This is a genomic window from Streptomyces sp. NPDC051172, assembly GCF_040682555.1.
Lineage (GTDB): Bacteria > Actinomycetota > Actinomycetes > Streptomycetales > Streptomycetaceae > Streptomyces.
The window spans coordinates 1-47,006 of the sequence record NZ_JBFBBE010000075.1; the positions used below are offsets into that span (position 1 = coordinate 1).

35 protein-coding genes and 5 pseudogenes are annotated in these 47,006 nt (G+C 70.8%); 17 read left to right on the top strand and 23 right to left on the bottom strand.

Annotated elements, in window-relative coordinates:
- From AB0N07_RS34000 to AB0N07_RS34035, 8 genes and pseudogenes are all read right to left on the bottom strand, one after another.
- A partial coding sequence (locus AB0N07_RS34000; protein ID WP_365841769.1) for an SDR family oxidoreductase occupies positions 1–4,541 on the bottom strand: 4,541 nt, incomplete at its 3' end.
- Between the two features lie 68 nt (positions 4,542–4,609).
- On the bottom strand, positions 4,610–6,133 hold the full coding sequence (locus tag AB0N07_RS34005; protein ID WP_365841771.1) for an acyltransferase domain-containing protein: 1,524 nt from the start codon (positions 6,131–6,133) through the stop codon (positions 4,610–4,612).
- A 66-nt stretch (positions 6,134–6,199) separates the two neighbouring features.
- Positions 6,200–7,579, bottom strand: a complete 1,380-nt coding sequence (locus AB0N07_RS34010; protein WP_365841773.1) for an NAD(P)/FAD-dependent oxidoreductase — start codon at positions 7,577–7,579, stop codon at positions 6,200–6,202.
- Between the two features lie 51 nt (positions 7,580–7,630).
- Positions 7,631–9,026: pseudogene (locus AB0N07_RS34015) on the bottom strand (MFS transporter).
- 145 nt (positions 9,027–9,171) lie between these two features.
- A complete protein-coding gene (locus tag AB0N07_RS34020) occupies positions 9,172–10,488 on the bottom strand; it encodes a wax ester/triacylglycerol synthase domain-containing protein (protein ID WP_365841775.1) in 1,317 nt (438 codons plus the stop codon).
- Entirely contained in the window at positions 10,485–12,029 is a 1,545-nt protein-coding gene (locus AB0N07_RS34025) for an acyl-CoA carboxylase subunit beta (protein ID WP_365841777.1), read from the bottom strand. Before AB0N07_RS34025 ends, AB0N07_RS34020 begins: the two co-directional genes overlap by 4 nt.
- 279 nt (positions 12,030–12,308) lie before the next feature.
- The gene (locus tag AB0N07_RS34030; protein ID WP_365841779.1) at positions 12,309–13,133 is read right to left on the bottom strand and encodes an IclR family transcriptional regulator C-terminal domain-containing protein; all 825 of its coding nucleotides are present in this window, start codon (positions 13,131–13,133) and stop codon (positions 12,309–12,311) included.
- 249 nt (positions 13,134–13,382) lie between these two features.
- Positions 13,383–14,795, bottom strand: coding sequence for an alpha/beta hydrolase (locus AB0N07_RS34035; protein ID WP_365841781.1), 1,413 nt, complete (start codon positions 14,793–14,795; stop codon positions 13,383–13,385).
- A 330-nt stretch (positions 14,796–15,125) separates the two neighbouring features.
- On the opposite strand from AB0N07_RS34035, the pseudogene AB0N07_RS34040 reads away from it, so the two are divergent.
- From AB0N07_RS34040 to AB0N07_RS34085, 10 genes and pseudogenes are all read left to right on the top strand, one after another.
- Positions 15,126–15,272, top strand: a pseudogene (locus tag AB0N07_RS34040) (transcriptional regulator); the annotation flags it as partial.
- 269 nt (positions 15,273–15,541) lie between these two features.
- The gene (locus tag AB0N07_RS34045) at positions 15,542–16,801 is read left to right on the top strand and encodes a hydrolase (RefSeq protein ID WP_365841783.1); all 1,260 of its coding nucleotides are present in this window, start codon (positions 15,542–15,544) and stop codon (positions 16,799–16,801) included.
- A gap of 303 nt (positions 16,802–17,104) precedes the next feature.
- Positions 17,105–19,348 (top strand): HAMP domain-containing protein, encoded by a 2,244-nt coding sequence (locus AB0N07_RS34050; protein WP_365841785.1) that lies wholly within the window; start codon positions 17,105–17,107, stop codon positions 19,346–19,348.
- A gap of 15 nt (positions 19,349–19,363) precedes the next feature.
- Positions 19,364–20,848, top strand: a complete 1,485-nt coding sequence (gene pgsB, locus AB0N07_RS34055) for a poly-gamma-glutamate synthase PgsB (protein ID WP_365841787.1) — start codon at positions 19,364–19,366, stop codon at positions 20,846–20,848.
- Entirely contained in the window at positions 20,845–21,327 is a 483-nt protein-coding gene (locus AB0N07_RS34060; protein ID WP_365841789.1) for a poly-gamma-glutamate biosynthesis protein PgsC/CapC, read from the top strand. The genes pgsB and AB0N07_RS34060 overlap by 4 nt, the downstream gene beginning before the upstream one ends.
- 44 nt (positions 21,328–21,371) lie before the next feature.
- The gene (locus AB0N07_RS34065) at positions 21,372–22,454 is read left to right on the top strand and encodes an NlpC/P60 family protein (RefSeq protein WP_365841791.1); all 1,083 of its coding nucleotides are present in this window, start codon (positions 21,372–21,374) and stop codon (positions 22,452–22,454) included.
- A 70-nt stretch (positions 22,455–22,524) separates the two neighbouring features.
- Positions 22,525–24,480, top strand: coding sequence for a glycosyltransferase family 39 protein (locus AB0N07_RS34070; RefSeq protein ID WP_365841793.1), 1,956 nt, complete (start codon positions 22,525–22,527; stop codon positions 24,478–24,480).
- Positions 24,477–24,608, top strand: coding sequence for a hypothetical protein (locus tag AB0N07_RS34075; RefSeq protein ID WP_365841796.1), 132 nt, complete (start codon positions 24,477–24,479; stop codon positions 24,606–24,608). The genes AB0N07_RS34070 and AB0N07_RS34075 overlap by 4 nt, the downstream gene beginning before the upstream one ends.
- Positions 24,609–24,714: 106 nt before the next feature.
- Complete coding sequence (locus AB0N07_RS34080; RefSeq protein ID WP_365841798.1) at positions 24,715–25,401, top strand: response regulator transcription factor; 687 nt, start codon at positions 24,715–24,717, stop codon at positions 25,399–25,401.
- Positions 25,394–26,524 (top strand): HAMP domain-containing sensor histidine kinase, encoded by a 1,131-nt coding sequence (locus AB0N07_RS34085; RefSeq protein ID WP_365841800.1) that lies wholly within the window; start codon positions 25,394–25,396, stop codon positions 26,522–26,524. The genes AB0N07_RS34080 and AB0N07_RS34085 overlap by 8 nt, the downstream gene beginning before the upstream one ends.
- Positions 26,525–26,909: 385 nt before the next feature.
- On the opposite strand, the gene AB0N07_RS34090 is transcribed toward AB0N07_RS34085, so the two are convergent.
- Both AB0N07_RS34090 and AB0N07_RS34095 read right to left on the bottom strand, forming a co-directional pair.
- Positions 26,910–27,032 (bottom strand): hypothetical protein, encoded by a 123-nt coding sequence (locus AB0N07_RS34090; RefSeq protein ID WP_365841802.1) that lies wholly within the window; start codon positions 27,030–27,032, stop codon positions 26,910–26,912.
- A 151-nt stretch (positions 27,033–27,183) separates the two neighbouring features.
- On the bottom strand, positions 27,184–28,236 hold the full coding sequence (locus tag AB0N07_RS34095; RefSeq protein WP_365841804.1) for an aldo/keto reductase: 1,053 nt from the start codon (positions 28,234–28,236) through the stop codon (positions 27,184–27,186).
- A gap of 230 nt (positions 28,237–28,466) precedes the next feature.
- Here AB0N07_RS34095 and AB0N07_RS34100 point away from each other — a divergent pair.
- Positions 28,467–28,700 (top strand): annotated as a pseudogene (locus tag AB0N07_RS34100) (restriction endonuclease); the annotation flags it as partial.
- A 20-nt stretch (positions 28,701–28,720) separates the two neighbouring features.
- On the opposite strand, the gene AB0N07_RS34105 reads toward AB0N07_RS34100, so the two are convergent.
- Positions 28,721–29,965 carry a CoA transferase gene (locus tag AB0N07_RS34105; RefSeq protein ID WP_365841806.1) on the bottom strand — a complete coding sequence of 415 codons (1,245 nt, stop codon included), beginning with the start codon at positions 29,963–29,965 and terminating at the stop codon, positions 28,721–28,723.
- Positions 29,966–30,023: 58 nt separating this feature from the next.
- Entirely contained in the window at positions 30,024–30,839 is an 816-nt protein-coding gene (locus tag AB0N07_RS34110) for an SDR family oxidoreductase (RefSeq protein WP_365841808.1), read from the bottom strand.
- A gap of 265 nt (positions 30,840–31,104) precedes the next feature.
- Here AB0N07_RS34110 and AB0N07_RS34115 point away from each other — a divergent pair, with 265 nt between their 5' ends.
- A complete protein-coding gene (locus tag AB0N07_RS34115; protein WP_365841810.1) occupies positions 31,105–31,578 on the top strand; it encodes a nuclear transport factor 2 family protein in 474 nt (157 codons plus the stop codon).
- On the opposite strand, the gene AB0N07_RS34120 is transcribed toward AB0N07_RS34115, so the two are convergent.
- Positions 31,568–31,846, bottom strand: coding sequence for an Lrp/AsnC ligand binding domain-containing protein (locus AB0N07_RS34120; protein ID WP_365841835.1), 279 nt, complete (start codon positions 31,844–31,846; stop codon positions 31,568–31,570). The genes AB0N07_RS34115 and AB0N07_RS34120 overlap by 11 nt on opposite strands.
- Here AB0N07_RS34120 and AB0N07_RS34125 point away from each other — a divergent pair.
- A pseudogene (locus AB0N07_RS34125) lies at positions 31,787–31,912 on the top strand (thioesterase family protein); the annotation flags it as partial. The gene AB0N07_RS34120 and the pseudogene AB0N07_RS34125 overlap by 60 nt on opposite strands.
- 19 nt (positions 31,913–31,931) lie before the next feature.
- On the opposite strand, the gene AB0N07_RS34130 reads toward AB0N07_RS34125, so the two are convergent.
- Together AB0N07_RS34130 and AB0N07_RS34135 are read right to left on the bottom strand one after the other, a co-directional pair.
- Positions 31,932–32,621 carry a response regulator gene (locus AB0N07_RS34130; protein WP_365841812.1) on the bottom strand — a complete coding sequence of 230 codons (690 nt, stop codon included), beginning with the start codon at positions 32,619–32,621 and terminating at the stop codon, positions 31,932–31,934.
- The gene (locus tag AB0N07_RS34135) at positions 32,618–34,282 is read right to left on the bottom strand and encodes a sensor histidine kinase (protein ID WP_365841814.1); all 1,665 of its coding nucleotides are present in this window, start codon (positions 34,280–34,282) and stop codon (positions 32,618–32,620) included. The genes AB0N07_RS34130 and AB0N07_RS34135 overlap by 4 nt, the downstream gene beginning before the upstream one ends.
- Positions 34,283–34,517: 235 nt before the next feature.
- On the opposite strand from AB0N07_RS34135, the gene AB0N07_RS34140 reads away from it, so the two are divergent.
- From AB0N07_RS34140 to AB0N07_RS34150, 3 genes are all read left to right on the top strand, one after another.
- On the top strand, positions 34,518–35,378 hold the full coding sequence (locus tag AB0N07_RS34140; protein WP_365841816.1) for an ABC transporter ATP-binding protein: 861 nt from the start codon (positions 34,518–34,520) through the stop codon (positions 35,376–35,378).
- On the top strand, positions 35,375–36,253 hold the full coding sequence (locus AB0N07_RS34145; RefSeq protein ID WP_365841818.1) for an ABC transporter permease: 879 nt from the start codon (positions 35,375–35,377) through the stop codon (positions 36,251–36,253). The genes AB0N07_RS34140 and AB0N07_RS34145 overlap by 4 nt, the downstream gene beginning before the upstream one ends.
- Before the next feature lie 69 nt (positions 36,254–36,322).
- Positions 36,323–37,408: an ABC transporter substrate-binding protein gene (locus AB0N07_RS34150; protein ID WP_365841820.1), complete on the top strand. Its 1,086-nt coding sequence runs from the start codon at positions 36,323–36,325 to the stop codon at positions 37,406–37,408.
- Between the two features lie 63 nt (positions 37,409–37,471).
- On the opposite strand, the gene AB0N07_RS34155 is transcribed toward AB0N07_RS34150, so the two are convergent.
- From AB0N07_RS34155 to AB0N07_RS34175, 5 genes are all read right to left on the bottom strand, one after another.
- Positions 37,472–37,897 (bottom strand): hypothetical protein, encoded by a 426-nt coding sequence (locus AB0N07_RS34155; protein ID WP_115911984.1) that lies wholly within the window; start codon positions 37,895–37,897, stop codon positions 37,472–37,474.
- Positions 37,898–38,110: 213 nt separating this feature from the next.
- Complete coding sequence (locus AB0N07_RS34160; RefSeq protein ID WP_344398568.1) at positions 38,111–38,779, bottom strand: response regulator transcription factor; 669 nt, start codon at positions 38,777–38,779, stop codon at positions 38,111–38,113.
- Complete coding sequence (locus tag AB0N07_RS34165; protein WP_365841823.1) at positions 38,776–40,047, bottom strand: sensor histidine kinase; 1,272 nt, start codon at positions 40,045–40,047, stop codon at positions 38,776–38,778. Before AB0N07_RS34165 ends, AB0N07_RS34160 begins: the two co-directional genes overlap by 4 nt.
- Positions 40,048–40,070: 23 nt before the next feature.
- Positions 40,071–40,910 carry an ABC transporter permease gene (locus AB0N07_RS34170; RefSeq protein ID WP_365841825.1) on the bottom strand — a complete coding sequence of 280 codons (840 nt, stop codon included), beginning with the start codon at positions 40,908–40,910 and terminating at the stop codon, positions 40,071–40,073.
- On the bottom strand, positions 40,907–41,845 hold the full coding sequence (locus AB0N07_RS34175) for an ATP-binding cassette domain-containing protein (RefSeq protein WP_365841827.1): 939 nt from the start codon (positions 41,843–41,845) through the stop codon (positions 40,907–40,909). The genes AB0N07_RS34170 and AB0N07_RS34175 overlap by 4 nt, the downstream gene beginning before the upstream one ends.
- Before the next feature lie 458 nt (positions 41,846–42,303).
- Between AB0N07_RS34175 and AB0N07_RS34180 the strand changes: the two are divergent.
- A pseudogene (locus AB0N07_RS34180) lies at positions 42,304–43,011 on the top strand (serine hydrolase); the annotation flags it as partial.
- Between the two features lie 35 nt (positions 43,012–43,046).
- Here AB0N07_RS34180 and AB0N07_RS34185 read toward each other — a convergent pair.
- The 3 genes from AB0N07_RS34185 to AB0N07_RS34195 all read right to left on the bottom strand — a co-directional run bounded on the left by AB0N07_RS34185 (position 43,047) and on the right by AB0N07_RS34195 (position 46,890).
- On the bottom strand, positions 43,047–44,393 hold the full coding sequence (locus tag AB0N07_RS34185) for a glycosyltransferase 87 family protein (protein ID WP_365841829.1): 1,347 nt from the start codon (positions 44,391–44,393) through the stop codon (positions 43,047–43,049).
- A complete protein-coding gene (mptB, locus tag AB0N07_RS34190; protein WP_365841831.1) occupies positions 44,390–45,784 on the bottom strand; it encodes a polyprenol phosphomannose-dependent alpha 1,6 mannosyltransferase MptB in 1,395 nt (464 codons plus the stop codon). The genes AB0N07_RS34185 and mptB overlap by 4 nt, the downstream gene beginning before the upstream one ends.
- Before the next feature lie 176 nt (positions 45,785–45,960).
- Complete coding sequence (locus AB0N07_RS34195) at positions 45,961–46,890, bottom strand: glutaminase (protein ID WP_365841833.1); 930 nt, start codon at positions 46,888–46,890, stop codon at positions 45,961–45,963.
- Between the last annotated feature and the right edge of the window lie 116 nt (positions 46,891–47,006).

Here is a 47,006-nt window from a genome sequence, read left to right on the forward strand (position 1 = left end):
GAAAGATCTTGGTCGATCCGCTGAACAGCAGAGGCTCCACCTATATGCCCGGCCCCAGTTGACACCGACTGCGAATCCTTAACTTCGCGGCATTGCTTGATGAGTGCCGAGCGCTGGAGCCCCGCGGCGTTGATGAGCAGGTCGATCCGGCCGTGCTCCCGCAGCACCTCGCCGATGGCCTTCTCCACCTCGGCGCCGTCGCGCATGTCGCAGGTGCGGTAGGTGACCCGGTCGGCGCCACTGTGGGCCGCCATCTCCTCCAGGTTGCGCCGGGACTCACGCGCGTTGAGCATCCGGTCGAAGTCCTTGGTGATGCCGGCGACGTTCCGGCCCCCGCCCTTGGCGAGTTCCGCGGAGATGTACGCGGCCCGCCCCGCGGCGAACTCCTCGTCGGTACCGGCGAAGACGGAGGGCGGATGGGCGTCGAGGGCGTTGCTGCCGAATACGTGGATGCGTGAACCGAACTCCCTGGCAAGGGACTTGACCACCTCCGCGGTGATCCCCCGGGTGCCGCCGGCCACGGCGATCACCGAGTCACGGTCCAGTGCGACGGGCGTGTCCTCGTCCAGCGTGACCGGCTCGTCCCGCAACCGCCAGGTACCGCGCGCCCCGTCGTTCTCGACGACCACGGGGAAGTCGCGGGCTGCAGCGCTCTCCTCCTCGACGCTGCGTACCGCCGCCGATACGTCACCGCCGGAGCTGAGGTACGCGAGGCTGCCGCCTTCGGACAGTTCCAGGCCTGCGGTCTTCAGGAGGCCGGTGAAGAGACCGGAGAAGGGGTGCGGTGTGCCGTCCTCAACGGCGCCCAGCAGGAGCATCGTCACGGCCGAACCGGGCCGGGCAAGATCGTCGTAGGCGAACTGCAGAGCAAGGTATGCGGCATCGTGCAGAGCGAGCAGCGAGGTTGTGCCGTCCGCGGCGAGGTCCTGGTCCGGTGGCACGGCACGGCTGAGATCGCTCAGGATGCGCAGCCGGGTGATCGGCCCGGCGGTGCCGGACAGTGCCTCGCGCACGGCCTCGGGGGTGACCCGCGACAGGTGGTGCCAGCCGGCCCGGGGGGTGTCGAGCGGGGCGGTGGACAGCGCCGTGAGCGCGGAGTCCGGGCCTGCCGCGCGGGCCAGCAGGTCGGGTGCGTCGGTGACGACGACGGCGCCGTCCGGCAGGAACGGGACCGGCTCACGGGCCGGGCGGGACGGGACGGCTTCCCACACCGGGACCCGACGCCGGACCCGCAGGGGCTCGCCGGCTTCGGTGTGGGTGGTCGAACGGAAGCCGTCACGAAGCGTTTCGGGGGTCGCGGTGGTGCGGCCGCCGGGGATGGTCAGCCTGAGCCTGGGCCCGGTGGCGCTTGCGTCTTCCGCACTGGAGACCGTCACTGTCCCCGCGGGGCCGTGCAGGGCCCTGAGGACGGCCAGGCCTCCGGCCGCGCCCAGGTAGCGGGCGTTCTCCGGGGCGTCGGCCCCGCACACGACCGCCTCGTGCTCAGCCGCTTCGTCCAGCGTCTCGTCCACGTAGGCCAGAACGGGCAGGCCCGCGCGCCGGGCCCGTTCCTCGGTGGTCAGCGCGAACAGGAAGGCGCCCTCGGCCAGTTGCTCCTCCTGCTCGGGCAGCAGGTCGCCGACGAGGGACCGGTACTCCGGGAGGCTGTTGCCGTTGATCCCGCCGGCCAGGGCGAAGTCCAGCTCCCCGGTCCGCAGATACCGGCCGGCCAGGGTGATCGAGGAGAGGGCGGAGGCGAAGCCCGAGTCCAGCGTCATGTTGGAGCCGTTGAGGTCGAAGTAGTTCGCCACCCGGGCGGAGATGATGTTGGGCATCTGACCGGGGAACGAGTCCTCGTTGGACTCCGGGATCATGGACCGCACCTGTTCCCGCAGCCGGTCGAGTACCCCGGGCACCTCGGCGGATCCGGCGAGGGGTGACGCGCCGAGTGCCTCGCCGATGTCGTCCAGGTAGCACCGGTTGGCGTACAGCATCGCGGCCCTGGTCGGCCCCATGTGCCCCACGAACACCCCGGTTTTCGGGGCCTGCTCGTTCCAGAAGTCGGGCATCCGGTCCCGGAGTTCGTGCGCGCACTCGAGGATCATCAGCTGGCACCGGTCCAGGGCGCGGATCGTCTTGGGAGGCAGCCGGACCTTGTTGAACGGCGGCACCGGGTAGTCCGCTCCGAAGCTGTCCAGCGGCGGCCGGCCGCCCTTCAGCCAGCCGGTCACGTCCTCGCGCCCGTCCAGGCCCGGCACATGGGCCGACCAGCCGACGAGGGCCACCCGGCTGTCGGTGGCGGGCGCCTTCGTGGCCGGGGTCCGCGCCTCGGCCGCCTCGGCGCGCGGGCGGTGCTCGGAGACGATGAGATGGGCGTTCGTACCTCCGAAGCCGAACCCGGACACGGCCGCCAGCCGGGGCCGCTGCCCGCCCTCGGGCCATTGCCTCGGCTCCGCGCCGACCTCCAGACGCGTGTCCGCGAGCCGGAAGTCGGCACGCGGGGTGTCGAGACGGAACTGGCCGGGGATGGTGTGCTGCTCCAGGCCCTTGAGGCTCTCGATGAGCGAGACGACACCGGCGGCCCAACCGGTGTGCCCCAGCAGCGACTTGTTGGAGGTGACGGCCGTGGGAGCGGAGGTGCCGAAGTGCTCCCGCAGCGTGGTGAACTCCTCCAGGTCACCGGCGGGCGTGCCGGTCGCGTGCGCGTTGATCCACTGCACGTCGCTGCTGTCGACCTCACCGCCCTCCAGGGCCCGCCGCACCGCCAGACTCTGCCCCTGAGCGTTGGGTGCGTAGATCGCCTTGCCCTTGCCGTCGGAGGACGAGCCGAAGGCCCGCAGCACCCCGAGCACCCGGTCGCCGTCCTGCTGGGCCCTGCGCAGCCGCTTGAGTACGACGAGGGCGGCGCCGTCCGCGAAGATCACGCCGTCGGCGCTCTCGTCGAGGGCGTGCACGGTGCCGCGCTTGGACAGTCCCTGGAGCTTCGAGAACAGGACGGTGCCGCGCGGTGCCAGGGCGAAGGCTCCACCGCACACGGCGATGTCCTGCTTGCCCATCAGCAGGCCCTTGGCCGCGATGTCGACGGCGTACAGCGACGAGGAGCAGGCGGTGTCGACCATGTGGAGTTCGGTGGACGGCGGAAGGACGCCGTCCATGGCCACTTCGCCGACCCGGTGGGGCAGGAAGCGCGAGGGGGAGCGGGCGCCGCGCCGGTACCGGTCGGTCAGGGCCTGGTCGATCCCCTCGCGGAGCGTGTCCCGCTGCTCGTCCGGGACCCGCAGGTCGTCGACGATGCCGTGCGTCAGCCGGTGCGCGCTCGCAAGGACGCCCGCCTCTTCGAGGTGCTGGCTGCCGTCCGGGGTGTAGCCGACCACGAAGGAGCACCTGTCGGTGTCGCGGCGCGTGACGCCGTCGAGCGCCTGCACCAGGCTGTGGCGCAGCCACTTGGTGGTGAGCTCCGCCTCTTCCGGGCTGTCCGGCATGCCCTCCAGGGACCCTTCGGCGGCGGCGAAGTCCGTGATGAACACGCACTGTTCGGCATACGCCTTGTCCTCGGCGGCCAGGTCGGACGAGTGGAAGCTGTCGTGCTGCCAGCGCTCGCGGGGGACCTTGACGAAGAGCTCGTCGCCTGTCGTACGCAGCTTCCAGAACTCGTCGGGGCTGTTGGCCCCGGCGACGGCCATGCCCATGCCGACGACGGCGATGGCATCGTCACCGAACTCGACGGGTTCTTCAGTGTCGGCTTCGGGCGCCTCGGCGGCCTCCGTCGGAGGCGAGACGGATGGTGGTGGCGAGAGAAGGGCGGCGCCGAGGGTGAGGCCGCCGTCGGCCAGGACGACCTGTCCCGTGATCCAGCTGGCGTCGTCGGAGGCGAGGAAGGAGACCAGAGCGGCGAACTCCTCCGGACTGCCGAGCCGCCCCCACGGGGTGGCCCGGGCGATGACGTCCTGCATCTTCCCGGCATCGGGGAACTTGTCCGCCACCTCACTGCTCAGCATGGCGGCCGAGGCGATGTTGACCCGGATGCCCGAGGGCGCCAGTTCCACCGCGAGATAGCGGGCGGCGGCCTCGGCGGCCGCCTTCGCCGGAGCGCAGGCCGAGTAGTTGGCCATCACCATCTGCGAGCCGCCCAACGCGGACACGGTGACGATGGAGCCGCCCCCGCCCCGCGCCATCAGCGGTGCCGCGGCCCGTGAACAGCGCAGTCCGCCCTTGTAGTTGGTCTCGATCGCCTTGTCGAGGTGGTCCTCGGTGATCTCGTCCGGCGGCAGCAGGGCGCCGTTCGCCGCGTTGTTGACGAGGATGTCGAGCCTGCCGTGCAGCCGGTCGACCTCCTGGAACATCCTCTCGACCTGTTCCTGCCGGGCCACCGAGGCCCGTACGAGATCGACCCGGGCTCCCTCCGCGACGAGTTCGTCGCGCGTCTGCTTGGCCTGCTCGTGCGAGTGGAAGTAGTTGAGGACGATGTCGGCCCCCCGTGCGGCCAGGTCCCGCACGATGGCCCTTCCGATCCCCCTCGACCCGCCGGTTACCAGCGCCACCTTGCCGGTGAGGTCCCTCATCGAAATCCGTGTCCTTCGTAATCCGTCGCGTCCGTCGTGTCCGTGGTGTCCGTGGTGTCGGTCCGGCATCAGCCCGCCGGTGCCGGCTCGGGGTGCCGTTCCAGCTCCGCGATCACGAAGTCGGCGATGGCATCGAGCGTGTTGTAGGGCGCCAGCCGGAAGTCGGCCTCGCGGGGCGGCAGTTCGTAGCGCTGGGAGACCCGGGAGAGCAGCTCGACCTGCTTGACCGAGTCGACGCCGAGCTCGGCCTCCAGCTGCGCTCCGCCCTCGAAGACCTCCTCCGGGTACTCCAGCGCCTGTGCGTACAGGGTCCGCAGCTCGCCGAGGACCTCGTCGCGGTCCAGGGCTGCGTGCGCGGGCGCGGGGCTCGGGGCCGGCTCCTGCTCTTGCGCTTGCGCTTGCGCTTGCGCTTGTGCTTGCTCCCGACCCTGTCGGCGCTCCTCCTGCGCGAAGGCCTCCACATCCCTGCGCACGCGCTCCCGTACCTCGTGCCCGTGCGCCTTCCAGTAGGCCTCGAAGAGGTCCGAGGCAACGGTCGGGGCCAGCAGCTCGGCGAGGCCGGGCCCGGACCCGGACGTGCCGTCCAGGTCGGCCAGGCCCGCCGCGCGCAGCTCCCGGAGTGTCGCGTCCAGCGCCAGCCGGTCGCCGTCGTCGAGCGCGAGGGTGGGCAAGGAGCGCACGTCCGAGCCCTGGGTCAGCCGGGTCACCAGCTTGGACAGCGCGGCACGTCCGCCGGCCTCCACGAACGTGGAGACGCCGTCCCGGTGCAGGGCGCGCACCGCTGCCGCGAAACGGACCGGCTGGACGAAGTGGTCCGCGAGGCGGCCGGCCAGCGCCTCGCCGGGCTCGTAGTGGCGCTGGAGGATGGGCGAGTACACCGGCCGCTGGAGCCGACGCTGGTCCAACGTGCGGACGTACGCCTCGAATTCGGGGGCCGCGGGTGCCAGTGCCGGGGTGTGGAAGGGGAACGGCGCGTCGATCTCGATCGCGCCGATGTTCAGCTGTGCGGCGATCGCCGTCACCTGGTCCAGCACCCCGTCGGGACCGCTCACCACGGTCTGCTCGTCGTGGTTCTCGGTGGCGACCGCCAGCAGCGGGTCGTCCAGCAGGCCGAGGAGCAGCCGGACCCGGTCGGCACCGGCCGACAGGGCCACCATGCGTCCGTCGATCCCGTCGTGGCGCTCGATGACCGCGACGCGCTGCGCGACGATGCGTACGCCGTCCTCGGCCGAGAAGGCTCCGGCGGCCACCAGGGCGGTGATCTCCCCGAGGCTGTGGCCCGCGAGCACGTCCGGCCGTACGCCCTGGTCGGTGAGGATCTCGTAGGCGGCGAGGCCGGCGCCGTAGATGGCCACCTGGGACAACCAGGAGTCGCCCGCGAGCAGTCCTCGCAGGTCGGTCTGTTCAGGTCCGAACAGGACGTCGCTGATCCGTCGTGAGAACAGTTCGTCGGTCGCGGAGTCGAGGCGCTCGAAGACCCGCTGGACCTGCGGGTACGTCTGCTTCGCCCGCCGTAAAGCGGCGCCGTCGAAGCCGCCCTGGCCGGGGAAGACGAACGCGGTGCTCGGGCCGGTGGAGGTGTTTTCGGGCATGCTGAGGGATCCCTTGCTGAACGAGGTGGGGTTCTTGGGCGTGGGTGGCCGGCTCGTCGCGGGTGGCTAGAGCACCGGCTGTGGGGAGCCGTCGAGCAGGTACCGCCCCATGGGGCCGAGGTTTCTGGCGATCAGCCGGTCGCCGGCCCGGGAGGCGGGGGCGAAGTGCCGGGGTTTTCCGCGCACCAGCCAGCGCACCATCCGCAGTTTCCAGCCGATGTCCGGACCGGGCTCCAGGTGGTCCAGAAGGGCGTGGATGTTGGCGGCGGAGTAGAACCGTGCGGGGTCCACGATCGTGGCGAACACGCCGACCATGTCCCGGCCGTGGGTGGCGCTGCGACTCATCGCCCTGATGAACTCGATCTCCTCGGGGCTGTGGTCGGCGATGAGGGCGTGCTCACAGGTGTACCGGTAGTGGCCGGTGACCAGGTCGTCCCGCCGGCGGCCGTACCGGGCCAGTGCGGCCGGCAGTCCGGCACCGCACGGGGACGACAGACCCTCCTCGACGGCTTCCACGAGGAGTTCGGCGCTGCGCAGACCGTCGGTGATGCCGGCGGCCGTGATCGGGTCCCGGGTGTATCCGGCGTCCCCGACCAGCGCCCAGCCGGGGCCGTGGGCGCGGCGCAGGAAGTTCGGTACGGCACCCGTCATCCAGCGGCCCGCGCGCTTGGTCTCGCGCAGCGACGCGGCCCACCCGGGGTCCACGACCTCGAAGGCCTCGATGACGGTCCGGTCGCGTTCCTCGTCGCTGCTCGCCCTGAAGTCCCGCGTCGGCAGGGCGACGCCGACGATGGTCAGGTCGTCGTGGGTGGGCCAGGTGAAGGTGTGTTTGCGGGCGTGCCGGTGGGTGCGCACCCGGCCGTCATGGGGCAGACCTTCCCAGTAGGCCCAGTGGCTCTTGTTGAGGACGGGCCGGGTGGCGTACTTCTCGGCGCCCGTGAGCCGGGCGATGGTGGAGTTGGAGCCGTCTGCGCCCACGACGAGGCGGGCGTGTTCGGTCACGGTGGCGCCGTCGCCCGACCGTCCGCGTACGCCGGTCACGGTGCCCGCCTCGTCGGTGCACAGCTCCTGTACCGAGAAGTCCTCACGGAACTCGGCGCCCGCCTCGAGCGCGGCGTCCAGCAGGATCCGGTCCAGCGTGGCCCGGTCCGGGGAGTACGCCGCGTCGACCTCGTCGACCGCCGGAAGCGGGGCCATCAGCCTGGCCCGGCCGCTCTGCAGGCCGTACTCCCGGATGGGCGGACAGCCCGTGGCGGTCAGCCGGTCCAGCAGCCCCCAGCGTTTCAGCCGGGCGATGCCCGGCGGATGCACCAGGTTGGTCGCCGCGGCCTTCCCTCCCGGGAAGACGGCACGGTCGAGGAGGAGGACCCGGTGGCCCGCCCTCGACAGGAGCATGGCCGTGGACGCGCCGCTGACGCGTGCGCCGACCACGATGACGTCGTACATGTCAGGTCCCCCAGTTGTGTTTCGGTGAGTTCGTGTGCCGGGACAGAACGGCTAGCTCCTGGTCTCCTGAAGTGCGTGGGTCCCGCTCACGTCCTGATGTTCGACGCGTGCCCGGGACACCTCCGCCGCCTGCTGCTGCCTGGAGCGGCGCGGTGCGCAGAGCATCGCCAGGACGCCGAGCGCCGCGAAGGCGGATCCGACCCAGGCGGCGGGGACCAGGCCGTCGACGAACCGCTGGGGCGTGGTGTAACCGCCGTACGAGGTGAAGACCGAGGTCAGTACCGCGACGCCGAGGACTCCGCCGAGTTCCCGGAAGGTGTTGTTGGCGCCGGATGCGATGCCCTGTTCGCGCGGGCTGACGACGTTCATCGCCATCTCGGCGACGGGTGCGAAGAACAGCCCCAGACCGATGCCGCCCAGGACCAGACCGGGGACCTGGTCCGCGTACTCGGTGTGGACGTGGGACACCGAGGCCAGCCGGCCCAGCGCGACGGCCTCGGCCAGCAGTCCCAGGGCCACCACGAGCCGGTTGCCGATCCAGGCGGTCAGGAAGGAGGCGAGGGGGGCGACCACCACCGGCATCGCCGTCCACGCAAGCATCCGCACGCCCGCCTCCAGAGGCGAGAAGCCCTGGATGTTCTGCATGAACTGGGTGAGCAGGAAGACCAGTCCGAACATGGCCGCGAACATCAGCGCGCTGGTGACGTTGACGGCGGTGAACGAGCGGTTGCGGAAGAGCCGCATGGGCAGCATCGGCGACGGGGTCCGCAGCTCCCACAGGACGAAAGCCGTGAGCAGTACCGCTCCGGCGATCAGGGAGCCGAGCACCTTGCCGCTGGTCCAGCCGTCGTCGGTGGTGCTCACCAGTGCGAAGACCACGCCGAGCATGCCGAGGCTCACCAGCACGGTGCCGGGCAGGTCGAGCCGTGCACCCGGGTGTTTGCTCTCGGCCAGCCGCCACAGTCCGAGCAGCAGCACGACGACACCGATCGGCACGTTGATCCAGAAGATCCACTCCCAGGAGATCTTCTCCACGACCGCCCCGCCGACCAGCGGGCCGAGCGCGACCGCCAGTCCACTCAGCGCCCCCCCAGACGCCGAGCGCGATGCCCCGCCGTCGCTCGGACACCGCCTCGGTCAGCAGCGTCAGGGTCAGCGGCATGACGATGGCCGCGCCGAAGCCCTGCACGGCCCGGGCGGCGATCAGCTCCCCCGGCGAACCGGAGAGCGCGCACGCCGCCGACGCGCCGGTGAACACCGTGAGTCCGGCCAGGAACATCCGCCGGCGTCCGAAGCGGTCTCCGGCGGCCGCGCCGAACATCAGGAAGACCGCGAAGGCGAGGGTGTAGGCGTTCACCGTCCATTCCAGGTCCTGGAGATCCGTGCCCAGGGACTTCTGGATGGCGGGCAGCGCGGTGATCACGACCAGGTTGTCCAACGCGGCCATGAACACCGCGAGTCCGCTCACGACCAGGGTCCACCTGGCGTTGCCGCGACTTCCACCGGCTTGACTGGTTGCATGGGCAGGAGACCGACCGGACATAGAAGATCCTTCGTCGAACGTACGGGGGCAGGCACGCTGGACGGTCCGGCTAGGCGGAGGCGGACAAGGTGTCCAGCGCAGCGCGCCAGAGGCCGGCCAGCTGCTCCGCTTCGGGGAGCGCGCGGTCGTACAGGAAGCTGATCCGCACCTGTTCTCCGTGCGAGAGCAGCGTCACGGAAAGGGCGTTGCCCGGCAGGAGCACGCCCAGCGGGGTCACGTCGATCGCCGGGGCGCCCCGGAAGGACAGTGTTGCGGGCAGGCTGAAGTTGGAGGCGTACAGCGGGGACGCCTGGGGGCTCAGCAGTCGCCGGACCGTCCACCGCGTCAGGGCGGACGGAAGGATCCCGACAAGCGCCCGGCTGGCCGGTCGCAGACCGTGGGCGCGCATCTGCCGGGTGCGCCCTGCGAGTTGCGTGAAGGCGACGTCGAAGGGCGTCTCGCGGGCCGGCAGGGTGACCACCGCGGTGGTGAGGTGGTTGCCGAGGAGGGCGTCCTCACCGGGCCGTCTGGTGCTCAGCGGCATCCGTACCGCGACGGGTGTCGTGCGCAGCCGCGACCGCAGGCGCCCCTCGCCCGTGGCGCTCCAGTCGTTGAGCGCCTGCCACAACGTCATGAGGAACGCGTCGTTCAGGGTGCCTCCGCACCGGCGGCTCAGCTCCCGCAGTTCGTTCCGGGTCGCGCCGGTGCAGCACACGCCGAGGCGCTCGGGGCTGGGCTTCGGCGCTCTGGGCCACAGCCGGGCGGGCACCAGCGCGCGGGTGAGACCGGCGCCGACGCTCAGCGTGCCTCGGACCAGTTCGCGCGCGGAACCGCTGATGAGCGGCCTCGGTCCCGCCCCGGCACGCCGGCCGTCCGTGGCACCGCCGTCGCCGAACAGGGCGGAGACGACGTGGGCCGCGCCCATGCCGTCCTCGGCGCTGTGGTGGACCCGGTAGCAGATCCCGAACTCCCCGTCGGCGTAGCCGTGCACAAGCCGCATCGACCAGGGCGGAGCGTTCGGCGGAAGCGGCTCACGGGCCAGGGCGGTCAGGACCGTGTCCAGGGAGGTCCCTGCCGGGAACTCCTCCTCTTCCAGATGAGCCGCGGGGTCGAAGGCGCCGGCCGGCTCCCGCCGGTGCCGTCCACCGGAAGACGTCAACCGGTGCGTCAGGCCCGGGAGTTCGGGCAGCTGTTCCGCCAGGTGGTCGTGCAGTTCCTTGAGCGGCGGCGGCTTTCCTGCGAATCGCAGGAACTGGCCGTGGATCAGGCCGACTTCGCCTTCCATGGAGAGGAAGACCTCGTCGATGGGGTTGAGCCGGTGAGTCATGCGCTCCGCTTCCGTGTCGATCGCGTCGGTCGCGTCGGGCGGCGTCCTGGGGCCGGTCACGTCGGCGGGTTGCCGTGCTTGCGGGACGGCAGGTCGGCGTGTTTGGCACGTAACGCGCGCAGGGCCTCGACGAGCGTGGACCGGGTCTCGGCCGGGTCGATGACGTCGTCGACGAGCCCGCGCTCGGCGGCGTAGTAGGGGTGCATCAGCTCGGCTCTGTACTCCTTGACGAGTCGGGCACGGGTCTCCTCGGGGTCTTCGGCGGCGGCGATCTCCCGGCGGAAGACCACGTTCGCCGCGCCCTGCGCGCCCATCACCGCGATCTCGTTGGCCGGCCAGGCGTAGGTGGCGTCGGCGCCGATGGACTGCGAGTCCATGACGATGTAGGCGCCGCCGTACGCCTTGCGCAGCACCACCGAGACCCTCGGGACCGTCGCATTGCAGTACGCGTAGAGGAGTTTGGCGCCGTGGCGGATGATGCCCCCGTGCTCCTGGTCGACCCCCGGCAGGAAACCGGGCACATCGACCAACGTCACCAGGGGGATGCTGAAGGCGTCGCAGACGGAGACGAACCGGGCGGCTTTCTCCGCGGCGTGGATGTCCAGCACCCCGGCGAGGCTGGTCGGCTGGCTCGCGACGATGCCGACGGTCTGCCCGTCCAGCCGGGCCAGTCCGCACAGCACGCTGGTGGCCCAGCCCTCGTGCGTCTCCAGCCACTCCCCCTCGTCGACGACCTCCCTGATCACCGCGCGCATGTCGTAGGGGCGGCTGCCGTCGGCGGGCACGAGGTCGACGAGCCCGTCGTTCGTACGCTCCACGGGGTCGTCGCAGGGGTAGGCGGGCGGCAGCTCACGGTTGTTGGAGGGCAGCAGCGACAGCAGGTGCCGTACTTCGTCCAGGCATTCGGCCTCGTCGTCGTGGACGAAGCCGGCGACGCCGGAGACCCTGCCGTGGACGTCCGCGCCGCCGAGTTCTTCGTGGGTGATTTCCTCACCCGTCACCGACTGCACCACATCAGGTCCTGTGATGAACATCTGCGCAGTGCCGCGGACCATGAAGACGAAGTCGTTGAGCGCCGGAGAATAGGCGGCGCCGCCCGCGCACGGACCCAGCATCACCGCGATCTGCGGAATCACTCCGGAGGCCCTGGTATTGCGGCGGAAAATGCCTCCGTATCCGGCGAGCGCGGAGACGCCCTCCTGGATACGGGCGCCCGCGCCGTCATTGAGGGAGACCAGTGGTGCGCCCGCCGAAACGGCCATGTCCATGATCTTGTGGATCTTGGTGGCGTGGGCCTCGCCGAGCGATCCGCCGAAAATGCGGAAGTCGTGGGCGTACGCGAACACGGTCCGCCCGTGCACGGTGCCCCAGCCGGTGACGACGCCGTCGGTGTGGGGCCTGCGGTGCTCCAGTCCGAACCCGGTGGCGCGGTGCCGCCGAAACCGCTCGACCTCGTGGAAGGACCCCGCGTCGAAGAGGAGATCCAGCCGTTCCCGCGCGGTCAGCTTGCCGCGGGCGTGCTGCTGTTCGGTACCGCGGGAGCCGGGGCCGCGCTCCACGTCGCGTCGGGTGGCGTGCAGGAGGGCGACGCTGTCCCGCATGGCATTCCTCCGTTTCGGCGGATCTCTGCGGATCTCTTCTGGGATCTCCTTTCGCTCTCGATTATTCGGGGGTCGCTCGGTGCCATGTCAAGGAAAGCCGCGACTCTCCCGCAGGGCGAGAAACACCCGGGCGGGCGCGAAATCCCGCGACGCGAGAAGAAGGGGATCCTCGTGAATAGGAGCAGCCCTCGCGGGTACGGCGAAGTCGCGGCCCGGAGAATTCCGGCAAGGCGAATTCGCGCGGCCGTACCGTTCAATGGACGTCGGACAATGGAATGCTCAGTACGAGCCCGGGGCCTCCGCCGACCAGGGCCCGTCGTCGTCCGCAGGAGTGAAGCGCGCGGCGGCCCGCTGCACTGCCCGTACGGCGGTTCCGGGCCACGCCGACATGTCGTGCCCGGGCTTCAGCACGGCCACGGACCCCATGATCAGCCCGTCCCACCGGACGGGCGCCGCGCAGCCGACCCAGCCTGCCGCCCACTCCTCGACGTCGGCCGCGAGCCCGTCCCTGCGGACGGACTCCAGGGAGGCCAGCAGCCGCGCGTTGTCGCGGTAGGCACCCGGCCCCGCCCCGTCCGGGACCGGCTCGGCCAGGACCCGGTCCTGGATGACCTTCGGCAGGAAGGCGAGGATGGCCCGCCCTGCCGCTCCGGTCCGCAGCGACCGGCAGACCTCCATGAACGCCCTGTGCGTGATCCCGAGTTCGGACAGGTCGGACGTGCCGACAGCCATGTCCAGGCACTGTTTCCCGGCCCCTCCGAAGGGCGCCAGGGCGAAGAGGAACGCCAGCCCCCCGTCGGTGGCCGTGTGCAGATCCTCCAGAACGGCGTGCACGACACGCTCGTTGGGCGCGTGCGCGAGGGACTTCAGCCCAAGCCGTGCGGCACCGGCCCCCAGCCGGTACAGACCATGCCCCTCGCGGGCGAAGATGCCGTCATACACGCCCGACTGGAGGATGCGATGCACGGTGGAGTCGTCGAGGCCGGTCACCTCCGCCAACTCACCGGGGCCGTGCATCTGCCCTTCGACCTCGGTGAACGCCCGCTGGACCCGGAACACCCGGTCGGCGTGCGCGCTGCCGCCTAACGTGCCGCGCTTGCTCATATCCTGCTCCCCGTTAAGGCTGCACCGTCCCACACCACCGGGCGGACGGCCTGTCCCTTGGTTACCAAGGTAGTGACCTGTCCGGTCAGCCTGCCCACCCGGACCCGACCGTCACGGCTCCATCACAAACGGGAGCGGGACAGCGATGTGGTCAGCCGCTGGGGAGTGCGGCCGCCTCGCCTCCGAGTATCCGCCATCGCTCGGGGCACGACCGTCGTCGCACCCCGAGCGGCATCAGCGGTCCCGGGGTCAGCGCCCGGTGGGGTACACCGGGCGCTCGCGGCCGACCGTCAAGCGAGCCGGGTGGTACGGGACATACGCCGCCCCGTCCAGACCGAGCGCGGTGGCGGACCGCTGGAGCGCTGCCGGGGTCGCGGCGTCGTCCCAGCGACCGGTGGTGACGCGGTGTTCGAGAGCGTGCAGGGCGGCCACGGTCTCGGCGGTGGTGAACGCGCAGTGGCCCTGCCGCTCGACGTACGCCTGGCGCAGCAGCGGGCCGTCGCCGGAGGCACGCACACGGGCGGCGAAGCGGTTCTCCTGCTGCACCGGGACCAGGTTGTCGGCGGTGGTGTGCACGTCGAGCAAGGGCACCTCGAGGCCCTGGCCCGCGGAGGAGGTCCGCTGCGCGGTGCCGACCGCGCCGGGATCGGCGGTGATCGCGGCACCCTCGGTCAGCGTGCGCAGTTCGGCCCGCAGGTCGAGACCTGCCGCCCGGTAGAGGGCACGCACCTGGGAAGCGTGTTCCGAGCCGGCCAGCAGACGGGCGTAATCCACGCCCCGGTTCCAGGAGTTGCTGCCGCCGACGGACTGCTCTATGGCGTACCGGCCGCCCTCGACGAACGACAGGATGCCCTGGGCGAACCAGTCGTACTGCTGCTCCTCCTGGCCCGCCCAGTCGGTCGCGGCGGGCCGGTCCTTTCCGGGCGACCAGGCGGGCAGGTTGAGGAAGGCGGCCGCCAGCGCGACCCTGGCCCGGCCCTGCGCCGTGGACTGCGCCGCGGTGACCGCCTTGGTGAGCAGGTCGGCGGTGGCGGACGCCTCGGCGGAGGTGCCGAACCGCACGAGTTTCACGTCCTGTCCGGGCAGCAGCAGGCGGGCAATGGTGTACTCGGCGTCCAGCTGGTAGTTGTCCAGATCCGTGCCGCCCGCGACCAGACCGCACTGGCCGAGCGCACCGTCGATGCGCCCGCCGCCGTCGCGGGCGAGCTGCGCGTTGACGAGACCGCCCATGGACTGGCCGATGGCCAGGGTGCGGCGCGGGGTTCCGATCTTCGCGGTGACGGCTCCGAGTGTGCCGAACTGGTCGCGTTCGGCGCTGTTCAGGGCCCACATCGAGCCATGGGGGTCGTACGACGAACCGGCCATCGCGTAGCCCTCGGCGAGCAGCTCGGTGCGCACGGCGTCGGTGGGGGCGTCCCTGGCGACCGTGGGGCCGAAGCCGTGGCTGAACAGCAGCAGGGTGCCGTTCCAGTGGTCGGGTACGTCCGCGATCCAGGTGGCGCCGTCGGAGAGGGTGCCGGTGAGGTGGCCGGCGGTCGGGGTGTCGGCCTGGGCGGCCGGTGAGGGGACGGCGGTGAGCGCCGCGGACGCCAGCGTCACCAGGGCGGTCAGGGCGATGCGCAGACGAGTGCGGGGAATGCGCGTACGGGTTCCGGCAGGCATGGTGCGGCTCCTCGGGGGCGGGTGTGGGCGTACGGGCGGGGCAGGAGCAGATGCTCAGTGCACTGAGCGAACACGCCGAGGAATGTAGGGCCCTTTTTTTACCGCCGTCAATAGAATGCACAACCTTGGCGAATCTTCGTGGGTGCTATGGCCGTTCACCTCGGAGAATCCCGTACCGGGGCAATTTCCCTCCCCCTCACAAGGTGCGCATCTGATGCCATGCCGGCAGCCATCCCCCCGTATGCACCTTTCGAGGAGCACCATCAGCATGTCCGATTCCGGCCGGTCCACCGACGCCGTCGCCTTCCACTCGGGCTAGGGCCACACTTGCGGCTTGCCGCCCTGGCAGAGGAACTGTCCGCGCGGGACCCGCAGTTCCGCGAGTGGTGGGCCGCCCACGACGTCGCCCTGCGGACGACGGGAACCAGGCGGCTGCGCCATCCCGTCGAGGGTGAACTCACCCTCGACCGGCTCACGTTCGAGCAGGAGGGCCCATCCCCTGATGCCGGCCACCCGTCCCCCGCTTGCCCGCGCCGTCCCGGCCGCCCTGCCGGCTGACAGCAACCCGGGCGCGTGAGTCCGCCCCCCGCCGTGGCTGTACGGTATGCGGCAGTCGATCGCGCGTTCTACGATCGCTGACGAACAAGGGGGTTCCATTGAAACACCGCCGCCCGCGGCCCCGTAGTAGAGCCATCGCCAGAGCGGTCGGTTCGGCTGGTGCGCTGGCCGTCACGCTGGGTGTGGGGATGACGCCGGCGATGGCCGCCGAGAAGACGTCCGACGCGCCTACGGCCACCGGGTTCTCGCCCGACGAGCCCGAACCGAAGCCGAAGACGGACTGGGCGCCTGAGAACGACGAGGGGCCGGTGGCCCAGAAGTCGGTGCACCCGGAGGCGTTCACGTCGAACCGCACGGCCGCTTCCGGTCTGCAGCTCAAGATGCCGGCGCCGACCGGGCCGAACAGCGTGGGCATGGTCGGCCTGCACCTCGTCGACTCGTCCCGTACGGATCCGTATGTGGGCGGCAAGCGCGAGGTGATGGTCTCGCTCTGGTATCCGGCCACCGCCACGTCCGGGCACTACCAGGCGCCGTGGATGCCGTCGATCTCCGGGAACCACTACCTCACCACGCACGGGATGTCGCCGCAGCAGGTGACCCTGCCGACGACCGCGGGCCATGTCCTCGCCCCGGTGAAGACCTCGCTCGGCAAGCTGCCCGTCCTGCTCTACTCGACCGGACTGCACTCGGACCGCGCGCAGGGCACCGCGCTCGCCCAGGATCTCGCCAGCCGCGGCTACCTCGTCGTCACCGTCGACCACACCCACGACGCCAACGAGGTGCAGTTCCCCGGCAACCGGCTCGAGCTCAACGCGATGCCGCCGGGCACCCACTCCTCCGACACGCTCAAGGTGCGCGCGGCGGACATCAAGTTCGTCATCAACGCGCTCGGCAAGATCAGCAGTGGCGGCAACCCGGACGCCGGCCATGCGACGCTGCCCGCCGGGCTGGCGCAGTCGGTGGACATGTCCCGTATCGGGATGTTCGGCTGGTCGCTGGGCGGTGGGGCGGTCGACACCGCCATGCAGCTCGACAAGCGCATCGCCGCCGGTGCCGACCTGGACGGCCAGTTCTTCGGGACGGCGCCGAGCAAGGACCTGGACCGTCCCTTCATGCTCTTCAGCTCCGGCACCCACAACCGCAACAACGACGGTTCGTGGCGCACGCTGTGGTCGCATCTGAAGGGGTACAAGGTCGACATCAAGCTTCATGGCGCAGCGCACCTGTCGTTCTGCGACCAGGAGTGGATGGTGCCGCAGGAGGCGGGCCTGCTCGGCCTCTCCCAGGATCAGATCGAGCAGCAGTACGGCACGATCGACCCGGACCGGGCGGTCCAGGTCCAGCGCGACTATCTCGCCGCCTTCTTCGACCAGACGCTGCGCCACAAGCACAGCACGCTGCTCGACGGGCCGACCAACAAGTACCCGGAGATCTCTTTCGTCCGCTGACCGGAGTCGACCGGTCACTGGGCCCTGAATGCGAAGGGCCGGGCCTGCTTGCAGGTCCGGCCCTTCGCGGGCCGGACATGTATCGCCGCCGCCTGCTGTTCCCGCCGATTCGAATTAACACGTGCGTCACATGAGGCGAACGTGTGATGATTCTGTGACAGGCGGGAGATAAGATGTTCGCACTCTCGAACATTTGGGCGCTCGACGCCAGTTGAGGAAGGATCCGTTCCCCTGCCCTCCGCACCCCGCGCGCCGCGCCGCCACCGCATCCGCCGCCGCGCCGATATGCCGATGCTTGGCGGGGTGCGCCCGCCCATAGCCTCACTTGTCATACTTCTGCTGGTCGTCGCCGCCCTGACCGTGATCGGTCTCGACGGCGTCCACGCCGCGCCTGTCCCGCAGGCCGTGTCGAACGGGGAGCAGCAGATCGCCGCGGACACCGCGCAGTCGATGCGCACCGCGATCGACGCCGAAGCGAGCACGGTGCGCCGTACCGCGAGCGCGTACCCGGCGACGAGCACCTCCACCCCCGTGACCACGCTCAAGGCGCTGACCTCGGCCAGGAAAGCGGTCCTCGGCAGTGTGCTGCTCGACCGGCACACCGGCAGTCTGCTGGCGGCCGGCGGCCGGACAGTGCCGCTGGCCGGGCTGAACGCCGCCAGGTCGGCGTCCGGGGCGGTCCCGCCCCGCCTGGTGACGTCAGGCGGCAGTCCGCAACTGCTGTACTTCGCCAGGCTCACGCTGCCCGCCCAGCAGGAGGACCCGGACCAGGACTACCAGGCCCCGAACCGGCCCGATCGGCAGTGGCTGCTGGTGGTCTCCGAGGCGCTCCCCGCCGTCGCGGCCTATGGCGACGGGCGCACCGCCGAAGTGCTGGACGCGAGCGGCACGGCGCTCGCCACCGCGGTCCACGGCAACGCGTCGCCGGGCACCGCCGACAGCGGCCTGTCCGCGGCGGCGGCCCGCGCGGCACACGGATCCGGGACTGGCACCGACGCCTCGGGAAGCCTGCTGGGCGACGCCACTGGCAGCCGACGCACCGTGGCAGGCTGGGCCCAGGTCGCCTCGACGACCGGCCCGGGCGACACCGACCACCTCGGTCTGGTGGTGCTCACCTCCCGCGCGGTGCCCGCCACGGCCACCACCGCCGACTACTCGCGCTTCGCGCTCGAGGCCGCCGGATCGCTGGCCGGGGTCGCGCTGCTGCTCGGCCTGGCACTGTACTTCTCCGTGCAGCGGCCCCTGCTGCGGCTGTATCTGTCCGCCGGCCGCCTGGCCCGGGGCGCGACCCAGGACTGGCCGACCGCGTCGGCGGAGCTCTCCCGGCCTGTTCCGGTGCATGGCTTCGGGGAACTGGCCCGGATCGGGCGGGCGCTGGACTCACTGCGCCGGCAACTCCTCGGCGAGAGCGGCCCGGAGGACTTCCCGGCCCGGCGCGGACCGGGCTACCGGGCGCTGGCCGTGCTCGGCGTGGTGGTGCTGGCCTGCTGGGCGGTACCGATGGTCTTCCTGCTGAACCGAGTGGACACCGTGACCGCGGTTCCGGCTCCGGTCATCGCCGACCAGCAGGCACGCACCGAGATCGCGTCGGGCCGGATCCGGCAGTCCCTCAACCAGTCGTACACCGACCTGACCGCCGCGGCCGGGGGCCTGCCCGGCAGGAGCCGGGCCGCCCAGACCGCGGTGCTGCGGCGGGCCCTCGCCGATCACAAGCAGTACCGCTCGCTGTATCTCCTGGACCGCTCGGGCGGCATCACGCTGAGGGTGGGCGGCACACCGCTGCGCACCCGCGTCCATGTGCCCGACGGCGGCGGGATCACCACCGTCAACACCTCGGGCCGGATCCCGGCGATCGCCGCCTACACCCAGGTCCGGGCCGTCAGGGGCAAGGCCAGGGCGGCCGGGGTGGTCCTGTTCGGCGAGATCGACGTGAAGGCGCTCAACTCCGTCCTGCCCAGGCCGAAGCTGGGCAGCGTCTGGGTGACGGACGGCCATGAGAAGGTGCTGGCGGCCAGCGTGGGCTACCAGGCCTTCCAGTCGTTGCCCGACCCCGGCCTGACCCGTCTCGCCCGCTCCACCCAGAGCGCCCCGGGGACCGCGGGCACGGCGACCTCGGCGGTACACCTCACGTCCTCCGGCCCCTCGGTCGACGCCGCCGCGCCGCTGGCGCAGAGCGGCCCGACGGCCCGGCTGGGCTGGCACGTGGTGACCGCGGAGCCCGCGGCAGCGCTCCAGATCCCCGCGGTGCAGGCCGAGCAGCGCACCATGCTCGCCGGCATCCTGGGCCTCGCCGTGGGCGCGGCCTGCCTGGGCTGGCTGCATGTCGTGGTGGTCCGGCCACTGCGCGCGGTCGCCGTCCTCGTCGAACGGCTCGCCGGCGGAGACCGCCGTACCGTGCTGCATCCGGTCAACCACGACGAGATCGGCTCGGTCACCCGCAGCCTGGAGCTGATCCGCCAGGCCCTGGCGGAGCGCGACCGGGCGGCCAGGCCCGGCCCCGCCGCCGTGCCCTCCCAGCCCCTGCGTGAGAACACCCTCCAGCGGTAGAAGGACGGAATCGGCGTGCTCTTCCTCTATGTCATCGTCCTGCTGTGCTGCATCGGCCTGTGGATCGCCGGAATCCTGGAGCAACGGCGGCACTTCGCCTCGCTGGAGCAGATACCTACGCGGGTGCTGGTCAACGGCATCCGCGGCAAGAGTTCGATCACCCGGCTGTGTGCGGGGGCGCTGCGCGGCGGCGGCCTGGTCACGGTGGCCAAGACCACCGGCACCGCGGCCCGGTTCATCCACCCGGATGCCACCGAGGAACCGGTCTACCGGAAGTTCGGCATCTCCAACATCGTCGAGCAGATCGGCATCGTACGGCGGGCGGCGACGTACCGGCCGGACGCGCTCGTCATCGAGTGCATGGCGGTGATGCCGGCGCTGCAGGAGACCAATCAGGAGAAGCTGATCCGCTCCACGATCGGCGTGCTGTGCAACGTCCGCGAGGACCATCTGGAGGAGATGGGGCCGACGCTGGACGACGTCGCCCGCTCGCTCTCCCGCTCGATGCCGGTGGGCGGGGTGTGCGTGACTGCGGAGCAGGACCGGCTGCACATCCTCCAGGAGGAGGCCGACAAGCGGAACTGCCGTCTGATCGCGGTCGACCCGGAGTCGGTGACCGACGCCGAACTGCGCGGCTTCAGCTGGTTCACCTTCAAGGAGAACGTGGCGATCGCGCTCGCCGTCGCCGAACTGCTCGGCGTGGAGCGGCAGACCGCGATGCAGGGCATGTGGGATGCGCCGCCCGACCCGGGCGTGCTGTCGGTGGAGCGCTACGTCACCCCCGAGGGCAAGAAACTGCGGTTCGCCAACGTCTTCGCGGCCAACGACCCCGAGTCGACGCTGATGAACGTGAAGCAGCTGGAGGATCTGGGCGCGATCAGACGGCCGATCAGCGTGGTCATCAACTGCCGCCCGGACCGGGTGGAGCGCAACGGCCAGATGGGCGCCATCGTCCCCGACCTCGCCGCCGAGACGGTGTTCCTGATCGGCCATCCGACCAGAAGCGCCCGCGATGCGATCCCCGCCGGCTTCACCGGACGGGTGGTGGATCTCGGCGGCGACCGCCGGGACCCCGAGGAGCTGACCGCGGCGATGCTCGCCGAACTCGGTCCGGCCTCCTCGCTGGTGGCGATCGGCAACATCCACGGTCAGGGCGAGCTGTTCCTGGAATGCCTCGCCGAGCTGCCGCTGGACGACTCCGAGGACCCGTTCGACGCCGTTCTCGACGGCGACGGCCTGGACCAGGAGACCATGCAGATCGCCATACCCCGGCCGCGGGTCTCGGTGGCCCGGCCGCCCGAGCCGGAGCCGTACAGCTGGGTGGCACCGCTGGAGACACCGACGTACGCCTTCCGCATCCCCGAACAGCGCGACCTCGCCCGCCGGTTCGCCGCCCGCCACGGCCGGCCCGACGACCAGAGCACCGCAGACGAACCGCACCACTCCCACGACAACCGGTACCACTCCTACGATCCGCCCCAGTCCACGAGGAACCCGTGATCCCCGCCAACCTCACCCCGCAGACCGCCGCACTCGGGATCGCCCTCGGGCTGGTCTTCTCGCTCGTCTGCTATCTGACCACCAACCTGTCCCCCGGGGGGATGATCACCCCGGGCTGGATCGCCCTCACGCTCGTCACCGACGTGCGGATGGCCGGGCTGATGGTCCTTGTGGCGGGAGCCACGTACTTCATGACCAAGCTGCTGCAGCGCACGGTGATCCTCTACGGCAAGCGGCTGTTCGCCGCCGTGGTGCTGTGCGCGGTGGTGATGCAGACCACCGTGATGCTCGCCCTCAGCCACGAGTTCCCGCTGCTGTACACGTCACAGACCCTTGGCTTCATCGTTCCCGGCCTGATCTCCTACCAGATGGTCCGGCAGCCCATGGCGGCCACGGTGATCTCGACCACGGCGGTGACACTGGGCACGTACGTGGTGCTGGTCTCCGGCCTGTTGATGGGCGCTCTGCCCACCGGCTGACCTGCCCGGCCCCCCGCTCACCTCACACTTCCAGGAGGATCGCCATGCACTCCAAACCCGTCGGCCGACGCAGCAACCCGACTCGACGCAACGTGCTCGGAACGATCGCGGGCGTCGCGGCCGCCGGGGTGGTGGGCGGGTACGCCTGGGACCATGTCAGGCAGGGCAGCGACCACGGCGGTACGGTCGCCGACCAAGCGGGCACCGGCCCGAGCGGCCAGGCCGGCGGCGCCCATACCTTCGAGCGGCTGTCCGACCCGGCCCGCACCGTGGTCCGTGCCGCCGACGGCGGCACGCTCGCCACTTTCACCGACGGAGCCCGTACGGCCGTGCTCACCGGCCCCACCCGCACCTTCAGCGAGCCGCGGACCACCGAGGCCAAGGTGACCACGGACGCCTGGGTGCGGGTGCTGCCGCACGAGTGGCAGCGGGGCATGGAGAAGTCCGCCTCGTTCAGGAGCTGGTTCCGCAAGGCGCTCGGCGACACCAGCCCGGACGTCTTCGCGGTGGCGTTCCAGTACAGCAGCGCCGGGGCGCCCGACAAGCACAACGCCGCCGGCGTGCGCTACGCGGGCACCGCACACTTCGGCCCGCGCAATACCGCGGTCAACAACCCGCTGGACTTCGCCTTCCACGACGAACAGTCCGACTTCTACGACTATCTTGGCCTGCCCTGGACCTTCCCGGACGGCACGCGCGTTCAGCCGGAGAAGGCCCGCTACGGCGACGCCGACTGCTCCGGTTTCCAGCGGCTGGTGTGGGGCTACCGGATGGGCATCCCCCTGCACAACACCAACACCAAGGGAGCCGGCCTGCCGCGTCGCGCGTTCGCCATCGCCGCCGACGGTCCCGGCCGCATGGTGATCCCGCACACCGGCAAGCAGCAGGCCACCGACCTGAGCGTCCTGCAACCCGGTGATCTGGTCTTCTTCGCCATCATCAAGGACCGGCCGGACTTCATCGACCACTGCGGCATGTACATGGGCCTCGACGACCAGGGTCGGCACCGCTTCTACTCCAGCCGCTCCGCCGCGAACGGCCCGACCATGGGCGACATGTCGGGCCACGCACTGCTGGACGGCACCGACTTCTACGCCCGCGGCTTCCGGGCGGCCCGCCGCCTGTGATCCCGCGGCCTTGATCCCGCCGACTGTGCGCCGCCGCCTCACCTGACCTGCCGATCCGAGGACCACTGCCATGACCGCCATCCCCGCCGCCCGGCCCACCGGATCACACCGAGGCCGCCGGCAGCCCGGCCGCCGCTCCGGCCTGCCGGAAGACGCCCCGCGCTGGGAGCGCCCGGCGCTCGCCGCGGTGCTGGTCACCGCCACGGTCCTGTACACCTGGGGGATCCAGAACGCCGCACTCCACCCCTTCTACGGTGCGGCGATACGGTCGATGGCCGGCAGCTGGCGGGCCTTCTTCTTCGGCGGGCTCGACGCGAGCGGTTCGATCAGCATCGACAAGCTGCCCGGCGCCTTCTGGCCCGACGCCGTCTCCGTCTGGCTCTTCGGCCCGCACACCTGGGCGGCCGCGTTTCCGCAGGTCGTCGAGGGGGTGCTCACCGTATGGCTGCTGCACCGGATCGTCCGGGCCTGGGCCGGTCCGCTCGCCGCGCTGATCGCCGCGCTGACGCTCACCCTCACCCCGGTCACCGTGGTCCTCAACCGCGCCACCATCCCGGACACCGCGCTCACCCTGCTCCTGGTGGCGGCCGCCGGCGCGCTGCAGAAGGCGGTGCGCACCGAGCGGCTGCTGCCGTTGATCACCTGCGGGATCTGGGTCGGGCTCGCCTTCCAGGCGAAGATGCTGCAGGCGTGGCTGGTGCTGCCGGTCTTCGCCGCGGTCTACCAACTCGCCGCGCCCGGAACCCGGTTGAACCGGGCCCTGCGCGTCCTGCTGGCCGGTGCGGTCGCGCTGGCGGTCTCCTGCTCCTGGGTGCTGATCGCCTGGGTGACGCCGGCCTCGAGCCGCCCCTACCTCGACGGCACGTCCAACAACGATCCGTTCACCCTGGTCTTCGGCTACAACGGCCTGAGCCGCTTCAGCAGCGACGCCACCGCCTTCGGTGCCGTCGCGGGCACCGCAGCCAGCCGCACCACCGGCAACACCGGCTGGGGCATGCTGATCAACCACAGCGTCGGCCCGCAGATCGCCTGGTTCCTGCCGCTCGCGGTGCTTGCCACGGTCCTGGGCATCCTCTGGCGCACCGGACAACCGCGAACCGACCCGCTGCGCACGGGATTCGTGATGTGGGGAGGTTGGCTGGCCATACACGCCCTGGTGTTCAGCACCTCCAACGGCAACCACGCCTACTACACCGCCGTCATCGCCCCGGCGCTCGCCGCGCTGGCCGGCGGCGGGCTCGCGCTCTTCCGATCGGAGTACGAGGCGACGTACGAGCCCAAGCCGGAGACGCATTACGAACCGGAGGCGGAGCACGGGGTGGGCGGCGGCCGGCGGCACTTGGCGCTCCCGGCGGGGATCACTCTGACGGCGGCGTGGGCGCTGGTGCTCGACTGGCCGACCCGGTTCGTCTCCTGGCTGCTCCCGGTCGCCGTGATGCTCGCACTGTGCGGTGTGGTGGGCCTGTGGAGCCGCGGGCCGCGCACCTCCCCGCGGATGGTCCACGCCGCTCTCGCCGCCGGGATCGCGGCCACCCTGGTCGTACCGGCCGGCTGGGCCGTCTCCGGACTCAACCCGCTCTACGCGGGCGCCACCACCTCGCCGATGGCCGGTCCGGTCGGCAAGTCGTACTACGCGCATCCGCGCCACGCTCCGCGGAGGAGAGGGCTCGGCCGGCCCAACGCCCGGGACACCGCCCTGCTCGACTACCTCACCACGCACCGCCACGGCGAGAAGTACCTGCTCGCCACCCAGGCCGCCTACACCGCCGAGCCCCTGCTGCGCGCGAAGTCCGAACCCATCCTCGTCATGGGCGGCTTCACCGGCAGCACCCCCTTCCCCACCGCCGAGCAGCTCGACAGCCTCGTCACCACCGACCAACTGCGCTATGCGCTGCTCACCACCCAGCGCCCCAGCACTCCCGCCACCACCTGGGTGAAGTCCCACTGCACCCGCATCCGACCCGCCGCCTACGGACGCCGCACCGCCGGCACCTTCGCCCTCTACGACTGCAGCCCTCGGCGGTGAGGCGCCGTTCCCGACCGCAGGCCCACGCAGGCCCCGGACCGGACGGGGTGCTGATGGACCTGCGTTTCGCGGGGACGGATTCCGGCATCGACGGGGTCGAGGCGATCCGCCTGCTGGAACTCACCTGAGGGACCACCGCCTGCCCGGGCAGGCATCGGCAGCCCAGGACGTACAACCCGTGTGCGCACGTCTTTGCATACGTCGGCGATATGTTCCGCTGCTTAGGCTGCACGCATGCGTGTGCTGATCGTGGAGGACGAGCCCTACCTGGCCGAGGCCGTCCGTGACGGTCTGCGGCTGGAGGCGATCGCCGCCGACATCGCCGGCGACGGAGACGCCGCCCTGGAACTGCTCAGTGTCAACGCCTACGATCTCGCGGTCCTGGACCGGGACGTCCCCGGCCCGTCGGGGGACGAGGTCGCCCGGCGCATCGTCGCTTCCGGCAGCGGTATCCCGATCCTCATGCTCACCGCTGCCGACCGGATCGACGACAAGGCCTCCGGATTCGAGCTCGGCGCCGACGACTACCTCACCAAACCGTTCGAGCTGCGCGAGCTCGTCATGCGGCTGCGGGCCCTCGACCGCAGACGCGCGCACACCCGGCCCCCCGTCCGCGAGATCGCGGGGCTGCGGCTGGACCCGTTCCGCCGGGAGGTCTTCCGCGACGGACGCTACGTCGCACTCACCCGCAAACAGTTCGCCGTGCTCGAGGTCCTCGTCGCCGCCGAAGGCGGTGTCGTCAGCGCCGAAGAGCTGCTGGAGCGGGCCTGGGACAGCAACGCCGACCCCTTCACCAACGCCGTTCGCATCACCGTCTCCGCCCTGCGCAAACGCCTCGGCGAACCATGGCTCATCGCCACGGTGGCCGGCGTCGGCTACCGCATCGACAGTGGCACCCCACCCGGCAGCACTCATGAATAGACGGCCAGGGCTCAGCGCCCGACTGAAACTCACCCTCAGTTACGCCGGATTCCTTCTCCTCGCCGGCGCCCTCCTGCTGGCCGTGATGTGGGTGTTCGTGCTCCGCTGGCTGCGGACCGACGACCCCAAAGCCATCCGGCACAAGGTCGGCGTCGTCATCATCACCGGGCTCAACCGCTCCGATGCCCTGCGGGGCTTCGTCCCCGCCGCGGCCGCGGCACTGGCCTTCCTCCTCGTCTTCGGCCTGGTGGGAGGATGGATCCTCGCCGGCCGGATGCTCGTACCACTCACCCGGATCGCGGACGCGGCACGGACGGCCGCGAACGGATCGCTGTCCCACCGGATCCGTATGGACGGCCGCGAGGACGAGTTCCGCGAACTCGCCGACGCGTTCGACACCATGCTCGAACAACTCGAGTCCCACGTCGCCGAACAGCAGAGGTTCGCCGCGAACGCCTCCCACGAACTGCGCACCCCGTTGGCGATCTCCCAGACACTCCTCGACGCCGCCCGCAACGACCCCTCGCGGGATCAGGGCGAACTCATCGAGCGCCTCCACACCGTCAACACGCGGGCGATCAACCTCACCGAGTCCCTACTGCTGCTCAGCCGCGCCGACGCCAGGAGTTTCACCCGCGAGCCCGTAGATCTCTCCCTCATGGCCGAAGAAGCCGCCGAAACGCTGCTTCCTCTCGCCGAGAAACGCCGGATCACGCTCGACGTCACCGGCGAGCCGACACAGACCGTGGGCTCCGCGGCGCTCGTCCTGCGGATGGTGACGAACCTCGTCCAGAACGCCATCGTGCACAATCTGCCGGTCGGAGGCACCGTGACGGTCCACACCGAACCCCGGCACGACGCCGGCGTGCTGCGGGTCGAGAACACCGGCCCGCCACTCGCCCCGGAGCTGGTACCGACCCTCACCGAACCCTTCCAGCGCGGAACGGAACGCATACGCACCGACGAACACGCCGGCGTCGGCCTCGGCCTGGCCATCGTGCACAGCATCGTCCGCGCACACGACGGCACCCTTGACCTCACGCCCCGCCCCACCGGCGGCCTCGTCGTCACGATTCGGCTTCCCTGCCCGCCGCAGTCATCGTCCGCGGGCGGGGCCCCCTAGATCGCTGGACGGCGGTCATGCCGTACCCGACCACTCCCCGATGAGCCGAGTGGCGCGCTCGGGAGACTCCTCGTGCGGGTAGTACCCGACGCCGGGCCAGTGCTCCACACGCGAACCGGGCACATGCAGGGTGTGTCGCTCCCAGCCGGGGACGCGGACGTGGGCGGTGCGCAGCCCGGGCTGCGCCTGCGGGGAGAAGGCTGCGGCGACGAAGTCCGCGGCCGCCCGGGCCCCCGGTAGGCGGCCAAGCGCCCGGGGATGCCGTCCACTTCGGCACCGTGCGCGCCGTGCGCCGGGTCGAAACCCACGACCGACCGGACCAGTTCCCGGTGCCGAACGGCGAGCACGTTGACCACCTGTCCGCCCATGGAGTGGCGGACGGCCCTCACCGGGGGCCCTGGCCGAGGACCTCGACCAAGGCGGCCAGGTCGTCCGCCCTCTCCAGCGGCGTGTTGCCCTGTTCCGGCACCTCGGAGCGGCCGTGGCCGCGCAGATCGGGGACGATCACGCGGAATCGGTCGGCCAGGCCTCGGCATGGACCGGCCACTCCCGGCCGTCGCCGCCCCAGCCGTGCACCGGCAGCAGCGCGGGGGCGGCAACGGGCCCAAGGCTCACGCAGCACAAGACGATGCGTCCGAGGTCGATCGCGTCCCGCCCTGTCAATCCGCGGCCGCCCTCTCCCCGGCCGGGCGCCTGCGCAAACGGGGCCCGGTGAGCGACTGCGGCTGCCACACGCCGTCGGCCCGGTAGAGATCGGTGCCAGGTGCCACGATCTCGTCGATACGGTCGAGCACCGCGTCGTCGAGCAGCAGGTCGCCTCCCTCGAGCAAGGAGGTGAGTTGGTCCATGGTGCGCGGACCGATGATCACGGACGTGACGCCCGGGTGCACCAGCGGGAAGGCGACGGCCAGTTCCGGCAGGGTGCGGCCCATCTCCTCGGCGAGCGCGACGAATTGTTCGACGGCCGCGAACTTCGCCGGGTTGCCCGGGGCGTCGGGGTCGAAGCGGTGCGGGGTGAGTCTGGCGCGGCCGGTGGTGAGGTCGACGGGCCGGCCCGCTCGGTAGGCACCGGACAGGAATCCCGAGGCCAGCGGCGACCAGGTCAGCACGCCCATGCCCAGGCGCTGCGCGGTGGGCAGCACGGCCCGTTCGATGCCGCGCGCGAGGATCGAGTACGGCGGCTGCTCCGTACGCATCCGCATCAGCCCGCGCCGCTCCGCCACATGATGAGCCTCGACGAGGTCCTCGGCGGGGAACGTGGAGCAGCCGAATGTCCGGATCTTGCCGGCCCTCACCAGGTCGGTGAGGACGGACAGCGTCTCCTCGATGTCAGTGGTGTGGTCGGGGCGGTGCACCTGGTAGAGGTCGATCCAGTCCGTGTCCAGGCGCCGCAGGCTGTCCTCGACCGCCTTGATGATCCAGCGGCGCGAATTGCCGCTGCGGTTGCGTCCCTCCCCGAGCGGAAAGTGCACCTTCGTGGCGAGCACGACGTCGTCGCGCCTGCCCTTGAGAGCCTTGCCGACGATCTCCTCGCATTCGCCCGCCGAGTACATGTCGGCGGTGTCCACGAAGTTGATGCCCGCATCGAGGGCCGCATGGATGATGCGGGCACTGTCCTCGTGGTCGGGATTGCCGACGGCACCGAACATCATCGTGCCGAGGCAGTGTGTGCTGACCTCGATGCCGGTCTTGCCGAGGACTCGATAGCGCATTGCGGTGCTCCGTCGCAGGCGGGGGCGGGTCGGAAGCGTGACTCTAGGACTTGGAGTGCACTTGACCGCAAGGGCGACCTGACCGATGGTCACAAACGCGTCACGAGGTGGAATATGCGGTGCGCCCAGTGACGGATCAAGAACAGAAGGCGCTGCGCTTGTGGCGAGTGCAGGCCGAGTCGTGCCCCGGACAGGGTGAGGTGCGCGGAGACGTGGTTACGATCACGGCCATGGATTGGCTGGAGCGCGCCGCGAAGCTCAGGCAGTGGAGTCGGGACGGAGTACGGGCGCCGCACAAGCCGTTGCTGCTGCTGTACGCGCTGGGCCGGTTTCAGCCGGATGACGAGGGCGAGTTGCGGTACAGCGAGGTGGAAGGGGATCTGAAGCAACTGCCGGCGGGGTACGGTCCGGCGCGCGGGACCACGCCCGCCTACCCCTTCCACCATCTGGTCAGCGACGGGGTGGATGCCCGCGTCGGGATCAATCATGGGGCCGATTCGTCCGGCGTTGCGGCCCGGGCGGCCGCGCGCTGGAGCATATCCGCGTTGTGCTGCCCCAGGCGCGGCGGCGGCAGGCGGTACCGGGCCGGTGTCCCACTCAGCGCGATGGGGTTCGCGATCTGACGGGAGGGCGCGCCCTCGGCTTCGTCGGCGGATACGGAAGGGATGTCGACGATGCCGGGAAGACCGAGTTTCCGGGCGAAGTCGAAGGCCTCGTCAAGGGTGTTGACCGGCCCGGCGGGCACGCCCGCGGCCAGCAGGACGGACGACCAGTGGTCCGCTCCCGCGGCGGCCAGCCGTTCGCTCAGGATGTCCCTCAGTTCGGTGCGATGGGCGACCCGGTCGGCATTGGTGCGAAAGCGGTCGTCGAGGGCGAGACCCGGCTCGCCGACGATCTCGGCGAGCGCCGCGAACTGCCGGTCGTTGCCCACCGCGATCGCCAGGGGACGATCGGCGGCAGGGAAGGTCTCGTACGGCGCGATGCTCGGATGCGCGTTGCCCAGGCGCCCAGGAACCACACCGGCGACGGCGAACGCCGACGCCTGGTTGACCATGGCCGACAGCAGCGAGCCGAGCAGATTGACCTCGACGCGCTGCCCTTCCCCGGTGGCGTCCCGGTGCCGGAGGGCGGCAAGGATGCCGAGCGTGGCGTGCAGGCCGGTGATCACGTCGACGAGTGCCACGCCCGCCTTCGTCGGCTCTCCGGCCGCGTCTCCGGTCACGCTCATCAGACCGCCGACGGCCTGCACGAGCAGGTCGTATCCGGGGATCGCCGCGCCGGCACCGGCCCCGAAGCCGCTGATCGAGCAGTAGACCAACCCCGGGTGCCGGGCGAGGAGTTCGCGATGGCCGAGCCCGAGTCGTTCCATCGTGCCGGGACGGAAGTTCTCCACCAGGACGTCGGACTCCGCGACCAGGGCACGGGCCTGCTCCAGGCCGGCCTCGGTCGTGAGGTCCAGGGTGACGGACCTCTTGTTGCGGTTGACGCTCAGGAAGTACGTCGACGTGCCGTCCTGGTCCGCCGGGGGCTGCCAGGCCCGGGTGTCGTCCCCCGTGCCCGGCCGCTCCACCTTCACCACGTCGGCGCCGAGATCGGCGAGCAGCATGGTGGCGTAGGGCCCTGCGAGGACCCGGGAGAAGTCGGCGATGCGCAGACCCTCCAGCGCACCGCGCCCGACTCCGCCGAGTACGCCGGACCGTCCGTCCGGCGCGTTGCCCTGAGTGCTCACGCACCTTCCTCCTCTGGTCGTCCCGCTCACGCGATCGCCGGCGCGAGAGCGCCGCCGGTCATCGACCAGAGTCGCGGCGCTCGACGCTGAAGTCGAACGCCAGGGTTCCCGCGTCGCGTACCGAGACCCCGCCGTCCACCGTGAGTACCGCGCCGTTGACGAACGACGCGGCGGGCGAGAGCAGCCAGGCGATCGCCTCGGCGACCTCGGACGGGTCGCCGGGGCGTCCCGCGGGCACCAGCTTCGTCGCCTCCTCGTAGGCCTCCTCCACGCCCTTGCCCAGTCCGGATTCCTCGGCGAAGCGGGCCATACGACGATCAGCCATCTCGGTGCGCACCCAGGTGGGGCACACCGTGTTGGCGCGCAGCCCCTGGCTGCCGTAGTCGACGGCCAGCGAACTGCACAGCTGAAGCAGCGCGGCCTTGGAGGTGGCGTACGCGGCGTTGCCGACCCCGTTGCGCAACGCCGCGACGGAGGCGACGGCAACGACCGAACCGCGGGTCTTGAGCAGGTGCGGGAGTGCGGCGCGCAGCAGCAGGAAGGGGCCCGTCAGGTTGGTGCGCATCACCAACTCCCATGTCTCGTCCGAGAGATCTCCCACCGCGCCGCTGCGTCCGACGCCAGCGTTGAGGACCAGTCCGTCGAGCCTGCCGTAGCGGGAGACCGTGGCCTCTACGAGCTCGCCCACGGCGATCGCGTCCGTGAGATCAGCGGCGTGCGGCAGGGCGCCGGTTTCGTCGGCGACGCGCTGCAGCGGCTCGGGCCGTCGGCCGCTGATGACGACCTCGTGTCCGCCGGCCCGCAGCAGCCGGGCGGTTGCGGCGCCGATGCCGGTGCCTCCGCCGGTGACCACCACAACACGCTTGTCCGTCATGACCGTTGGGCCTCCCCATCAACCGGAAATCAGACCTTCGTGATCTTACGCAGACCCGCCTCGGGGCGTCAGTTCACGCGTACCGTGTCACCCCTGGAACCTGTCCACCCGGGCAGGCACCTTCGAGAGTCAGACGGACACCGGTCTGCGTATGAAGTGCGTCCTTTGGGGAGAAGAACTCACCTGGGGAGAAGGGCTCATCGTCACCACGGCATCCCATCGGACGCGTTGACCTCAAGTGTGCTTGAGGGAGCAGTCTTCAGGCATGGACATCGAAGAGATGCAGCGACAGGTGCAGGCCCTGACCGACCGCGCCGAGATCACCGATCTGCTGGACCGCTACCTGCGTTCCCTGGACGAGGGCGTTTTCGACGAGGAATGGGCTCGCGCATTCCACACCGAGGACGTCACCGCGGAGATGCCGATCGGCACCGTCCACAACCGCGCTGCTCTGCTGGCCCGTGTCCGGCAGGGCATGGCGCTGTTCGACCGAACCGTGCATCTGGGCACCAATGCGAGCATCGAGATCGAGGGCGATCGGGCCACCACCCGTGGCGCCCAGCTGAGCACCCACGTCCTGGCGGACGGCACCGGCAGCGTCTTCGTCTCGGCGGGCCACGCCGACGCGGAACTGGTCAGGACGGCCGAGGGCTGGCGGATCTCCGCCTCGAGCCTGCGGGTGGTGTGGACTCAGGGTCCACCTCCGCAGGTGCCGGCACCCACTACGGTCAGGGCTTGACGGTCTTCATCGTGAAATGCGACGTCACGTTCTTGATCCGGGGGATGGTCATGACCCGCCAGCTGAGGAAGGCCTCGTAGGCGGGCAGATCGGCGACGGCCACGCGGACGAAATAGTCGGGGCTGCCGAACAGCCTCCGCAACTCAAGTACTTCCTCCGTCTGCGCCAGGGTCCCCTCGAAGCGCTCGACCGTCTCCGCGTCCTGCGCCTCGAGACTGAGGTCGACCAGGACCCGTCCGGGCAGGGCCTCACCAGCACCGTCCTGCACGACATCGACGGCCCGGTGGGACACGCCCAGCAGATCCTCACGGTCAGGCCGCTGCCCGGGACGTGAGGATGCCGGAGCGTCCGGCTCAGCGGACGATCCGGTAGAGGTGTTCGGGACGGCCGGTGGTTCCGTAGCGGAGTTCGAGCCGGACCATTCCCTCCCGGACGAGGTACGAGAGATAGCGCTGGGCCGTGGCGCGGGAGACGCCGGTGAGTTCGGCGGCCTGGGCGGCGGACAGGGACTCCTGGGCGGTGCGCAGCACCTGGTGCAGGAGGGCCAGGGTCGGCGCGGAGTGGCCCTTGGCCGGAACCCGGGGCACGGCCGGGGGGCGGGCGGCGCTGAAGAGGGCGTCCACGTCGGCCTGGTCGGTCCGCGGGGCGAGACCCAGGGCGTCCACGCGGTGCTGGAGTTCGCGGTAGGCGGTGAGCCGCTCGGCCAGGTCGGCGGCGCCGAACGGCTTGACCAGGTAGCCCACCGCACCGAGCTTCATGGCGGTCCGCACCGAGGTGATGTCCCGGTCGGCGGTGATCATGATCGCGTCGGGTCGGGCGCCGCCCGCGTCCCCGCTGAGCTGCCGCAGCACATCCAGTCCGCTGCCGTCGGGCAGGAAGATGTCGAGCAGCAGCAGATCGGGGTGAAGGCTGCGCACGGCGTCCAGGGTCTCGGCCACCGTCGCCGCCCGGCCGACCACTTCGAAGCCCTCGACGCGGGAGGCGTAGTCGCGGTGGATGTCGCTGACCCGGAAGTCGTCGTCCACCACCAGAATCCTGATCATCCGCGGTCACCTCCGGTCGGCGAGGCCGTCGTGAACTGTGCGTCTCGTGGTACGGGAGTGGCTTCCAGCAGCGGTAGTACGACGGTGAAGACGGCGCCGGGGCCCTCGCTGACCGTGATGGTCCCGCCGTGCCGCGCGGCCAGCCGGTGAACCAGGGCCAGGCCGAGGCCGCGCCGGGCGGTGCCCCGGTCGGGTCGGGTCGACCAGCCGTCCTCGAAGATCGACTCGGCGGCGCCCGGCGGGATCCCCGGGCCGCTGTCGGCGACCCGCACCAGCACCTGGTCGACGGCTTCGACCAGCGAGAGCCGCACCTCGCGGCCGCCCGCCGGAGGCGGTCCGCCGGCCGCCGCGTCGATCGCGTTGTCCAGCAGATTGCCGACGATGGTCAGCAGCCGGCGCAGATGCGGCGGGTCCTCGCCGAGCGCGGAGTCATCGCTGAGTTCCAGGTGTACGCCGCGTTCCGCGGCCACCGTGGTCTTGGCGACGATCAGGCCGACGAGCAGCGGGTTGCCGATCCGTTCGCGTACGGACTCGGTCAGCGCCTGGTCGGCGCCGGCCGACTCGACGGCGTATGCGTAGGCGGCGTCGTGGTCACCTATGTCCAGCAGCCCGGCCAGGGTGTGCATACGGTTGGTGAACTCGTGCTGCTGGGCACGCAGGGCGTCGGTCAGCCCGCGTACGGAGTCCAGTTCGCGCAGCAGCCCGATCAGCTCGGTGCGGTCCCGGACAGTGACCACCGCGCCCAGTTCACGCCCGCGCAGTGTCACCGGCATCCGGTTGACCACCAGGCAGTGGTCGTCGGTCAGCACGTTGAGATCGGCGCCGGTCAGGGTGCCGTCCAGGGCGCGGCGCAGCCGACCGTCGGGCAGCACCTCCTCGAGCGTGCTGCCGAGCGCCGTGCCGAGGCCGAGCAGGCTCCGGGCCTCGTCGTTGACGACGGTGATCCTGCCGTCGGGGTCGAAGGCGATGACGCCCTCACGGATGCCGTGCAGCATCGCCTCACGGTCCTGCAGCAGTCCGGCGATCTCCTCCAGTTCCAGGCCGAACGTCGTCCGCTTCAACCGCCTGGCCAGCAGGAACGCGGCGGCCGAGCCGAGGGCGACGGCGATCGCGGAGTACAGGGCGAAGGTGGGCAGCTCGCGCCACAGCTCGCCCAGCACATAGTGCTCGGGGATGCCCGCGGACACCTCGCCGACCAGCCTGCCGTCGGGCGCCCTCAGCGGGGCCTTGCCGTTGGCGGATCGCCCGGTGGCGCCCTGGTCGGTGCCGACGTGCGACTTGCCGTCGAGGACCACGATCTGGTCGCCGGTCGGTTCACCGATCAGCGCTGGGTCGGGGTGGGAGTGGCGGACGCCGTGCAGGTCGAGCACGACCACATAGGACGCGCCCGACGCCTTGCGGATCCGCTCGGCGACGGTCTGCACGATGCCGTCGCCGCCCCCGTGCGCCATGGCCTGCCGGATCTGCGGATCGGCGGCCGTGGTCTGGGCGATGTCCAGTGCCCGTCCCTCGTAGGCACGGTCGATCTCGGCCCGTTGCGCGAACGCGAACAGGATGAAGCCGATGACTCCGGTGAGGGTCAGGATGGCCAGCTGGTTGGCCAGGATCCGCGCGGAGAGCCTCCCCTTCCCGCCGCGGCCGATCGGGATACGGATGGGCATCACAGGTGCCTTAAGCCCTTGTCGTGCTGCCGGGCCCGGCCCCTTCGCCGTACCCGTGGTGGCGTGATTGTGTCCCATCGGGAACCTTCTGCCCACCCCCCGCCGCTGAGCAGAACGAGCAGAACCCCTGCGAATACGGCTAACGCGAGATACGTCTGAAACAGCGACGTAACGCCTGGTGTCCTTTTAGCGTCTGCCTTCCTCGACCTCCGAGGTTAGGAAGGAGAGGCCTCAGATGGCTTCGCGAAACGATGCGGCGGTGAGCCCGGTCACCGAGAAGGTCGGCCGGGACAGCGCACGAGTCGAGATATCCGGGCTCACCAAACGATTTCTGACTCCTGCGGGTGAGGTGTTCACGGCACTGCAGGACGTTTCGTTCACCGTGGAGCCGGGCCAGTTCTGTGCGGTGGTGGGCCCGACCGGCTGCGGCAAGTCGACGACCCTGAGCATGGTGTCCGGGCTCGACCGGCCCAGCGAGGGTTCGGTCAAGGTGGGTGGCCGTGAGGTGGACGGCGTCACCGACGGCGTCAGCTTCATGTTCCAGGCCGACGCGCTGCTGCCCTGGAAGACCGTCCTCGGCAATGTGCTGATGGGCCCCGTCTTCCGCGGTGTGCCCAAGCAGCAGGCCCAGGCCTCGGCACGTGACTGGCTGCGCCGGGTGGGCCTCACCGGGTTCGAGGACCGCTATCCGCACCAGCTCTCCGGCGGTATGCGCAAGCGCGTGGCGATGGCCGCGGCGCTGATCAACGAGCCCCGGATCCTGATCATGGACGAGCCGTTCGGCGCCCTGGACGTGCAGACCAAGGCGATCATGTCGACCGAGCTGCTCGGCCTGTGGGAGCAGATCCGGCCGTCGGTCATCTTCATCACCCACGACCTCGACGAGGCCGTGGCGCTCGCCGACCGGGTCGTCGTCATGACGTCCAGCCCCGGCTCGGTCAAGGCGGTCTTCGACATCGACCTGCCGCGCCCGCGCGGCTCGGTCCAGGAGATCCGCTTCCAGCCCCGCTTCATCGAACTTCAGCACCAGATCTGGGACTCGCTGCGCGAGGAGGTGGAGCGCGCCTACGCACGCACCGCAGGAGGTACGGCATGAGTACGACGTCCACCGTTTCCGCCGCTCAGGCCAAGGGCGGCGGGCAGCCCTCGGCCGCGGCAGCCGCCAGGCGCAAGGTCCGCAAGGGCATCGCGCTGCAGTGGCTGGGCCGCATCGTCCTCGCGGCCGTCGTCATCGGAGGCTGGCAGGCGTTCACCACCTGGGGGATCGTCGACAAGTTCTTCTTCGGGCAGCCGACCGGCATCGCCAAGCGGCTGGTCGAACTCTTCCAGAAGGGCACCGAGAACGGGTCCTTCTACGCGGACATCTGGACCACCGTACAGGAGGCGCTGATCGGCTTCGTCCTCGGGACCGTCCTTGGAGTGATCTTCGGCATCGCGTTGGGCCAGAGCCGCTACCTCTCCGGGGTGCTCGGTCCCTACATCAAGGTGGTCAACGCGATCCCGCGTATCGTCCTCGGCTCGATCTTCATGATCGCGTTCGGCATCGGAATGCTCCCGAAGGTCCTGCTCGCCGCGGTCCTGGTGTTCTTCATCGTCTTCTTCAACGCCTTCCAGGGCGTGCGTGAGGTCGACCGCAACATCCTCGCCAACGCCAAGGTGCTCGGCGCCTCGGAGCTGCAGATCATCCGGCACGTCACCGTGCCGTCCGCGCTCACCTGGATCATCGCCAGCCTGCACAGCGCCTTCGGCTTCGCCATCGTCGGCGCCCTGGTCGGCGAGGTGCTCGGCGCGCAGAAGGGCCTCGGCCTGGTCATCAAGACCGCGCAGGACAACTTCGACCCCAATGGCGTGTTCGCGACCATGGTCGTCATCGCGGTGATCGTGCTCGGCGCGGAGTGGCTGATCGGCAAGCTCGAACACCGGCTGCTCGCCTGGCGTCCGCCGGCCCCGTCCGAAGTCAGCTCCCTCTGACTCCGCCTGCGCCCACCCCCCTCTGTCTTCCCTCTCTTCTCACCCTCCCCTGAAGGAAAGTAGCCTGCCATGTCCAGACGACCCGTCGCCGTTGCCGCGTCTCTCCTCACCGTCCTCACCCTCGGTGCCGCCACCGCCTGTTCCAGCAACTCGGACAGCTCCAGCAGCTCCAGCGGCACGCCGACCGTCAAGCTCATGGTCGGCGGCATCGACAAGCAGATCTACCTCCCCTACGAGCTCGCCCAGAACCTCGGCTTCTACAAGAAGTACGGCGTCAACGTCTCGCTGAGCACCGAGCAGCAGGGCGGTCTCGGCGCCGAGGACGCCCTGGCCTCCGGGCAGGTGGACATGGCGGGCGCCTGGTATGTCCACACCATCGACTTCCAGGTGAAGGGCAAGGCGGTGGAGGGCATCGTCCAGCTGTCCGGCGCGCCGGGCGAGCGGGAGATGTGTGTCCCGAAGAGCGGCGTCCACTCCGGCGCGGACTTCAAGGGGAAGACGCTCGGCGTCACCGACATCGGGTCCGGCACCGACATGCTCACCCAGTTCATGGGTGCGCAGAAGGGCGTCAAGGCCAACCAGTTCAGCCGGATCGGCGTCAGCCAGGGCGCCACGGCCATCGCCGCGTTGCAGAACGGCAAGACCGCCTGTGTCATGACGACGCAGCCGACGGTGGCGGCGATCGAGAAGAAGGGCATCGGCACCTCGGCGATCGACCTGGCCACCACGGCGGGCGCCAAGGAGGCGCTCGGCGGCACCTGGCCGGCCGCGACCGTCCTCGCCCAGACCAGCTGGGTCAACTCGCACAAGGACACGGCACAGAAGGTCGTCGACGCGCTCGTGGCCACCATGCACTGGATCAACACGCACAGCGCGGCCGACATCGCGAACAAGCTGCCGCAGTCCTATGTGTCGAACCAGCTGGTCACCAAGGCCGACTACATCAAGGCGCTGGACCAGGACAAGGGACAGTTCCTCCCGGACGGCATCATGCCGGCCGGCGGCCCGAAGACCGTTCTGGCCTCCGAGGAACTCGTCGGCCACGCGACCTCGAAGGTGAACCTCGGCACGACCTTCACCAACGAGTTCGCTCTCAAGGCCAACAAGACCGAGGGCTTCAAGACCACCACGACCCCGGCGGGCTCGGACGGCTGAGTCCCACCGGCAATAGCAACACTGATGCCCCGCCGGAGAATCCGGCGGGGCATCAGTACCGGCTCAGAAGTAAAGGTAAGCGGTGGGCGTGCTGTGGGTGCCGTTAATTCCGGACCCGACCACTTCCAGCACCTTGGAGTACTGGCTGGGCAGAAGCTTGTAGCTCGCGTTCGCGGTTTCGGTCGCACCGCCGTTCGCGTAGACCTTCTTGTACTGCTCATTTCCGCTCTTGTCGATCCAGACGACCTCCAGGTACACCTGGGAGCAGTAAATGGAATTTGCCGACGAGTCCCCGATGAACACATAGCCGCCGTACGTCGAGCTGTACGAGGAGTGCCCGCTGACGGTGACCGTGCAGTTCCCGTACGACACGTTCTTGCTCTGCTTGGGGTAGTTCACGCCGGATGCGAACGCGCTGGTCGCGGCGAGGACAACCGCCGCACTGGACACGCCGGTGACCGTCAAAGCACGCTTGATGCTTTTCAGCATTCCCTGATCCTTTCTCTGGGCGGGCGAGAGAAAGAACGCCCCCCGTCGAATTACCGACCGGATTCTTCCGGCCTTGATCAGGCTGCGACAGACGGATACCGGACAGCAAGAGGCATGGGCACTTGATGATCAAGACTTTACGCCCGATTGATTACCAGCGGCCAATTCGGTGTGCCATCCTCAAGGGAACCTCAAATTCTGAGTCCGGGCCGTTCAGTCCGTACTCGGCCGCGCGAGTCCGAGGTCGTAGGCGAAGATCACGGCCTGGATGCGGTCCCGGGCACCGATCTTGGCGAGGACGCGGCCCACATGGGTCTTGACGGTGGACTCGGACAGGACGAAATGCCCGGCGATCTCGCCATTGGTCCAGCCCTTGCCGACCGCGACGAGGATCTCGCGCTCGCGGTCGGTGAGGGAGCTCAACCGCGGGTCCTCGGCGAGGTCGCCCCGGTGCGCGGGGACGTACTGGGCGAACTCGTCCAGGAGGCGGCGGGTGAGTGCGGGCGCGATCACCGCGTCGCCGATCGAGACGGCGCGGATGCCCGCGAGCAGTTCCTCCGGGCGCGCGTCCTTGAGGAGGAAGCCGCTGGCCCCGGCGCGCAGGGCGGCGTGGACGTACTCGTCGAGGTCGAAGGTGGTGAGCACGAGGACACGCGAACGCTCGCCGGCGGCGACGATGCGGCGGGTCGCCTCGATGCCGTCCATGCCGGGCATCCGGATGTCCATGAGGACGACGTCCGGGCGCAGTTCGGCGGCCTTGCGGACGGCCTCGGCGCCGTGCGCGGCCTCCCCGACGACCTCGGTCTCGGCGACGGAGTCCAAGAGGATGCGGAAGCCGTAGCGTTGCAGTGGCTGGTCGTCCACGACGAGCACCGTGGTCACCGGACACCGCCCTGTGGTGTGAGGTCGAGGACGGCCTCGACGCTCCAGCCTCCGCCGCCCGCCGGTCCCGCGCTGACGGTCCCGCCGTAGAGCGCCGCCCTCTCCCGCATGCCCACCAGTCCGTGCCCTTCTTCGTGCGGGCCCGGCGGTGTCGCCGGGCCGGTGTCCTGGACCCGGATGGTCAGCCGGGTGTCCGTCTCGATGATCGCCAGATGTACCCGGGTGTCGGCGTCGGCGTGTTTGAGGGTGTTGGTGAGGGCTTCCTGGACGATGCGATACGCCGTCAGCTGCACCCCGCTGTCGAGGGCGTCCACGTCGCCGGAGGTCCGGTACACGACCTCCAGTCCGGCGGCGCGCACCTTTGCGCAGAGGGCCTCGATGTCCGCGATGCCGGGCTGCGGGCTGAGCTCGGGGCCGGCCGGCGGACCGTCCGCCGCCTCGCGCAGCACACCGAGTACGCGGCGCAGCTCGCCGAGGGCCTGGCGGCCGGTGTCGCCGATGAGCTGGAGGGCCTCCTTGCCGCGTTCGGGAGCGAGGTCGGTGGCGTAGGCGCCGGCGTCCGCGAGGGTGATGATGACGGACAGGTTGTGGCCGACGATGTCGTGCATCTCGCGGGCGACCCGGGTGCGTTCGGTGACGGCGGCCAGCCTGCTGCGCTGGTCCCGTTCGACCTCCAGCCGGGCGGCCCGCTCCCGCAGTCCCGCCAGCTGGGCCCGGCGGATGCGGACCATCAGGCCGAGCGCGAGGGCCGCGGTCGTGGTGCTCAGCAGGAAGAACAGCGCGTCCCAGACCGACATGGCCCCGGACACCCGTACGGCGACCAGCACCATGGCACCCGCCATGGCGGCGCAGGCCCACGGCAGCTGCTTCAGCCGCCCGTGCAGGGCCAGGCTGTACAGAGCGACGAAGAGGGCGACGTCCGCGCGCAGCGCCGCGCCGATGGACCACTGCAGGACGAACACCGCGGCGATGACACCGAAGGCCGCCAGGGGCCTGCGCCGCCGCCACAGCAGCGGCAGCACCAGTCCGGCCTGCAGTGCCAGCATCCCGGCGAGGGGCAGCTGGGTGAAGGCGAGCCGGAAGCGGCGCGGGCCGTCGCCGTCCCCGCTGTGCAGCAGGTCGGCGAGGCAGAACATCAGGAAGACCAGGACCACGACCGCGGTGTCCAGCACCCACGGACGGTTCCGGTCGGCCTGCCTGAGCCGCTGGCCGCCCCGGGCCATGCGGGCGACCAGCGGTCCCATCCCGCTGATGTCATCGGTGGTCACGGACGTCACCTGTCCATGGTGCGTCAGACGTCGCTGCGCGCGAGCCGGTAGGCCGCGCCGGCCAGCGCCAGCGCCGTCCAGCAGAGGAAGACCAGCAGCCCCGCGCCGGGCGACAGGGTCGTCGAGTCGTGGGTCAGGGCGAACATCGACTCTCCTGCGTGGGACGGCAGGTAGGGGCTGATGTTGTCCTGCCAGGAGCTCGGCAGCAACGAGATGAGTCCCGGAATCAGCATGAAGGTGGCCACCAGCACCGAGATCCCGCCGGCCACCGACCGCAGCAGCGCGCCCAGCGCGGTGCCGATCACCGCGACCAGGCCGAGGTACAGCCCGGCGCCCAGCAGACTCCGCAGGACACCCGCGTGCGAGAGGCCCATGGCCGCGGGCGTACCCGAGACGATGCCGCTGCCGAACAGGAAGGCGACGAACGCGCCCAGCGTCCCCACGACCAGCGCGACCAGCCCGAACACCGTCGCCTTGGACCACAGCACGGGCAGCCTGCGGGGCACCGCCGCGAGCGTGGAGCGGATCATGCCGGTCGAGTACTCCCCCGCCGTGACCAGCACGCCGAGGACCCCGAGTGCCAGCTGGGCGAAGTTCGTACCGAAGAGGGACAGGCTCACGGCCGTCGAGGTGGCGAAGTCGCGGTCCATGTGGCCGGAGTTGATCCCGGACTTGTACCGGCTCGCGGCGATCAGCCCGAACGCCACCAGGAACAGCAGGCCGAGGCCCAGGGTGATCCAGGTCGAGCGCAGGGACCACAGCTTGGCCCACTCCGAGGACAACACGCGCCGTCCGGTCACCCGGTAGGCGGGGCGGGCCGGTGCGGTGCGGGGTTCTTCGGCGGTTGCGGTGAGGGTGCTCATGCCGGCCTCCCGAGGGTCTCGATCCCGGTCGTGGATCCGTGGTACTCCACGGCCTCCCTGGTCAGCTCCATGAATGCCTCCTCCAGCGACACCGTCCTGGCGCTCAGCTCGAACAGGGGTATCCCGTGCTCGGCCGCCTTCAGGCCGATGCTGCGGGCGGTGAGCCCGGTCACCTGCAGTTCCTCGGAGCCGATGTGCCCCGTGATGTCGACGCCCGGCCCCGCCAGGACGTCCCGCAGCCGGGCCGGGTCCTGGGTGGCGACCGTCACCGTGTCGCCGCCCGCCTCGCGGATCAGGTCCCCCACGGTGGTGTCGGCCAGCAGCCGTCCCCGGCCCACGATGATGAGATGGTCCGCCACCAGCGCCATCTCGCTCATCAGATGAGAAGAGACGAACACCGTGCGGCCCTCGTCGGCGAGCGCCTTGAGCAGGTTGCGGATCCAGAGGACGCCCTCCGGGTCCAGCCCGTTGACCGGCTCGTCCAGCATCACCGTCTGCGGATCGCCGAGCAGCGCGGCCGCGATGCCCAGTCGCTGCCCCATCCCCAGGGAGAAGGCACCGGCCCGCTTCTTGGCCACACTGGCGAGTCCGGAGAGGTCGATGACCTCGTCGACCCGGCGGCGCGGAATGCCGTGGGTCAGCGCGAGGGCCCTCAGGTGGTTGTACGCCGAGCGGCCCGGGTGGATCGACTTCGCCTCCAGCAGGGCCCCGACCTCCTGGAGCGGGGCCCGGTGGCGGGCGTAGTGGTGGCCGTTCACGGTGACGGAGCCGCTCGTCGGGGCGTCGAGTCCGACGATCATGCGCATGGTGGTGGACTTTCCTGCGCCGTTGGGCCCCAGGAAGCCGGTCACCGTGCCCGGCTTCACGACGAAGTCCAGGCCGTCCACGGCCGTCTTGTCGCCGTACCTCTTGGTCAGCTGCCGTGCGTCGATCATTCGCGTTCTCTCTGTCGGCCTACGGCGTCCGTCGCTTCCGACGCCTCACCGGCAACGCTAGAAGCCGATCCGCCCGATCCCGTGGTACCGGGAGGCTGACCCGTGCGGAGCGCGTAGTACCGCGGTACTACACGGCTGCCGTCGGTGTCCGCGCTCGTGGGCTCCGCCTGGCCGCAGCAGGCGGTCCGGCCGCTGGGCCGGCCCTGCACTGCGGCATCCGGGTGCTGGAGCCCCGCCCCCGGCCCGGTCACCGCCCCGTATGCCAGGCCGATTCCTACGTTGATCGTGTGATCATCCATTTCTCGTCCCGGACGGCCCGCACCGCCTGCGCGCTCTGTGCGGCCGGCGTCCTGGCGTCGACGCCCGTCGCCGTAGCCGCCGGCGCGGAGCCCACCCCGCCCGGCGTACCGCGGGCGGCACTGCCGGATCCGTCGTTCCTGTATCGCGAGGGCACTCAGGTGCGACCCCATCACGGCGCGCCTCGGGTTCCGGACGTGTCCGCGTTGTCCTGGGTGGTGGCGGACGCCCGGAGCGGGGACGTGCTGGCCGCGCACGAGGCTCATCGCAAGCTACCGCCTGCCAGCACGCTGAAGACCCTGTTCGCGCTGACCGTGCTGCCGGCGCTGCCCGCGGGCGCACGGCACACGGTGCGGGAGGAGGAGCTGGAGGACATCGGTGAGGGCAGCAGCAGGGTCGGGGTCGCCGAGGGGCGGACGTACCGGATTGCCGATCTGTGGCGCGGGGTCTTCCTCAACTCCGGGAACGACGCCGTGGACGTGCTGGCCTCCCTGAACGGCGGCTGGCAGGCGACGGCCGGGCAGATGCAGGCCAGGGCCCGTTCGCTGGGGGCCCTCGACACGCAGGTGCGGTCGCCCGACGGGTACGACACGCCGGGCCAGGTGTCGTCGGCGTACGACCTGGCGGTGTTCGGCCGGGCGGGTCTGCGCATTCCGGACTTCGCGGAGTACTGCGGTACGGCGGTGGCGAGGTTCCCGGGCGGGGGCGGCTGGTCGTACGAGATCAAGAACACCAACCGGCTGCTGACCGGGGCGGACGGTGTGGAGCCGTATCCGGGGCTGGTCGGCGTCAAGAACGGCTACACCAGCAACGCGGGCAACACGCTCGTCGCCGCCGCCCGCCGGGGCGGGCGCACGCTCGTGGTCACCGTGATGAACCCTCAGGCGGGCGGCGGCTTCACCGTCTACGAGGAGGCGCGCGAACTGCTCGACTGGGGGTTCGAGGCGGCGGGGCGGGTCGAACCGGTGGGCTCGCTGGACGCGTTGCTGGACAGGCCACGGCCGGGGCCGCGCGCCACGCCCGTGGCCGTCGCGCCGGACGGCGGGTCGGGGTGGCCGACGGCGGGGGTCGTCTCGGGTGCCGTCGCACTCGGCGCGGGCGCGGTGGCGCTGGTGCTGCGGCGCAAGGGCGGGCTGTCGGCGCGGGGTTGACCGACCGGCAGCCACAGCAGCAGTCCCAGGGTGATCCAGGTGTAGGTGTTGCTGCCGAGGAAACCGTCGACGCCGGACGCGTCGTGGAACCAGAGCCACACCACGCTGGTGCACAGCACCGCGTAGAGGACGCCTGTCACGCGTGCGTGCCCGGCGCGGATCAGGACGGCGAAGGACGGCAGCAGCCACACCAGGTGGTGCACCCAGGTGATGGGGCTGACGAGGCAGGCGGTCAGGCCGGTGAGCGCGAAGGCGGCGGGCCAGTCGGCGGCGGTGACGGCCCGACGGGTCCGCCATGCCCAGATGCCGAGGACCACCACGACCGCCGCGGCCCACACCGCGCGGTCCGCCACGCCGAGCCGGGCCAGGATGCCCTGCAGCGACTGGTTGGAGACGTAGTCGAGGCGGCCCACCCGGTTCGTGTCCCACAGGGCCTCGGTCCAGTAGAACCGGGAGGCGTCCGGGGCGATCCAGGCGGCGAGGCCCGTCGCCGCCGCGGTGACGGCCGTCGCGACCGCGGCGGCACGCCGGCGGCCGGCGAGCAGGAGCAGGCCGATGAAGAGTGCGGGGGTGAGTTTGACCGCGGCCGCCAGGCCGATACCGACGCCCGCCCAGCGCTCCCGCCCGGTGGTCAGCAGCCAGGCGTCGGTGAGGACGAGCGCCAGCAGCAGGAGGTTGACCTGGCCGAAGCTGAAGGTGTCGCGGAGCGGTTCGAACAGGGCGAGCAGGCACGCGCCCAGGGTGCAGCCGAACCAGCCGTGGCGGCGCCAGCCCCCCTCGGTGAGGATGTGCAGGATCCAGGCGAGGGCCGCGAGGTTGAGCAGCAGGGATCCGGCGATCGCCGTGCGCAGGCCGACGAGGGCCATGGGCAGCATGCTGACGGCGGCGAACGGCGGGTAGGTGAACCCGTATGTGGTGCCCGGCACCCGGTAGTCGTAGAGCCGTCCGCCGTGGTGGATCCAGCTGTTGACGGCGCCGTAGTACACGCGCAGGTCGAACCAGTCCCGCAGCAGCGGCACCGTCGCGGTGAAGGCGGTGACGGCAGCGGCGAGGGCGACGACCAGGAGCAGCCGGCCGCGGTCGGTGCGGGGCAGGGTCATGCGGTTTCTCCCAGCGCAGGCGCGTGGGCGGCCTGGTGGACCTGCCAGAGGACCACCACGGCCAGCGCCCCGCCGGAGACGGCCAGCATCAACTGCCCGCTGTCGACCGGCCCGCCGCTCGGCAGGGCGGCGAGTGCGAGCACGCCCGTCACGGCCGCCACCCGGTGCCGCACCGAGGTGGTGGGTGCCGCGGCGGCGATGAGGAACAGCCCCCACAGGGCGTACCAGGGGCGGATCGCCGGACCGAAGGCGGCCATGGCGGCGAGGCTCAGGCCGAGCGCGTAGACCGGGCGGGGGCGCAGCCGCCACCATATGACCGCTATCACGAGCACGGTGATCGCGAGGCCGAGCAGGTGCCAGACCGGCAGGGCGAGGGGTGCGAGGTCGCTGCCGAGGCGTTCCAGCATGGCTCCGGTGGCGCGGCCGAGGAGGCTCGTGAGGGCCCAGTTGTGCGGGGAGACGGGGGTGTCGAGGGCGCCTATCCAGCCGTATCCCGTGCCGGCGACGGCTGTTGCGGCGACCGTGGTGCACGCGGCGGCAAGGGCCGTCGACAGGACGGCCTTCGCCGGACGCTGCCCGGCCCGCACCTGGAGGACGACGACCGCGGCGAGCCCGAGCACGGCGGGCGCCTTGACCAGGGCCGCGAGGGTGACGAGCACGGCGCCCAGGACCGGCCACCGGCCGAGCGCCGCGACCAGGCCGACACCGAGCAGGCCGAGCATGATGGCGTCGTTGTGGGCCCCGGCGACCAGGTGGAGCAGCACCAGCGGATTGAGCGCACCGAGCCAGAGCGCCGCGGCCGGGTCGGCGCCGCTGTGCCGGGCGAGCCGTGGCAGCGCGGCCGCCATCAGCGCCACACCGAGCAGCGCGACCAGCCGCATCCCGACCAGCCCGGCGGGGATTTCGCCCCGGGTCAGGCCGGACAGCGCGGAGGCGACGGCGAGGAACACCGGGCCGTAGGGAGCGCCGGTGTGCTGCCACAGCGGGGCGACCTCGTCGGCGAGCGGGCCGCCGAGCTGGGCGGGCCCGTATGCGTAGACGTCCATGTGGGCATCGACCATGGCGCCCTGCGCCAGGTAGCTGTAGACGTCCCGGCTGAACAGCGGCGGGGCCAGCAGCAGCGGGGCCGCCCAGACGGCGAGCACGAGCAGCAGTTCGCGCGGGGTGGGTGCATCGGCGCTGCGCACGAGCCGCCCGAGCAGCACCCAGGCGGCAATCAGCAGCACCACACCGAAGTACACGCCGACCAGGCCCAGGGCCGCGCGGGCGGTCGCCGGGGCCAGGAGATCCCGCACGGGCAGGGCGCCGGCCGTCTCACCTCCCAGCGCGAGGAAGGCGGTGCCGGCCAGGCCCAGAACCTGACAACGGCGGAGATCGACGGGGAAAGCCATGGCCAACACTCGGGAAGCGTGTCAACGCCGGGTGGCCGGAAGTTGACGCGCCGCCTTCCGGGCGTGGGCCTGCGTGTGACCGGCACGTGATCGCACGGCCGCAGCGATCCCCGGTCGGCGCCGGCTGACCGGGTCCTGGCCCGAAGCGCCGGTTCGGGCCAGGACCGCCGGCCGGTTCAGAACACCGACAGGCCGGTCAGGGTCGTGAAGCGGTCCAGCGCCGCGACGCCCGCCACCGAGTTGCCGCGCTCGTCGAGACCGGGGCTCCACACGCACAGTGTGCAGCGGCCGGGGACGACCGCGATGATGCCGCCGCCCACGCCGCTCTTGCCGGGCAGACCCACGCGGTAGGCGAATTCGCCCGCAGCGTCGTAGGTCCCGCAGGTCAGCATCACCGCGTTGACCTGCTTGGCCTGGCTCTGGGACAGCAGCCGGCTGCCGTCGGCGCGGATGCCGTGGCGGGCCAGGAACCCGGTGGCGAGGGCGAGGTCCGCACAGGACGCGGTGAGGGAGCACTGACGGAAGTACTGGTCGAGCAGCACCGGGATCGGGTTGTCGATGTTGCCGTAGGACGCCATGAAATGGGCGAGGGCGGCGTTGCGGTCGCCGTGTGCGGACTCGGAGGCGGCGACGTCCTTGTCGAAGTCCAGGGCAGGGTTGCCGCTCTCGCCGCGCAGGAAGGCCAGCAGTTCACCCGCCGCGTCTCCGGTACGGGTCTGCAGGCGGTCGGTGACGACGAGGGCGCCCGCGTTGATGAACGGGTTGCGCGGGATGCCGTTCTCGTACTCCAGCTGGATCAGGGAGTTGAAGGGATTGCCGGAAGGTTCGCGGCCGACGTGCTCCCACAGTTCGTCGCCCTCGCGGGCCAGATCGAGGGCGAGCGTGAAGACCTTGGTGAGGGACTGCGTGGAGAACGGCACGCGCCAGTCCCCCACGCCGTACACCGTGCCGTCCAGTTCCGCGACGGCCATGCCGAAGCGGCGCGGATCGCAGGCCGCGAGTGCCGGGATGTAGTCGGCGGGGCGGCCGCGGCCGGGGGTGCGCCCGATCTCCTCGGCGATGCGCTCCAGAACCGGCTGGAAGGCGTAGGACGACGTCGTTGTCATGATCACTATTGTGCCTCCGGGTCAACACCGTTGCGTTTGAGTCTTGAGCCGCAGGTCAAGCCCGGGTGAATGACGCAACGGGACGTCCTGATAGATCAACTTGTTGTCGAGGCAAG

Excerpts from the sequence above, each read along its gene's own strand:
- AB0N07_RS34005 (WP_365841771.1), bottom strand. The coding sequence starts at position 6,133 with ATGCCCGAAAACACCTCCACCGGCCCGAGCACCGCGTTCGTCTTCCCC.
- AB0N07_RS34010 (WP_365841773.1), bottom strand. The coding sequence starts at position 7,579 with ATGTACGACGTCATCGTGGTCGGCGCACGCGTCAGCGGCGCGTCCACG.
- AB0N07_RS34025 (WP_365841777.1), bottom strand. The coding sequence starts at position 12,029 with ATGCGGGACAGCGTCGCCCTCCTGCACGCCACCCGACGCGACGTGGAG.
- AB0N07_RS34030 (WP_365841779.1), bottom strand. The coding sequence starts at position 13,133 with ATGAGCAAGCGCGGCACGTTAGGCGGCAGCGCGCACGCCGACCGGGTG.
- AB0N07_RS34035 (WP_365841781.1), bottom strand. The coding sequence starts at position 14,795 with ATGCCTGCCGGAACCCGTACGCGCATTCCCCGCACTCGTCTGCGCATC.
- AB0N07_RS34045 (WP_365841783.1), top strand. The coding sequence starts at position 15,542 with ATGACGCCGGCGATGGCCGCCGAGAAGACGTCCGACGCGCCTACGGCC.
- AB0N07_RS34065 (WP_365841791.1), top strand. The coding sequence starts at position 21,372 with ATGCACTCCAAACCCGTCGGCCGACGCAGCAACCCGACTCGACGCAAC.
- AB0N07_RS34070 (WP_365841793.1), top strand. The coding sequence starts at position 22,525 with ATGACCGCCATCCCCGCCGCCCGGCCCACCGGATCACACCGAGGCCGC.
- AB0N07_RS34080 (WP_365841798.1), top strand. The coding sequence starts at position 24,715 with ATGCGTGTGCTGATCGTGGAGGACGAGCCCTACCTGGCCGAGGCCGTC.
- AB0N07_RS34085 (WP_365841800.1), top strand. The coding sequence starts at position 25,394 with ATGAATAGACGGCCAGGGCTCAGCGCCCGACTGAAACTCACCCTCAGT.
- AB0N07_RS34095 (WP_365841804.1), bottom strand. The coding sequence starts at position 28,236 with ATGCGCTATCGAGTCCTCGGCAAGACCGGCATCGAGGTCAGCACACAC.
- AB0N07_RS34110 (WP_365841808.1), bottom strand. The coding sequence starts at position 30,839 with ATGACGGACAAGCGTGTTGTGGTGGTCACCGGCGGAGGCACCGGCATC.
- AB0N07_RS34115 (WP_365841810.1), top strand. The coding sequence starts at position 31,105 with ATGGACATCGAAGAGATGCAGCGACAGGTGCAGGCCCTGACCGACCGC.
- AB0N07_RS34130 (WP_365841812.1), bottom strand. The coding sequence starts at position 32,621 with ATGATCAGGATTCTGGTGGTGGACGACGACTTCCGGGTCAGCGACATC.
- AB0N07_RS34135 (WP_365841814.1), bottom strand. The coding sequence starts at position 34,282 with ATGCCCATCCGTATCCCGATCGGCCGCGGCGGGAAGGGGAGGCTCTCC.
- AB0N07_RS34140 (WP_365841816.1), top strand. The coding sequence starts at position 34,518 with ATGGCTTCGCGAAACGATGCGGCGGTGAGCCCGGTCACCGAGAAGGTC.
- AB0N07_RS34145 (WP_365841818.1), top strand. The coding sequence starts at position 35,375 with ATGAGTACGACGTCCACCGTTTCCGCCGCTCAGGCCAAGGGCGGCGGG.
- AB0N07_RS34150 (WP_365841820.1), top strand. The coding sequence starts at position 36,323 with ATGTCCAGACGACCCGTCGCCGTTGCCGCGTCTCTCCTCACCGTCCTC.
- AB0N07_RS34155 (WP_115911984.1), bottom strand. The coding sequence starts at position 37,897 with ATGCTGAAAAGCATCAAGCGTGCTTTGACGGTCACCGGCGTGTCCAGT.
- AB0N07_RS34170 (WP_365841825.1), bottom strand. The coding sequence starts at position 40,910 with ATGAGCACCCTCACCGCAACCGCCGAAGAACCCCGCACCGCACCGGCC.
- AB0N07_RS34175 (WP_365841827.1), bottom strand. The coding sequence starts at position 41,845 with ATGATCGACGCACGGCAGCTGACCAAGAGGTACGGCGACAAGACGGCC.
- AB0N07_RS34185 (WP_365841829.1), bottom strand. The coding sequence starts at position 44,393 with ATGACCCTGCCCCGCACCGACCGCGGCCGGCTGCTCCTGGTCGTCGCC.
- mptB (WP_365841831.1), bottom strand. The coding sequence starts at position 45,784 with ATGGCTTTCCCCGTCGATCTCCGCCGTTGTCAGGTTCTGGGCCTGGCC.
- AB0N07_RS34195 (WP_365841833.1), bottom strand. The coding sequence starts at position 46,890 with ATGACAACGACGTCGTCCTACGCCTTCCAGCCGGTTCTGGAGCGCATC.